This window comes from Pseudomonas sp. YeP6b (genome assembly GCF_025642995.1).
In the GTDB taxonomy this organism is placed as follows: domain Bacteria; phylum Pseudomonadota; class Gammaproteobacteria; order Pseudomonadales; family Pseudomonadaceae; genus Aquipseudomonas.
Genome location: NZ_CP080090.1, coordinates 5,537,295 through 5,594,583 on the forward strand (window position 1 = coordinate 5,537,295; position 57,289 = coordinate 5,594,583).

50 protein-coding genes and 2 pseudogenes (2 of these 52 only partly in view) are annotated in these 57,289 nt (G+C 60.2%); 30 read left to right on the forward strand and 22 right to left on the reverse strand.

Annotated elements, in window-relative coordinates; all coding sequences use genetic code 11:
- Window positions 1-180, reverse strand: partial view of a helicase HerA-like domain-containing protein gene (locus KZH41_RS25015; protein WP_094952420.1) — the 5' portion only. 1,299 nt of this gene lie to the left of the window's left edge; the window shows 180 of its 1,479 coding nt (coding positions 1-180); the start codon lies at window positions 178-180; its stop codon lies off the left edge, out of view.
- Between the two features lie 222 nt (window positions 181-402).
- Between KZH41_RS25015 and KZH41_RS30560 the strand changes: the two are divergent.
- Window positions 403-1,437 (forward strand): annotated as a pseudogene (locus tag KZH41_RS30560) (cache domain-containing protein); the annotation flags it as partial.
- A gap of 93 nt (window positions 1,438-1,530) precedes the next feature.
- Window positions 1,531-2,295: a methyl-accepting chemotaxis protein gene (locus KZH41_RS30565; protein ID WP_371917702.1), complete on the forward strand. Its 765-nt coding sequence runs from the start codon at window positions 1,531-1,533 to the stop codon at window positions 2,293-2,295.
- A 34-nt stretch (window positions 2,296-2,329) separates the two neighbouring features.
- Here KZH41_RS30565 and KZH41_RS25025 read toward each other — a convergent pair whose 3' ends face one another.
- Both KZH41_RS25025 and purU read right to left on the reverse strand, forming a co-directional pair.
- Complete coding sequence (locus tag KZH41_RS25025) at window positions 2,330-2,500, reverse strand: hypothetical protein (RefSeq protein WP_176462980.1); 171 nt, start codon at window positions 2,498-2,500, stop codon at window positions 2,330-2,332.
- 90 nt (window positions 2,501-2,590) lie between these two features.
- Complete coding sequence (purU, locus tag KZH41_RS25030) at window positions 2,591-3,439, reverse strand: formyltetrahydrofolate deformylase (protein ID WP_019821236.1); 849 nt, start codon at window positions 3,437-3,439, stop codon at window positions 2,591-2,593.
- A 348-nt stretch (window positions 3,440-3,787) separates the two neighbouring features.
- On the opposite strand from purU, the gene mvaT reads away from it, so the two are divergent.
- Entirely contained in the window at window positions 3,788-4,162 is a 375-nt protein-coding gene (gene mvaT / locus KZH41_RS25035; protein WP_005790963.1) for a histone-like nucleoid-structuring protein MvaT, read from the forward strand.
- 90 nt (window positions 4,163-4,252) lie between these two features.
- On the opposite strand, the gene sbcB is transcribed toward mvaT, so the two are convergent.
- Window positions 4,253-5,680 (reverse strand): exodeoxyribonuclease I, encoded by a 1,428-nt coding sequence (sbcB, locus tag KZH41_RS25040; RefSeq protein WP_094952418.1) that lies wholly within the window; start codon window positions 5,678-5,680, stop codon window positions 4,253-4,255.
- Between the two features lie 166 nt (window positions 5,681-5,846).
- Between sbcB and KZH41_RS25045 the strand changes: the two genes are divergently transcribed.
- From KZH41_RS25045 to KZH41_RS25070, 6 genes are read left to right on the forward strand one after another with little or no spacing between them, the layout of a single operon-like run.
- The gene (locus KZH41_RS25045) at window positions 5,847-6,539 is read left to right on the forward strand and encodes an RDD family protein (protein WP_094952417.1); all 693 of its coding nucleotides are present in this window, start codon (window positions 5,847-5,849) and stop codon (window positions 6,537-6,539) included.
- Entirely contained in the window at window positions 6,536-7,516 is a 981-nt protein-coding gene (locus tag KZH41_RS25050; protein ID WP_094952416.1) for a stage II sporulation protein M, read from the forward strand. The genes KZH41_RS25045 and KZH41_RS25050 overlap by 4 nt, the downstream gene beginning before the upstream one ends.
- Window positions 7,503-9,032 carry a DUF4129 domain-containing protein gene (locus tag KZH41_RS25055; RefSeq protein ID WP_094952415.1) on the forward strand — a complete coding sequence of 510 codons (1,530 nt, stop codon included), beginning with the start codon at window positions 7,503-7,505 and terminating at the stop codon, window positions 9,030-9,032. The genes KZH41_RS25050 and KZH41_RS25055 overlap by 14 nt, the downstream gene beginning before the upstream one ends.
- Complete coding sequence (locus KZH41_RS25060) at window positions 9,029-10,186, forward strand: DUF4350 domain-containing protein (RefSeq protein ID WP_094952414.1); 1,158 nt, start codon at window positions 9,029-9,031, stop codon at window positions 10,184-10,186. Before KZH41_RS25055 ends, KZH41_RS25060 begins: the two co-directional genes overlap by 4 nt.
- Complete coding sequence (locus KZH41_RS25065; protein ID WP_094952413.1) at window positions 10,183-11,178, forward strand: AAA family ATPase; 996 nt, start codon at window positions 10,183-10,185, stop codon at window positions 11,176-11,178. The genes KZH41_RS25060 and KZH41_RS25065 overlap by 4 nt, the downstream gene beginning before the upstream one ends.
- A gap of 7 nt (window positions 11,179-11,185) precedes the next feature.
- Window positions 11,186-12,517, forward strand: coding sequence for a DUF58 domain-containing protein (locus KZH41_RS25070; protein WP_094952412.1), 1,332 nt, complete (start codon window positions 11,186-11,188; stop codon window positions 12,515-12,517).
- Between the two features lie 102 nt (window positions 12,518-12,619).
- On the opposite strand, the gene KZH41_RS25075 is transcribed toward KZH41_RS25070, so the two are convergent.
- Both KZH41_RS25075 and KZH41_RS25080 read right to left on the reverse strand, forming a co-directional pair.
- Window positions 12,620-12,979, reverse strand: coding sequence for a PilZ domain-containing protein (locus tag KZH41_RS25075; protein WP_094952411.1), 360 nt, complete (start codon window positions 12,977-12,979; stop codon window positions 12,620-12,622).
- 223 nt (window positions 12,980-13,202) lie between these two features.
- On the reverse strand, window positions 13,203-13,577 hold the full coding sequence (locus KZH41_RS25080) for a tetratricopeptide repeat protein (RefSeq protein ID WP_263273911.1): 375 nt from the start codon (window positions 13,575-13,577) through the stop codon (window positions 13,203-13,205).
- A gap of 175 nt (window positions 13,578-13,752) precedes the next feature.
- On the opposite strand from KZH41_RS25080, the gene pyk reads away from it, so the two are divergent.
- Window positions 13,753-15,204: a pyruvate kinase gene (gene pyk / locus KZH41_RS25085; RefSeq protein WP_094952409.1), complete on the forward strand. Its 1,452-nt coding sequence runs from the start codon at window positions 13,753-13,755 to the stop codon at window positions 15,202-15,204.
- Between the two features lie 1,239 nt (window positions 15,205-16,443).
- On the opposite strand, the gene KZH41_RS25090 is transcribed toward pyk, so the two are convergent.
- Together KZH41_RS25090 and KZH41_RS25095 are read right to left on the reverse strand one after the other, a co-directional pair.
- Entirely contained in the window at window positions 16,444-17,193 is a 750-nt protein-coding gene (locus KZH41_RS25090; RefSeq protein WP_094953883.1) for an enoyl-CoA hydratase-related protein, read from the reverse strand.
- A gap of 30 nt (window positions 17,194-17,223) precedes the next feature.
- Window positions 17,224-18,156, reverse strand: coding sequence for an iron-sulfur-binding ferredoxin reductase (locus KZH41_RS25095; RefSeq protein ID WP_263273912.1), 933 nt, complete (start codon window positions 18,154-18,156; stop codon window positions 17,224-17,226).
- A gap of 216 nt (window positions 18,157-18,372) precedes the next feature.
- On the opposite strand from KZH41_RS25095, the gene KZH41_RS25100 reads away from it, so the two are divergent.
- The 4 genes from KZH41_RS25100 to KZH41_RS25115 all read left to right on the forward strand — a co-directional run bounded on the left by KZH41_RS25100 (window position 18,373) and on the right by KZH41_RS25115 (window position 24,820).
- Window positions 18,373-19,896: a fumarate hydratase gene (locus KZH41_RS25100; protein ID WP_094953881.1), complete on the forward strand. Its 1,524-nt coding sequence runs from the start codon at window positions 18,373-18,375 to the stop codon at window positions 19,894-19,896.
- 234 nt (window positions 19,897-20,130) lie between these two features.
- Window positions 20,131-21,897 carry an ATP-binding protein gene (locus KZH41_RS25105; RefSeq protein ID WP_263273913.1) on the forward strand — a complete coding sequence of 589 codons (1,767 nt, stop codon included), beginning with the start codon at window positions 20,131-20,133 and terminating at the stop codon, window positions 21,895-21,897.
- A complete protein-coding gene (locus KZH41_RS25110) occupies window positions 21,891-23,216 on the forward strand; it encodes a sigma-54-dependent transcriptional regulator (protein WP_263273914.1) in 1,326 nt (441 codons plus the stop codon). Before KZH41_RS25105 ends, KZH41_RS25110 begins: the two co-directional genes overlap by 7 nt.
- Before the next feature lie 284 nt (window positions 23,217-23,500).
- Window positions 23,501-24,820, forward strand: coding sequence for an MFS transporter (locus KZH41_RS25115; RefSeq protein ID WP_094952643.1), 1,320 nt, complete (start codon window positions 23,501-23,503; stop codon window positions 24,818-24,820).
- A 146-nt stretch (window positions 24,821-24,966) separates the two neighbouring features.
- Here the strand turns inward: KZH41_RS25115 and KZH41_RS25120 are convergent, their stop codons facing one another.
- Window positions 24,967-25,722, reverse strand: coding sequence for a hypothetical protein (locus KZH41_RS25120; protein WP_094952644.1), 756 nt, complete (start codon window positions 25,720-25,722; stop codon window positions 24,967-24,969).
- A 194-nt stretch (window positions 25,723-25,916) separates the two neighbouring features.
- Between KZH41_RS25120 and KZH41_RS25125 the strand changes: the two genes are divergently transcribed.
- Complete coding sequence (locus KZH41_RS25125; protein WP_094952645.1) at window positions 25,917-26,537, forward strand: flavin reductase family protein; 621 nt, start codon at window positions 25,917-25,919, stop codon at window positions 26,535-26,537.
- A 155-nt stretch (window positions 26,538-26,692) separates the two neighbouring features.
- Here KZH41_RS25125 and KZH41_RS25130 read toward each other — a convergent pair whose 3' ends face one another.
- Both KZH41_RS25130 and KZH41_RS25135 read right to left on the reverse strand, forming a co-directional pair.
- A complete protein-coding gene (locus KZH41_RS25130) occupies window positions 26,693-26,941 on the reverse strand; it encodes a hypothetical protein (protein ID WP_094952646.1) in 249 nt (82 codons plus the stop codon).
- 43 nt (window positions 26,942-26,984) lie between these two features.
- Complete coding sequence (locus KZH41_RS25135; protein WP_094952647.1) at window positions 26,985-27,326, reverse strand: antibiotic biosynthesis monooxygenase family protein; 342 nt, start codon at window positions 27,324-27,326, stop codon at window positions 26,985-26,987.
- 329 nt (window positions 27,327-27,655) lie between these two features.
- On the opposite strand from KZH41_RS25135, the gene KZH41_RS25140 reads away from it, so the two are divergent.
- A complete protein-coding gene (locus tag KZH41_RS25140) occupies window positions 27,656-28,585 on the forward strand; it encodes an AraC family transcriptional regulator (RefSeq protein WP_094952648.1) in 930 nt (309 codons plus the stop codon).
- A gap of 36 nt (window positions 28,586-28,621) precedes the next feature.
- Here the strand turns inward: KZH41_RS25140 and KZH41_RS25145 are convergent, their stop codons facing one another.
- The 4 genes from KZH41_RS25145 to edd all read right to left on the reverse strand — a co-directional run bounded on the left by KZH41_RS25145 (window position 28,622) and on the right by edd (window position 33,745).
- Window positions 28,622-30,049, reverse strand: a complete 1,428-nt coding sequence (locus tag KZH41_RS25145) for an ATP-binding protein (protein ID WP_371917705.1) — start codon at window positions 30,047-30,049, stop codon at window positions 28,622-28,624.
- 28 nt (window positions 30,050-30,077) lie between these two features.
- Window positions 30,078-30,812 carry a response regulator gene (locus KZH41_RS25150; RefSeq protein ID WP_094952650.1) on the reverse strand — a complete coding sequence of 245 codons (735 nt, stop codon included), beginning with the start codon at window positions 30,810-30,812 and terminating at the stop codon, window positions 30,078-30,080.
- A 153-nt stretch (window positions 30,813-30,965) separates the two neighbouring features.
- Window positions 30,966-31,922, reverse strand: a complete 957-nt coding sequence (locus KZH41_RS25155; protein ID WP_263273915.1) for a glucokinase — start codon at window positions 31,920-31,922, stop codon at window positions 30,966-30,968.
- Entirely contained in the window at window positions 31,919-33,745 is a 1,827-nt protein-coding gene (gene edd, locus KZH41_RS25160) for a phosphogluconate dehydratase (RefSeq protein WP_094952652.1), read from the reverse strand. Before edd ends, KZH41_RS25155 begins: the two co-directional genes overlap by 4 nt.
- A 221-nt stretch (window positions 33,746-33,966) precedes the next feature.
- Between edd and gap the strand changes: the two genes are divergently transcribed.
- From gap to KZH41_RS25185, 5 genes are all read left to right on the forward strand, one after another.
- Complete coding sequence (gene gap / locus KZH41_RS25165) at window positions 33,967-34,968, forward strand: type I glyceraldehyde-3-phosphate dehydrogenase (protein ID WP_242152305.1); 1,002 nt, start codon at window positions 33,967-33,969, stop codon at window positions 34,966-34,968.
- 194 nt (window positions 34,969-35,162) lie between these two features.
- Window positions 35,163-35,681 carry an RNA polymerase sigma factor gene (locus KZH41_RS25170; protein ID WP_094952654.1) on the forward strand — a complete coding sequence of 173 codons (519 nt, stop codon included), beginning with the start codon at window positions 35,163-35,165 and terminating at the stop codon, window positions 35,679-35,681.
- Between the two features lie 74 nt (window positions 35,682-35,755).
- Window positions 35,756-36,724 carry a FecR family protein gene (locus KZH41_RS25175; protein WP_263273916.1) on the forward strand — a complete coding sequence of 323 codons (969 nt, stop codon included), beginning with the start codon at window positions 35,756-35,758 and terminating at the stop codon, window positions 36,722-36,724.
- Between the two features lie 116 nt (window positions 36,725-36,840).
- Complete coding sequence (locus KZH41_RS25180) at window positions 36,841-39,411, forward strand: TonB-dependent receptor (protein WP_263273917.1); 2,571 nt, start codon at window positions 36,841-36,843, stop codon at window positions 39,409-39,411.
- A gap of 149 nt (window positions 39,412-39,560) precedes the next feature.
- Entirely contained in the window at window positions 39,561-40,169 is a 609-nt protein-coding gene (locus KZH41_RS25185; protein ID WP_263273918.1) for a biliverdin-producing heme oxygenase, read from the forward strand.
- Window positions 40,170-40,480: 311 nt separating this feature from the next.
- On the opposite strand, the gene KZH41_RS25190 is transcribed toward KZH41_RS25185, so the two are convergent.
- On the reverse strand, window positions 40,481-41,509 hold the full coding sequence (locus KZH41_RS25190; protein WP_242152133.1) for an IS110 family transposase: 1,029 nt from the start codon (window positions 41,507-41,509) through the stop codon (window positions 40,481-40,483).
- 120 nt (window positions 41,510-41,629) lie between these two features.
- Between KZH41_RS25190 and KZH41_RS25195 the strand changes: the two genes are divergently transcribed.
- The 3 genes and pseudogenes from KZH41_RS25195 (at window position 41,630) to KZH41_RS30575 (ending at window position 44,309) form a co-directional block, all read left to right on the forward strand.
- Window positions 41,630-42,031, forward strand: a complete 402-nt coding sequence (locus KZH41_RS25195) for a YbaN family protein (RefSeq protein ID WP_094952658.1) — start codon at window positions 41,630-41,632, stop codon at window positions 42,029-42,031.
- A gap of 280 nt (window positions 42,032-42,311) precedes the next feature.
- Window positions 42,312-43,451, forward strand: a pseudogene (locus KZH41_RS30570) (HAMP domain-containing protein); the annotation flags it as partial.
- A gap of 102 nt (window positions 43,452-43,553) precedes the next feature.
- Window positions 43,554-44,309: a methyl-accepting chemotaxis protein gene (locus KZH41_RS30575; RefSeq protein WP_371917706.1), complete on the forward strand. Its 756-nt coding sequence runs from the start codon at window positions 43,554-43,556 to the stop codon at window positions 44,307-44,309.
- 74 nt (window positions 44,310-44,383) lie between these two features.
- Here KZH41_RS30575 and KZH41_RS25205 read toward each other — a convergent pair whose 3' ends face one another.
- Window positions 44,384-44,947, reverse strand: coding sequence for an NAD(P)H nitroreductase (locus KZH41_RS25205; RefSeq protein ID WP_094952660.1), 564 nt, complete (start codon window positions 44,945-44,947; stop codon window positions 44,384-44,386).
- 139 nt (window positions 44,948-45,086) lie between these two features.
- Here KZH41_RS25205 and KZH41_RS25210 point away from each other — a divergent pair, with 139 nt between their 5' ends.
- From KZH41_RS25210 to KZH41_RS25220, 3 genes are read left to right on the forward strand one after another with little or no spacing between them, the layout of a single operon-like run.
- Window positions 45,087-46,514, forward strand: coding sequence for a di-heme oxidoredictase family protein (locus tag KZH41_RS25210; RefSeq protein ID WP_242152317.1), 1,428 nt, complete (start codon window positions 45,087-45,089; stop codon window positions 46,512-46,514).
- A gap of 31 nt (window positions 46,515-46,545) precedes the next feature.
- A complete protein-coding gene (locus KZH41_RS25215; protein ID WP_263273920.1) occupies window positions 46,546-47,610 on the forward strand; it encodes an imelysin family protein in 1,065 nt (354 codons plus the stop codon).
- A 2-nt stretch (window positions 47,611-47,612) separates the two neighbouring features.
- On the forward strand, window positions 47,613-48,713 hold the full coding sequence (locus tag KZH41_RS25220) for a DUF1513 domain-containing protein (protein WP_094952663.1): 1,101 nt from the start codon (window positions 47,613-47,615) through the stop codon (window positions 48,711-48,713).
- A gap of 770 nt (window positions 48,714-49,483) precedes the next feature.
- Here the strand turns inward: KZH41_RS25220 and KZH41_RS25225 are convergent.
- The 5 genes from KZH41_RS25225 to colR all read right to left on the reverse strand — a co-directional run bounded on the left by KZH41_RS25225 (window position 49,484) and on the right by colR (window position 53,255).
- Complete coding sequence (locus KZH41_RS25225) at window positions 49,484-49,711, reverse strand: hypothetical protein (protein ID WP_053257809.1); 228 nt, start codon at window positions 49,709-49,711, stop codon at window positions 49,484-49,486.
- Window positions 49,708-50,427, reverse strand: coding sequence for a lipopolysaccharide kinase InaA family protein (locus KZH41_RS25230; RefSeq protein ID WP_094952999.1), 720 nt, complete (start codon window positions 50,425-50,427; stop codon window positions 49,708-49,710). The genes KZH41_RS25225 and KZH41_RS25230 overlap by 4 nt, the downstream gene beginning before the upstream one ends.
- A 4-nt stretch (window positions 50,428-50,431) precedes the next feature.
- Window positions 50,432-51,112 (reverse strand): class I SAM-dependent methyltransferase, encoded by a 681-nt coding sequence (locus KZH41_RS25235; RefSeq protein WP_094953000.1) that lies wholly within the window; start codon window positions 51,110-51,112, stop codon window positions 50,432-50,434.
- A gap of 189 nt (window positions 51,113-51,301) precedes the next feature.
- On the reverse strand, window positions 51,302-52,582 hold the full coding sequence (locus tag KZH41_RS25240; RefSeq protein ID WP_094953001.1) for a sensor histidine kinase: 1,281 nt from the start codon (window positions 52,580-52,582) through the stop codon (window positions 51,302-51,304).
- Window positions 52,572-53,255, reverse strand: a complete 684-nt coding sequence (gene colR / locus KZH41_RS25245) for a two-component system response regulator ColR (protein ID WP_016975511.1) — start codon at window positions 53,253-53,255, stop codon at window positions 52,572-52,574. Before colR ends, KZH41_RS25240 begins: the two co-directional genes overlap by 11 nt.
- Before the next feature lie 201 nt (window positions 53,256-53,456).
- Between colR and KZH41_RS25250 the strand changes: the two genes are divergently transcribed.
- The 3 genes from KZH41_RS25250 to KZH41_RS25260 form a co-directional block, all read left to right on the forward strand.
- Entirely contained in the window at window positions 53,457-55,406 is a 1,950-nt protein-coding gene (locus KZH41_RS25250; protein ID WP_263273921.1) for an LTA synthase family protein, read from the forward strand.
- Window positions 55,407-55,483: 77 nt separating this feature from the next.
- Window positions 55,484-56,182, forward strand: coding sequence for a response regulator transcription factor (locus tag KZH41_RS25255; RefSeq protein ID WP_094953003.1), 699 nt, complete (start codon window positions 55,484-55,486; stop codon window positions 56,180-56,182).
- Window positions 56,172-57,289 carry the 5' portion of a sensor histidine kinase gene (locus KZH41_RS25260; protein ID WP_263273922.1) on the forward strand. 181 nt of this gene lie beyond the right edge of the window, so only the first 1,118 of its 1,299 coding nucleotides appear in the window; its start codon is at window positions 56,172-56,174; its stop codon lies beyond the right edge, outside the window. Before KZH41_RS25255 ends, KZH41_RS25260 begins: the two co-directional genes overlap by 11 nt.

Below are 57,289 nucleotides of genomic sequence, written 5' to 3' on the forward strand. Positions count from 1 at the left end.
AGCGGCGAACACGGCCACGCCCGCCTCACTGAAGGCCTCCGCCAGGCGCTGCAACGTGACGGTTTTACCTGTGCCGGTGGCACCGGCAATCAACCCATGACGGTTGGCCAGGCGCATGGCCTGGGCGATGGGCTGGCCGTCTGGGCCGGCGCCGATAAGCAGTTGCGAGGAGTCAGGCATTTCGTCACCTTTGGTTAATCTTTAGTGCAGCCAGGTCGATACAGACAGATGTAAGACCAACAAAGTCTAAAAATAGGTCAGATAGTGCCTGTGCGCATAGTTCCTACAGGAGGGACCCACAGAGCTATCACCCGCAGTATCACACCTTTTTTGACGCAGCCATTTTGCGCATCCCACAAAGACGCGCTTCGGATATTTAGACCCTAGCGGACCCTACAAGCCATGAATAAGAACCTGCGTTTCAGCCACAAAATCCTGCTTGCAGCCTCCCTTATCGTCATCGCCGCTTTCGCACTGTTTACCCTCTATAACGACTACCTGCAACGCAATGCGATTCGCGACGACCTCAATAACTACCTGCACGAAATGGGCGATGTCACCGCCAGCAATATCCAAACCTGGCTCACCGGGCGTATCGCCTTGGTGGAAAACGCTGCACAAAACATTGCTATCAACCCTGAACCCACCGTGATTACCAACCTGCTCGAGCAGAAAACCCTGACCTCCTCGTTCATGGCCACCTACGTGGGCGACAGCAAAGGCGCCTTTACCATCCGTCCCGACACCAAGATGCCGGACGGCTTCGACCCGCGGGTTCGCCCTTGGTACAAGGGCGCCCAGAGCAGCAACGGTTCGACGCTGACCGAACCTTATATTGACGCCGCTACCGGCCAGTTGATCATCTCCGTCGCCACTCCCAGCAGCACCAAATCCGGCCAAAGCATCGGCGTGGTAGGCGGCGACCTGAGCCTGCAAACCCTGGTGGATAACATCGGCGCGCTGAACTTCGGCGGCATGGGTTATGCGTTCCTGGTCAGTGCTGACGGCAAAGTGCTGGTGCACCCGGACAAGAGCCTGGTGATGAAAACCCTGGCTGACGTCTACCCAAAAAACACACCGAAGATCACGGGTAATTTCAGCGAAGTCCAGGCCAACGGCAAGGACAACATCGTGACCTTCACACCGATCAAGGGCTTGCCGTCAGTGAACTGGTACCTGGGCATTTCGGTGGATAAAGACAAATCCTTCGCCATGCTCAGCGAATTTCGCACCTCGGCAGTGATTGCCACGATCATTGCCGTGGTAATCATCATTGCGCTGCTGGGCATGCTGATCCGTGTGCTGCTGCAACCGCTGCACGTGATGACCCGCGCCATGCAGGACATCGCCGATGGCGAGGGTGACTTGACCCGCCGCTTGACCATCCAGAACAACGACGAGTTCGGTACGCTCGGTAATGCCTTCAATCGATTCGTGGAGCGGATTCATACATCGATTCGCGAAGTGTCCTCGGCCACCGAGCAAGTAAACGAAGTCGCTTTACGCGTGGTCAGCGCCTCCAACTCGTCGATGGTGAATTCCGATGAGCAGGCCAACCGCACTAATAGCGTCGCAGCGGCCATCAACGAGCTGGGCGCTGCGGCCCAGGAAATTGCGCGTAACGCCGCACAAGCCTCCAACCAGGCCAGCGACGCGCGGCACTTGGCCGAAGACGGTCAACAGGTGGTCGATCGTAATATCAAGGCGATGACCCAACTGTCCGCGATGATCAGCGCGTCCAGCAGCAATATCGAAGCGCTGAACAGCAAGACCGTGAATATCGGGCAGATTCTGGAAGTGATCACCAGCATCTCCCAGCAAACCAACCTGCTCGCGCTTAACGCCGCCATCGAAGCAGCACGTGCCGGGGAAGCCGGGCGCGGGTTTGCGGTCGTGGCCGATGAAGTGCGCAACTTGGCGCATCGCACGCAAGAGTCGGCGCAACAAGTGCAAAAGATGATCGAGGAGTTGCAAGTCGGCGCCAGAGATTCGGTCAGCACCATGAGTGAAAGCCAGCGCCACAGCCAGGACAGCTTGGAAATCGCCAACCTGGCCGGCGAGCGCCTGAACAGCGTGACCCAGCGCATCGGCGAGATCGACGGCATGAACCAGTCCGTGGCCACCGCCACCGAGGAACAAACCTCGGTGGTGGAGTCGATCAACATGGACATCACCGAGATCAACACCCTCAACCAGGAAGGTGTGGAAAACCTGCATTCAACCCTGCGCGCCTGCACCGACCTGGAACAACAGGCGGCGCGCTTGAAACAGTTGGTAGGCAGTTTCCGGATCTGATCCGCGTGCTCGCCGTCTCACAGGGCGGCGGGCGTTATTCGTCCTTGGTCCGGGATGGGCCCTGCTCACGCTCCCACAGTTCGGCGGCGCCAGGAAACTCGGTGCCGTCCTCGGCGTCGAGGTCATCCGGGTCATATCGACTCAAACAGCCTTCCCCCAGTGTCGCCGGGGCTTTGGAGGTGGCTTTGTCGAGTGGATCGCTCATCAATCAATCCTCAATGGCAGGCAAAGAAAAAGGGCCTGGGACGATTTAACGCCCAGGCCCTTTATTCTTCAATCGTTCAAAACGCGGTTATCAGAACACCACTGTCTTGTTGCCGTGCACCAGCACGCGATCTTCCAAGTGATAACGCAGGCCGCGCGCCAGCACCATCTTCTCGACATCACGGCCGAAACGCACCATGTCTTCAATGCTGTCGCTGTGGCTGACGCGCACCACGTCCTGCTCGATGATCGGGCCGGCGTCCAGTTCCTCGGTAACGTAGTGGCAGGTTGCGCCAATCAGCTTCACGCCACGCAGGGAGGCTTGGTGGTAAGGCTTGGCACCGACGAACGATGGCAGGAAGCTATGGTGAATGTTGATCACCTTACCGGCGTACTCACGGCACAGTTCCGGCGGCAGGATTTGCATGTAGCGCGCCAGCACTACCACGTCAGCGTCGTGCTGCTTCACCAGACGGGAAACCTCGGCAAACGCCGGCTCCTTGTCCTGCGGGTTGACCGGCACATGGTAGTAAGGAATGCCATGCCACTCGACCATGCTGCGCAGGTCGTCATGGTTGGAAATGACACAGGCGATCTCGCAGTCCAGCTCATCACTGTGCCAGCGGTGCAGCAGGTCGGCCAGGCAGTGCGATTCACGGCTGGCCATCAGCACAACGCGTTTTTTCTGCTCGGTGTCGGTGATGTGCCAGGTCATCGAAAACTCTTCGGCGATCGGCGCGAACGCTTCACGAAAGGCTTCAAGACCAAAGGGCAGCGTGTCGGCACGAATTTCGTGACGCATGAAAAACCAACCGCTGAGATCGTCCGAGTGATGGCTCGCCTCGGTGATCCAGCCGTTGTGGGAGGCCAGAAAGTTACTGACTTTGGCAACGATGCCAACCCGGTCCGGGCAAGCGATCACCAGCCGAAAAGTGCGCATTAGGGGGAAACTCCAGAACTTCGCAAAGGCCGCCATTCTATCGATTACGCAGAAAAACTGCAGTATTCCTTGCACCTTATTCTGTCCCCCCGCCCTGGGTACAGCCCTTAACAGCGTAAGGTTTTACAGCCGCTATATGGCCGTAAAATGTCACCTCGGGCAGTTATCGGAAAATAAACGAGATTATCTTTAGGCATACACCTACTAATTAACTCGATTGCGTAGCTTTGCTACAAACATTCAAAGTAATTCACATAAATGCATCCTTAAATGTTTACTTGCGCAAGTGGCCTGACTATTATTGGCCCACTTACCCTGTCAATCAGCGCTCTACATAAGGTAGTCCACATGTCTCTGATCAACGAATACCGTGCCACCGAAGAAGCTATTAAAGAGCTGCAAGCCCGTTTGAAGAACCTGTCCCAAGACGACAAGCTGCAAACCGAGCTGGAATTTGAAGGCAAACTGCGCACCCTGATGGGTGAATACTCCAAATCCCTGCGCGACATCATCGCGCTGCTGGATCCAGAGTCGAAAGTTAAAGCCCCTCGTGGCGCTGTGAAAACTACCGGCACCAAGCGTGCTCGCAAGGTCAAGCAATACAAGAACCCGCACAACGGCGAAGTGATTGAAACCAAAGGTGGCAACCACAAGACTCTGAAAGAGTGGAAAGCCAAGTGGGGCGGCGACGTAGTTGAAGGCTGGGCTACCCTGCTGGGCTAAGCCTGGTCGGGCACTCGCCTGATATGCAGCACAATAAAACGCCAGCTTGCTGGCGTTTTTTTATTGTCCGAATAATCTGCAATTACCGGCCTACAGATTCAGGCGAGCGGCTAAAGAGTCGGCATATTCCTGCCATTGATCCACGACCTGGCACTGAAACGATGTGGCAGTAACAGCCAACTCTTCCCGCGCCCGTTTAAATGCCGAGAGGGTATTGGGCGCCCCCCATTCCGGCGCCGACAACCGTTGCTGGCAAAAAAGTTTCCAGCGCTGTTGCTCCTCGATGTTCAAGGTGTCCGGGAAGTTACGCGCGCGGTAGCGGAATAATAATTCCGGCAAACGATGATCATCAAAAGGCCACTGCTGATGTGCCAGATGAGCAGGCTCAGCCGCCCGGACTTGTTCACATAAACGACGGTCGCGGTCGCCAATAAAACCATCATAGAGCTGTTGCTCCGGGTCTGAACTCGGCGCAAAGTCGTCCTCGGCGTAAATGGCCGCCAACTTATCGCGCCAAACTTCCTGTGCGTCAGTTAGTCGCACCGCCCGCGCCTGACACACCTGCATATCCAACTGAAGTCGCTCACGGTCCTGAGCCCGCAGCACATTCAATGGGGCAACCACCGGGCAGCGGTTGATATGCAACAACTTGAGCGGCACTGGCAGCTCCCCTTCCGCCAGCTCATCACGGCGCGTGTAGAGGCGCCGGCGCAAAGTATCGGCGTCCAGGTCCAGCAAACCCTGCGGGTCGAGCCCAAGGTCACAGACAATCAACGCATTACGATTGCGCGGGTGCCAGGCCAGAGGCAGTACCACGCCCAAGTAATGACGCTCAGCGGAAAAGCGCCCAGAAATATGCACCATGGGTTGCAGCAGCCGCACCTGATCCATCACTCGCTGCTTGCTGCGCAGCTGAAACAGCCATTCATATAACTTGGGCTGTTTCTCACGGACCAGGCGCGCCAAGGCAATCGTGGCACGCACGTCCGACAGGGCATCGTGGGCCTGGCCATGATCAATGCCGTTGGCCTCGGTCAAGCGCTCAAGCTTGAGCGTCACGCGCCCATCCTGCTCAGGCCACTCAATACCTTCCGGGCGCAGCGCGTAGGCCGTGCGCACGACATCGATCAAATCCCAACGACTGTTACCGCCCTGCCACTCGCGGGCGTAGGGGTCAAAAAAGTTGCGGTACAGGCTGTAACGCGTCATTTCATCATCAAATCGCAGGGTGTTGTAACCGGCGCCACAGGTACCTGGCGCAGCCAACTCGGCATGCACTCGGGTCATGAAATCAGCTTCGGCCAAGCCCTTTTCCGCCAGGATACCGGGGGTGATACCGGTGATCGCGCAGGCGACCGGGTGAGGCAGGATATCGTCACTGGGCTGGCAATAAAGATTGACCGGCGGGCCGACCTCGTTGAGTTCGAGGTCGGTACGAATACCGGCGACCTGCAGCGGGCGATCGCTGCGCGGGTTAATGCCGGTGGTTTCATAGTCGTACCAGAAAATAGAGGTCACGGGCTGTTCCTGTACTGGAGGTCGACAAAGTCTAGGCGCTGCAAGGCGTCCGGGGCCAGCGATACCTAACTGTACAAACATCCAGTAAAACCTGGAAAGGTTGCTTCCATCGTCGACACTGCTAGCATCCGAGTCTCCCAGCCGCTCTGCACTGCCAAGGATCGCAATGCCATCAACCCCTTTGGATACCCGCTACCAAATCGAGACCCCGGAGGGCATCGATCTACCCTTGCGCCCGGCCGGCCTGCTGCCACGCGCACTGGCCTTCGCTTTCGACTTGGGTTTGCGCGGGCTGATCATGGGCATCCTGCTCGTACCGTTGGCATTGCTGGGCAATATCGGCATTGGCCTGGGCTCGTTGCTGCTATTCCTGGTCAGTTGGTGGTACATGGTGTTGTTTGAGGTGCTCAATCAGGGCTGCTCCCCCGGCAAGCAGGTCATGGGCCTGCGGGTGGTACAGGACGACGGCACACCGGTCGGTTGGTCCGCATCACTGATCCGTAACCTGCTGCGCTTTGTCGATATGCTGCCCTTCGGTTACTTCCTCGGCGCCATCAGTTGCCTGCAACATCCCTATTTCAAACGCCTCGGCGACTTGGCTGCGGGCACCTTGGTGATCTACCGCGAGCAGCCCCTGGCCCGCCCCCAAATTCCTCAGGCTGTCGCCCTGCGCCTGCCTTTCGCCCTGGACCTGAGCGAACAACGCGCCATCCTCGGCTTTGCCGAACGCCAAGGCGAACTGTCCAGCGAGCGGGTGCATGAACTGGCCTCAATCCTCGCCGCGCCCCTGCAAGTGTCTACGCCGCGGGCCGTGGAACAGCTCAATGGTGTGGCCCGTGGTTTGTTGGGCCCAACATGAAACAGAGCCAGTTCGAAAGCCGTCACCAAGCCCAATGGCAAGCCTTTGACGAGCAACTGAAACAGTTGGAGCAAGGTAAAGCCAAGACCCGTGACGTGGCTGATTTCCCCCACCACTATCGACGTTTGTGCCAGCACCTGGCCCTTGCCCAAGAGCGCGGCTATAGCAGTTACCTGGTTGATCCGCTGCAGCAACTGGCCCTGCGTGGCCACCAACAGTTATATCGCCACCGCAGCCAACTGGGGGCCAACGTATTGGCCTTCATTCTGGCCGACTTCCCGCGACTGGTACGTGAGCAGTGGCGTTTCGTGCTGATCGCCAGCCTGCTGTTCTTTGGCAGCCTGGTGGGCATAGCGCTGCTGGTCTACCTGTTTCCAGACCTGATCTACAGCATCGTCAGCCCCCAGCAGGTGGCAGAAATGCAAAGCATGTACGACCCGGATGCCAGCCGCTTGGGCCGCGCCGCCGAACGCGCCTCCAGCGAAGACTGGATGATGTTTGGCTACTACGTGATGCACAACATCGGCATCGCCTTCCAGACCTTTGCCGCCGGCCTGCTGTTTGGCCTGGGCAGCGTGTTTTTTCTGATTTTCAACGGCTTGATCATCGGGGCCGTCTCCGGGCACCTGACCGAAATTGGTTACGGCCAGACCTTCTGGTCATTTGTCATCGGCCACGGTGCATTCGAGCTGAGTGCCATCGCCCTGGCTGGCGCGGCGGGCTTGCAATTGGGCTGGGCGCTGATCGCTCCGGGGTCGCTGGCTCGCAGCGAATCCCTACGGCTGGCGGCCCGTAAAAGCGTGCAGATGCTCTGCGGCGTTATGGTGTTCCTGCTGATTGCCGCGTTTATTGAAGCCTACTGGTCTTCCACCACCTCCATTGCCCCTTGGGCCAAATACCTCGTTGGCGCTGCGCTTTGGTTGCTGGTGGCCGCTTACCTTATTTTCGCTGGACGGACTCGCCATGCGCCTGAGTGATGCCAGTGTGGTGATTCGCCCACGTACCACCTGGGAAGCCATGGACCTTGGCGTATTAATGGCTCGGGAACATCGCCTGCTGCTGATGAGCAGTTGGGCGCTGGTGAGCTTGCCGGTGTTTGCTTTGCTCAGCGTATTGCTCTGGGAACACCCCTCTGTCGCACTATTCGTGTTCTGGTGGCTTAAGCCTGCGTTCGACCGCTTGCCGCTGTACATTCTGTCCAAAGCCCTGTTTGGTGAGACACCCAGCGTCAAACACGCCGTACGCCATTGGCCACGACTGCTTAAAAGCCAGTTGCTGGTCAGCCTGACCTGGCGTCGGCTCAGCCTCAGCCGCAGTTTTTTACTGCCGGTAAGCCAACTTGAAGGCCTGGGGGGCCAGGCACGCCAGCAACGCCTGGGCGTGCTGCTGCAACGCAACGCGAGTGCCGCGCGCTGGCTGACCATCATCGGTGTACACCTGGAAATCGCCCTGTGGTTTGGCTGCATGGCGGTGTTCTATCTCTTCATCCCGGATCAGGTTGAAGTGGATTGGGACTGGCAACGCCTCGCGCTCTCAACCGGCGCGGAATGGCTATGGCTGGAGCACCTGACCAACACCTTTTACGCCTTGATCCTGGTGTTCTGGGAACCCATCTATGTTGCCTGCGGTTTCAGCCTGTACCTCAACCGTCGAACCGTACTGGAAGCCTGGGACCTGGAGTTGGTATTCCGCCGTTTGCGCCAACGCCTGAGCAGCGCTGCACCGCTGCTACTGCTGGTTGTCGGGCTGTTGCTGATACCTGCCAGCCCGCCGGCCATGGCTGACGAGTCGAACGCCACCCAACAGCTCAGCACTCAAGCCGCCGCCCAATCAATAAAGACAGTGCTTGAACAACCGCCTTTCAAAAACCCGGAAACCGTCACGCGTTATCGTTTTGGCGAAGATAAACCTGCGCCTAAAAACAAAGTTCACGGAGACGGAAAATTACCCGCCTGGCTTCAATCGCTGCTGAACCACCTCAACAGCAACACCTTCAAGCATGTCGGCCAAGGACTGGAAGTACTCCTGTGGAGCGTGGTGATCGCCATCTTGGCCCTGCTGGTCTGGCGCTACCGTGACTGGCTGCGCGCCTTTGTCAGCCTGCGCCCGAGCCGCAGCCCCAAAATCGCCAAACCGGCACCGGCGCAATTGTTCGGACTGGACCTGGGTCTAGAGACGTTACCTGAAGACATCGCCAGCACCGCCGAGCAACTATGGCCCTCTCAGCCACGGGAAGCCCTTGGCCTCCTGTACCGTGGCCTGCTCAGTCGGTTGCTGCATGACTACAACCTGCCACTGAAAAGCGCCGATACCGAAGGCCAGGTCCTGGAGCGGGTTCACCAACTGCAACAACCACATCTACTGGCGTTCAGTGATGAATTGACCCGGCATTGGCAGAGCCTCGCCTATGGTCACCATGTGCCTACGGCCTCTGCCCAGCAGAAACTCTGCAACGATTGGCGTGCGTTATTCAACTCGGGAGCCGCCCAATGAACCGGCCATTAGTGTGGGTCGGGTTACTGCTGGCGTGCCTGCTGGGCGCCGGGGCGTTTTATGCCTGGCACAAGGCAATCCCTTATGACGAGGTGGTAGACCGTGGTCCATCGCCGCACGCCCGTCAGAATCCTTATCTGGCAGCGGAATACTTTCTGCGCAAGCAAGGCCTCGTAGTTGAGCACGCCAATAGCCTAAAACGACTTGCCGACCTTCCTCCCAAAGGCAATAGCCTGTTACTGCTGGGCGAGCGCAGCAACATGACCCCACGCCAGGTGGATCAACTGTTGGACTGGGCGAAGTCCGGTGGCCATCTGCTGGTAGTCGCCGAAGCGTTGTGGGATGAAGAAACGGGCAAAAGCGGCGACTTACTGCTCGATCGTTTAAACATCCACCAGCTCATAAGTGACGACATTGACGAACCTGCGTCCCCGCGCAAAAAGAAAGCGCCGGACCTGACCAAGCTCTATGTCGACAATGAAACCGCACCGGCCTATTTCAGCTTCGATACCGCCTTCAACCTCTCCGACCCCAAGCACCTGGCGCAGTTTTCCGCCAACAGCGCCAAGTCCAGCCACCTGATGCAACGCGACCTCGGGCACGGCACCGTGACGGTGGTGACCGACAGCGACCTGTGGAAAACCCCAGCCATCGGCAAACACGATAACGCCTGGCTGCTGTGGTACCTCAACCAGGGCACTGACGTGACGTTGCTGTTCAACAGCGACGTGGACAACCTGCTGACCTTGTTGGTGCGCAATTTCCCCCAGGCGCTGGTGGCGCTTGTAGCGCTGATTGCCCTGGCGTTGTGGCACGCCGGAATGCGCCAGGGGCCGGTCCAGGCTCCGGCACCCAAGGCACGCCGACAGTTGCAGGAACACTTGAAGGCCAGCGCCGACTTCCTGCTGCGCCGCAGTGGCCAAGGCCCGCTCTTGCAAGCCTTGCAGCGTGACGTCCAACGCGCGGCAAGGCGGCGTCACCCAGGCTTTGAACACCTCGACACCGCTGACCAGTGGCAGGTACTTGAACGCCTGACGCGCCAACCCTCCCACATCATCAGTCAGGCCCTCGGCCCACTCCCGGCAAAACGGCTCACCAGCGCCGATTTCAGCCGTCAGGTGGCGTGCCTGCAAACTCTCAGGAATGCCCTATGAGCGATTTCCCAGCAGCCACGGCCCCCACCACCGAAAGCCTTCAACACGCCAGCCAGCAGGCACAAGCCCTGCGCGTGGAACTGCGTAAGGCGGTGATTGGCCAGGACCAGGTGATTGACGATGTACTCACCGCATTGATCGCAGGCGGCCACGTCCTGCTCGAAGGCGTACCAGGTCTGGGCAAGACTTTGCTGGTACGGGCCTTGGCCCGTTGTTTCGGTGGCGACTTCGCGCGTATCCAGTTCACGCCGGACCTGATGCCCAGCGATGTCACCGGCCACGCGGTGTACGACCTGCATACCGAGCAGTTCAAGTTGCGCAAAGGGCCACTGTTCACTCACCTGTTGCTGGCCGACGAAATCAACCGTGCCCCGGCGAAAACCCAGGCCGCCCTGCTCGAAGCCATGCAGGAGCGCCAGGTCACGCTCGAAGGCGAGGCGCTGCCCATCGGCCAACCCTTCATGGTGCTGGCGACCCAGAACCCCATCGAACAGGAAGGCACCTATCCCCTGCCCGAGGCCGAACTGGACCGGTTCATGCTCAAGGTGCGCATGGACTACCCCGAAGCCCAGCAGGAGCTCGACATGGTGCGTGAAGTGACCCGCTCGTCCAGGGCGGACATGCTTGATGTGCAACCACTGCGCACCGTGCTGCAGGCCGAGGACGTGTTGCAACTGCAGCAGATCGCCAGTGAGCTGGCCCTGGATGAGCAAGTACTCGACTACGCCGTGCGCCTGGCACGAGCGACCCGTACCTGGCCAGGGCTGGCCATCGGCGCCGGCCCTCGGGCCTCCATCGCCCTGGTCCGTGGTGCCCGGGCGCGGGCTTTGTTGCGCGGCGGTGAGTTCGTCACCCCGGACGACATCAAAGGGTGTGCCCTGGCGGTACTGCGTCATCGAGTGCGTATTGCACCGGAGCTGGATATCGACGGCCTTGAGGTAGACCAAGTGCTCAAGCAACTGCTGGACCAGATTCCGGCGCCCCGGCAGTGACGCGCCCATGAAGCCGACTCGACTGTTGTTAAGCTGGCTGGGTGTGCTGCTGGGCCTGAACATCCTGCTCGGCGGTGCTGCGGCGTTGCAGCTCAATGTGCCCGACACGGTGCACTCGATCGCCTGGGGACTGTTGCTGGCGCTGTTGCTGCTGGCGCTGTTGGACGCTGCACGCCTGCGTCGTCGCCCTTCTGTGCAGGTGCAACGGCAAATGCCCGGCAGCCTGGCGCTCGGCCGCTGGGGGGACGCTCGACTGACCCTGACCCACAACTACCCGCAGCCACTCACCGTAGAGGTGTTCGATCACGTCCCAGACGGCCTGAGCATGGAAAACCTGCCGCAGAGCATCGAACTGCGCCCCGGTGAACGCAGCGAGCTGGGCTACCGACTGCGCCCTTTGCGCCGTGGACTCTTCCGGTTTAGCCGCTGTGAAGTTCACCTGCCCAGCCCCTTTGGGCTGTGGTCGGCACGACGTTTTATTGAGATTGAAGATTCGACCCGCGTCTACCCGGACTTCGCCCGCTTGTACGGTGCACAATTGCTGGGTGTGGATAACTGGCTGAGTCAACTCGGTGTGCAACAACGCCAGCGAAGGGGATTGGGTCTGGAGTTCCATCAACTGCGCGAGTTTCGCGAAGGTGACAGCCTGCGTCAGATCGACTGGAAGGCCACCGCACGGCAACGCACACCGATCGCCCGGGAATACCAGGATGAGCGCGACCAGCAAATTGTCTTCATGCTTGATTGCGGTCGGCGCATGCGCAGTCAGGATGATGAGTTATCGCACTTCGACCACGCGCTCAACGCCTGCCTGCTGCTCAGCTATGTGGCGTTGCGCCAGGGCGATGCCGTGGGCCTGTGCACTTTTGCCGGTGACCAGTCGCGCTTTCTGGCCCCAGTTAAGGGCAGTGGCCAGTTGAACCTGCTGCTCAACGCGGTATACGACTTGGATACCACCCGGCGAACAGCCGACTACCAGGCGGCCGCCAGCCAATTGCTGGCCCGGCAAAAGCGCAGGGCGCTGGTGATCGTAGTCACTAATCTGCGCGACGAGGACGATGAGGCATTGATGACCGCGGTCAAGCGCATCAGCCGACAGCACCGCGTATTGGTAGCCAGCCTGCGCGAGGAAGTGCTTGATCAGCTGCGCCAGGCACCCGTGCAAACCCTTCCCGAGGCGTTGATTTATAGCGGCACGGTGGACTACCTCAACACGCGAAACGAACTCCACGACCGTCTGAGCGCGCATGGCTTGTCTGTATTGGATACCCCACCTTCGCAGCTGGGAGCCGCGTTGGTGACACGGTATCTGGGTTGGAAAAAAGCCGGCGCCTTATGAAACGCCGCCTTCTGGAACAAGCACCCTGGTAGAAGTGCTGTGTGGCGCGCGTGCGACCGCGTTTGAGTAATACGCCCGAACCAGGCCGACACTGTGCAGCGTCTAGGCGGATGCCTGTAATGGATCGAAACTGAAGTAATTCAGCAAGGCTTTGATCAGTTGGGCGTACTCATCGCACGCCTGAATCACGCTAAACCCCGAGTCGTAATGCTGAGGATTGATATCTTCATGGCTCCACAAGCAGGTCGCCGTGAGGTCGATTGCCTGGAACTCGCCGTCGGGTCCAGGGACTTTCAAGCGCAGCTCGAAGTCCACGTCGACCATCATGGGTAATTGGCTGATCAACATCAGCCCGTCTTCAGAAACATTGCCCAAGAAACCAATAGGCTTGTCTGTAAGACGATTGAACACCTGCAGGAAGCTATGTAACTGGTGCCGCTCAATCCGTCGGTGCGTAAACATGTGAGTTCGCCATCCAATGGCCATGTTTTGTGGCCGTGCCAGTGATTCGGAACAAGCCAACGGCTCGCTCTCCCTGGATCTCGGTGTGACAACACATCGCTTCAGTCACTAAACAGCTGCCGGATCCGGGCCTTGCCTTCGTTTGAATAGAAACTTGTACAAACGAACACTCAAAGGATAGCCCAAGACTGGCGACGAGCGAGCTACCGCGTGATAAATATCATCACAAAGACGCTGGACGGGGCTTTGCGGCATTGGCGCCGGGGTAATGCCCCAACTGCTGCAGGGTGTCTAGCCTGGCACGGGCACGGTAAGCGTACTCGCTTGAAGGGTACTGGTTGATGATGAACTGGTAGGTTTGTACGGCATCAACAAACAACTTTTGCCGTTCCAGGCATTGCCCGCGCAACATCGAGACCTCCGGTTGCACATAACGACGGGTACGGCTCTCGCGGTCGACCTGGGATAACTCCAGGGTGACACGCTCGCAATCACCCACCCCATAGGCACGGTAAGCGTTGTTCAAATGGTGGTCCATCGACCAGCGGGTACAGCCGACAACACTGACGGCCAAGGCAGCAACGAGCAAAATTCGCATGGGGGTTCTCCTGTCTTGAGCAGTGTATCGACCCTTCGTCGAAAATCTTCAAGGATGTTGGTCAATTCGACCGCTGCAAAAACAAGCCAGTCGTCGATAAGTAGTGCAAACGAACAATGACTACAACGAAAGAGCATAGTAGCCTTGCCCAGCGCTTGAACTCAGGAGTCTGTGCATGTCCGTCCGTCGTACCAAAATCGTCGCCACCCTTGGCCCGGCCAGTAACTCGCCGGAAGTCCTCGAACAGCTGATTCTGGCTGGTTTGGACGTTGCCCGTCTGAACTTCTCCCACGGCACCCCGGACGAGCACAAGGCTCGCGCCAAGCTGGTGCGTGACCTGGCCGCCAAGCACGGCCGCTTCGTGGCACTGCTGGGTGACCTGCAAGGCCCGAAAATCCGTATCGCCAAATTCGCCAACAAGCGGATCGAGCTGAAGATCGGTGACAAGTTCACCTTCTCCACCAGCCATTCGCTAACCGAAGGCAACCAGGACGTCGTGGGTATCGACTACCCGGACCTGGTCAAAGACTGCGGCGTCGGCGACGAACTGCTGCTGGACGACGGCCGTGTGGTCATGCGCGTCGACACTGCCACCTCGACAGAGCTGAACTGCACCGTGATCATCGGTGGCCCGCTGTCCGACCACAAAGGCATCAACCGTCGCGGCGGTGGCCTCACAGCGCCGGCCCTGACTGAAAAAGACAAGGCCGACATCAAGCTCGCCGCAGAAATGGAAGTGGACTACCTCGCCGTGTCCTTCCCGCGCGACGCTGCCGACATGGAATACGCCCGTAAGCTGCGCGACGAAGCCGGCGGTACTGCCTGGCTGGTGGCGAAGATCGAACGTGCCGAAGCCGTGGCCGATGACGAAACCCTCGACGCCCTGATCAAGGCGTCCGACGCTGTGATGGTTGCCCGTGGCGACCTGGGCGTGGAAATCGGTGACGCCGAGCTGATCGGTATCCAGAAGAAGATCATCCTGCACGCACGCCGCCACAACAAAGCGGTGATCGTGGCGACCCAGATGATGGAGTCGATGATTCAGAACCCGATGCCGACCCGTGCCGAAGTGTCCGACGTGGCCAACGCCGTGCTCGACTACACCGACGCCGTGATGCTCTCGGCTGAGAGTGCTGCCGGCCCGTACCCGCTGGAAGCCGTCCAGGCCATGGCGCGTATCTGCGTCGGTGCCGAAAAGCACCCGACCAGCAAGACCTCCAGCCACCGCATGGGCAAAGTGTTTGAAAGCTGCGACCAGAGCATCGCCTTGGCCGCCATGTACACCGCCAACCACTTCCCGGGCGTTAAAGCGATCATCGCCTTGACCGAAAGTGGCTACACGCCGTTGATCATGTCGCGCATCCGCTCCTCGATCCCGATCTACGCGTTCTCCCCGCACCGCGAAACCCAGGCCCGCGCGGCCATGTTCCGTGGTGTGTACACCGTACCGTTCGACCCGGCTTCGTTGCCACCGCACGAAGTCAGCCAGGCGGCCATCGACGAGCTGATCAAGCGCGGCGTGGTGGAGAAAGGCGACTGGGTCATCCTGACCAAGGGCGACAGCTACAACACCATCGGCGGCACCAACGGCATGAAGATCCTGCACGTTGGCGACCCAATGGTCTGAGTGACACGCTGAAAAACAAAAGCCCCGCCATGTGAATGGCGGGGCTTTTTGCATTTAAAGGCCTGAGGATTTGTTGAATGAGAGGGCCTCATCGCGGCATGGGTATCTACACATCTTTTTATGGGTTGAGTTCTTTGGTTGTCGCGGGGGCGCGGGGTACATATCCGTTATTTGGGTAACGGCTGCTATGGGTTCCGCCCTTACGGCGGGTCACTTTTGGAAAAGAGCCCCAAAGTAACCAAAGGGCTCTTGCCCCACCACTCGGCACCTCGCCTAGGCTCGGTGTGCCCTCACTCCGGCTTTGGACCGTGGGCCGCCGCCATGGGCCATCCTTGGCCCATCGCGGCTAAACCGGCGTCCTGCCGGTTTACCCACGCTCCAAAGCCTGCGTTCGGCCAGCGTGGTTTAACGGGGCGCCTAAGATCAAGATCAAAAGCAAGAGCACGGCGGCCTAGTAGCCGACCTGAGTGGTTAAATCAAAAGCAAAACCGAGGCGGCCTGACAGCCGACCTGATCTTGGAAACTGAAACTCAATCAAATGTGGGAGCTGGCTTGCCTGCGATGGCATCAACTGGTTATGCCTGATACACCGAGGTGCCTGCATCGCAGGCAAGCCAGCTCCCACACAAAAAAGCAGAGCACTGCGGTGCTGGCAGCTAAACTCGGTCAAAATTGTGGGAGCGGGCTTGCTCGCGAAGGCGGTGTGGCAGTTACACATGAGCTGACTGACCCACCGCCTTCGCGAGCAAACCCGCTCCCACATTGGGATCTCATTACATCAGCTAGATAAGGTGGTGCTCTGCTTCTGCCCTGCTTTTGCTTCTACCACTCAGGTCGGCTACTAGGCCGCCGTGCTCTTGCTTTTGATCTTGATCTGAGGCGCCCCGTTAACCACGATGGCCGAACGCAGGCTTGAATCCGTGGGTAACCCGGCAGGACGCCGGGTTAGCCGCGATGGGCCAAGGATGGCCCATGGCGGCGGCCCCACGGATTCAAGCCGGAGTGAGGGCACACCGAGCCTAGGCGAGGTGCCGAGTGGTGGGGCAAGAGCCCTTTTGGTTACTTTTGGGGCTCCTTTCCAAAAGTGACCCGCTGTAAGAGCGGAACCCATAGCAGCCGTTACCGCAGCAACGGATATGTACTCAATCTACCTAAACCATCGCAGGCTAAAAGCAACACAAAAAGTTGCATAGATACCCATGGCTTGCCCGCGATGAGGTCCGCACCGTCAACGCACATTCATCGCCGAGCATTAAATGCCGACAACGCCGCTATCGCCTCCGGTGATTTCAGCCGCTGGACAAACAACGCCCCCTCCTCCTCAATCACCCGCCGCAACTGCTCCCGATCAACACCCCTCATCAATTGTTTGGTCACCTGCACCGCTGCGGGCGCCAACGTTTCAAAACGCTCAGCCACTTCCCGCGCCTTGGCTAAGGCCGCCTCACCACTGCCCAGTGCCTCGGTGGCAATGCCCCATGCCGCCGCCTGCTCGCCGGTAAAACCGTCCCCCAACAGCAACAGTTCAGCCGCTTTCGCATGCCCCAACAGCCGCGGCAGGATCAGGCTGGAACCAAACTCCGGGCACAATCCCAAGTTGACGAACGGCATGCGCAAGCGTGCATCGCGACTGATATAAACCAGGTCGCAATGCAGCAGCAGCGTTGTACCAATGCCAACGGCCGCACCGGCCACGGCGGCGATCACCGGTTTACGGCAATTGAGCAGGCTTTTCATAAAGTGGAACGGTGGGCTATCGAGGTCGCTGGGTGGTTGCTCGAGGAAGTCGGCAATGTCGTTGCCGGCAGTGAAGCAGTCGCTGCTGCCCTGGATCAACACAGCTCGGACGCCTTCGTCCGCATCAGCCTGCTCCAGCGCCTGGGCCAATTGCGTGTACATGGTCCGGGTCAGGGCGTTTTTCTTGTCGGGGCGGTTGAGCTGCAAGGTCAGCAGCCCGCGTTCACGTTGCAGCAGGATCGCGTCGGTCATGGTGAATCTCGCGGCTGTAGAATTCAGCGCTCAACCACGGGGCAAAAACACATCGGCCAGCAGTTGATTACGCGGCAAACCCGCCAGGAACAGGCGCTTGGAAAACGCCTCGACGCTGGCAGGGTGCCCGCAGAGTAAAGCCAGAGTTTGCCGCGAAACAAACCGCAGTTGCGCCAATGCCTGGGTTAACTCAGCCGCCGTCCACAGCTCCACGGTCAGGTTCGGGTGCTGCGCAGCCAACTGCGCCAGGGGCTCGGCCAAGTAATGCGCGTCGGCATCATGGGCCAGGTGAATCACGCGAATGGCGCCCTGGTGATCCTGGCGCAACGCCTCACGCAACACGCCCCATAACGGCCCAAGCCCCGTGCCAGAGGCCAGAAGCCAGAGCGGCCGCAATTGCCAATCGGGGTCATAGTGCAGCGCCCCGCCTCTCAACTCGCCCAGTCGCAGGCGGTCGCCCACTTGCAACTGACGGGCAATATCGCTGAATTCACCGGGTTGACGGCAATCGAGATGAAATTCCAGGAAGGTATCTTCCTGGGGCACGCTCGCCAACGAGTAGGGGCGTGCCACCTGCCCCGCCCACACCACCAAGTGCTGCCCGGCCCGGTAACGCAGGCCGCGTTCCGGTTGCAGACGCAGGCGCAGCACCGCCGCGCTCAACCAATCGACACCCACGACCTGAGCCGGCAAACCGTCACGCAACGGGTCAAACGTTTCGACCTGAAGATCCCCGCTGACCTGGCACTGGCAGGCCAAGCGCCAGCCGTCCTGACGTTGCGCCGGGCTCAGGGCGTCAGGTTGCTTGTCCTCGACCTCACCCAGGCAGCGCACCAGGCAGGCATGGCAACTGCCTGCCCGGCAACTGTAAGGCACGGCCACACCCGCCTGATTCAAGGCATCCAACAGGTTACTGCCGGTGGCTACCGACCAGTGGCGTTCGCCGACGTGCAGTTCAGGCATATAAGGTCTCAATCAGAAGGGCCGCGTACAGGAAATCATGCCCGACAGAGTTTGACCATAGTCGGGTGTATCGGCCACCGCGCCGGGTTATACTGCCGCGCCTTTTTAGCGTCGCGCCTGCACCATACGGCGTGCCTTGGAAAGGTGGACTCAGCCGACCGATGTACCCCACTGAGCCACCTTTATTGAATGTTCCCTTATAGAGGAGCGCGACTCATGACCGTGATCAAGCAAGACGACCTGATTCAGAGCGTTGCCGACGCCCTGCAATTCATTTCCTACTACCACCCCGTTGACTTCATCCAAGCGATGCACGAAGCCTACCTGCGCGAAGAGTCGCCGGCAGCCCGTGACTCCATCGCGCAGATCCTGATCAACTCGCGCATGTGCGCCACCGGCCATCGCCCGATCTGCCAGGACACCGGTATCGTTACCGTGTTCGTGCGCGTGGGCATGGATGTACGCTGGGACGGCGCCACCATGAGCCTGGACGACATGATCAACCAGGGCGTGCGCCAGGCTTACAACCTGCCGGAAAACGTCCTGCGTGCATCGATCCTCGCCGACCCGGCAGGCGCGCGCAAAAACACCAAGGACAACACCCCGGCCGTGATCCACTACTCCATCGTCCCGGGTAACACCGTGGAAGTGGACGTGGCGGCCAAGGGCGGCGGCTCCGAGAACAAGTCGAAAATGGCCATGCTCAACCCTTCCGACTCGATCGTCGACTGGGTGCTCAAGACCGTTCCGACCATGGGCGCCGGCTGGTGCCCACCGGGCATGCTCGGCATCGGTATCGGCGGCACCGCCGAGAAAGCCGCCGTGATGGCCAAGGAAGTGTTGATGGAATCCATCGACATTCACGAGCTGAAAAAGCGCGGCCCGTCCAACCGTATCGAAGAGATGCGCCTGGAGCTGTTCGAGAAGGTCAACCAACTGGGCATCGGCGCCCAGGGCCTGGGTGGCCTGACCACCGTGCTCGACGTGAAAATCATGGACTACCCGACCCACGCAGCCTCGCTGCCGGTGTGCATGATCCCCAACTGCGCCGCCACCCGTCACGCGCACTTCGTGCTCGACGGTTCGGGCCCTGCGTCGCTGGAAGCGCCATCGCTGGACGCCTACCCGGAAATCGTCTGGGAAGCCGGCCCGTCGGCCCGTCGCGTCAACCTCGACACCCTGACCCCGGAAGACGTGCAGAGCTGGAAGCCGGGCGAAACCGTGCTGCTCAACGGCAAGATGCTCACCGGTCGCGACGCGGCGCACAAGCGCATGGTCGAGATGCTGAACAAGGGCGAAACCCTGCCGGTGGACCTCAAGGGTCGCTTCATCTACTACGTCGGCCCGGTTGATCCAGTGCGCGAAGAAGTGGTTGGCCCGGCTGGCCCAACCACCGCCACGCGGATGGACAAGTTCACCCGCCAGATCCTCGAGCAAACCGGCCTGTTGGGCATGATCGGCAAATCCGAGCGCGGCCCGACTGCGATCGAAGCGATCAAAGACCACAAAGCCGTGTACCTGATGGCTGTGGGCGGCGCCGCTTACCTGGTGGCGCAAGCCATTAAGAAGTCGCGCGTGGTGGCTTTCGCCGAACTGGGCATGGAAGCGATCTACGAGTTCGACGTGAAAGACATGCCGGTCACCGTTGCGGTGGACAGCAAGGGCGAATCCGTCCATATCACCGGTCCTGCCATCTGGCAGAAAAAGATCAGTGAAAGCCTGGCGGTAGAAGTGCAGTAAACACTTCCCCCGCAAGGATAAAGGCGACTGTGGCCCCATGGCCCAGTCGCCTTTTTATGCAGGGTAATTTTGTAATGACGAACGCGGTCATGTGGGAGCTGGCTTGCCTGCGATGCAGGCACCTCGGTTTTTCAGTGAACCTGAGGTGATGCCATCGCAGGCAAGCCCGCTCCCACAACATCAACGTTGTGCATGCTATGGTGCTCACCCCTTACTGTGCCTGTTCATCACCGTATGATCGCGATCCCACGCCCCCTGCGCCTGACCTTCTACTCCCTGTTGATCATCGCCGGTGCGGTGCTGGCCGCTGCCTTGGCCACACGCCATGCCGAACGCCAAGCCTTGGTAGACGACGCCGCCCGCGCCAATCAACAGCTGGCGCTGTACGCCAACTCCCTGCACACCCTGATCGAACGCTACCGCGCCCTGCCCGCCGTACTGGCGCTGGACTCGGAAATGATCAACGCGTTGAAAGGCCCGTTGAGCGACACCACCCAAGACCTGCTCAACCGCAAACTGGAGCGCATCAACAGTGCTGCGCAGTCCTCCACCCTGGAGCTGATGGACCGCACCGGCCTGGCCGTGGCCGCCAGCAACTGGAACCTGCCGAGCAGTTATGTCGGGCACAACTACGCATTTCGCCCCTATTTCAGCCAGACCTTGAGCCAGGGCACCGGGCGTTTTTATGCGGTGGGCGTGACCACCGGGATCCCGGGTTACTTCCTCTCCAGTGCAATGGTCGATGAACATGAACAGTTCCTCGGCGCCATGGTCGTGAAGCTCGAATTCCCCGAACTTGAGCGCGAGTGGGCCCAGGGCAACGACCTGCTGCTGGTCAGCGATGCGCGCGGCATCGTGTTTATCGCCAACCAGCCAGGCTGGCGTTACCGCAACCTGCGCCCGCTGTCGGCCAGTGACCTCGCCGACCTCAAGGCCACACGCCAATACGACAAAAAACAATTGCAGCCGCTGGACACGCAAACGTTGCAGCGCTTTGACGAAAACAGCCACCTGATGCGCGTCAACGGCCCCGACGGCAGCGCCAATTACATCTGGGAATCGCTGCCGCTGAAGGCCGAAGGCTGGACCTTGCACCTGCTGCGCAAACCGCAGTTCGCCTTTGAAGACCAGCGCAATGCCGGCCTCGCCGCTGCCGGTTCCTGGCTGGCGCTGGTGTTCCTGGTGCTGTTCCTGACCCAACGCTGGCGCCTGGCCCGTTTGCGCCAACGCAGCCGCGAAGAACTTGAACGGCTTGTGGAGGAGCGCACCCAGGCGCTGCGTACGGCCCAGGATGGGTTGGTGCAATCGGCCAAACTGGCGGCATTGGGGCAGATGTCCGCCGCCCTCGCCCATGAGATCAACCAGCCACTGACCGCCCAACGCATGCAGTTGGCGACCCTGCGCCTGCTGCTGGACCACGGCCGTGTGGACGATGCCTACAAGGCCCTCACGCCGCTGGACGACATGCTCACGCGCATGGCCGCACTCACCGGCCACCTCAAGACCTTCGCGCGCAAAAGCCCCAGCGGCCTGCGCGAAAAGCTGGACCTGGCCACCGTGGTCGATCAATCCCTGCACTTGCTCGACGCGCGCCTGCGCGACGAAACCATCGGCGTGGTGCTGGACCTGACCCGCCCGGCCTGGGTGCGCGGCGATGCCATCCGCCTGGAACAGGTGCTGATCAACCTGCTGCGCAACGCCCTCGACGCGATGGCCGACAAGCCGCGCAAACGCCTGGAAATCCGCCTGCAGGCCGATCAGCAACTGTGGCAGTTGACCGTCAGCGATAGCGGCGGCGGGATTGCCGAGGAACACTTGAACAGCGTGTTCGACCCGTTTTTTACCACCAAACCCGTGGGCGACGGCCTCGGCCTTGGGCTGGCGGTGTCCTACGCTATCGTCCACGAACTGGGCGGGCGCTTGCTCGCCGGCAACCGTGGCGACGGCGCAGTATTTACCTTGACCTTGCCGATTGCGCTGGAGACGCCCGACCTATGTTGAACGCAGTGATTGTGGTCGATGACGAAGCCAGCATTCGCACGGCCGTCGAACAATGGTTGAGCCTGTCGGGGTTTGAGGTGCAGTTGTTCAGCCGCGCCGAAGAGTGCCTGGCGCAACTGCCCAAGGACTTTCCCGGAGTGATCTTGAGCGACGTGCGCATGCCCGGGCTCAGCGGCCTGGAGCTGCTGGCCGAAGTGCAACGCCGCGATGCCGACTTGCCAGTGATCTTGCTGACCGGCCACGGCGATGTGCCGATGGCGGTGGAAGCCATGCGCGACGGCGCCTACGACTTTCTGGAAAAACCCTTCAGCCCCGACGCCTTGCTCAACAGCCTGCGCCGCGCCTTGGACAAACGCGGGCTGATCCTGGAAAACCGTCGCTTGCATCAACAGGCCGACCATCGCGCGCAACTGGAATCCAGCCTGCTGGGCGTGTCCCGCGGTTTGCAGAATTTGCGCCGCCAGGTGCTCGACTTGGCCAGTTTGCCGGTCAATGTGTTGATCCGTGGCGAGACCGGCAGTGGTAAAGAGCTAGTCGCGCGCTGCCTGCATGATTTCGGCCCGCGCGCGAAAAAGCCATTTGTAGCGCTCAACTGCGCCGCCATCCCCGAGCAACTGTTTGAGGCCGAATTGTTCGGCCACGAAAGTGGCGCGTTCACCGGCGCCCAGGGCAAGCGCATCGGCAAATTGGAATACGCCCACGGCGGCACGCTGTTCCTGGATGAAATCGAAAGCATGCCCTTGGCGCAGCAAGTGAAACTGCTGCGTGTGTTGCAGGAGCAAAAGCTGGAGCGGTTGGGCTCGAACCAAAGCATTCACGTGGACCTGCGCATCATCGCTGCCACCAAGCCGGACCTGCTGGAAGAGGCCCGCGCCGGAAGGTTTCGCGAGGATTTGGCGTATCGCTTGAACGTCGCGCAACTGCGCCTGCCGCCGTTGCGCGAACGCCGCGAAGATATTCCGCTGCTGTTCGACCACTTTGCCCACAGCGCCGCCGAGCGGCTGGGGCGTAGCGCCGAACCCTTGAGCGGCGCGCAACTGGGGCGGCTGCTCAGCCATGATTGGCCGGGCAACGTGCGTGAGCTGGCTAACGTTGCCGAACGCCAAGTGCTGGGCCTGGGTGAGCCGGAGCCGGAAGGTATCGAGGCGGGGCAATCGTTGGCGGCGCAGCAGGAGGCCTTTGAAGCGCACTGCCTGAAAGCGGCGCTGGTTCGGCATAAGGGTGATATCAAGGCGGTGTTGGCCGAGTTGCAACTGCCGCGGCGAACCTTCAATGAAAAGATGCAGCGCCATGGGTTGGTGCGGGATACGTTTCTGTAGGCCGGTTTTTGTGTTGTTTTCACAGACGCCATCGCAGGCAAGCCAGCTCCCACATTTTGATTTGTGAACACATTCAACTGTGGGAGCTGGCTTGCCTGCGATGAGGCCAGTAGCCATAAGCGGATTTCCGCTCATCACCCTCAAACCATCAGCGACTTTCCGCTCAAAAATATTCTGAAACCCTTCTAAACCGGGCCTTCATCTACTTGGCACAGCTCCTGCTATAGCCGAACCAGGCAGCGCTCGCGCCGCTCCACAAAAACAATTAGATGAAGGATCCTTCAATGGATAACTCCAACACCTTGCCTCTGGGGTCGGTGGCTGCGCCGGCAAAAGAACGCACGACGTCCAGCCGGATCAAATCGATCTTCAGCGGCTCCGTCGGCAACATGGTCGAGTGGTATGACTGGTACGTCTACGCCGCCTTCTCGCTGTACTTCGCCAAAGCCTTCTTCCCCGCCGGCTCCTCAACCGCCCAGTTGATGAACACCGCCGCCATCTTCGCCGTGGGTTTCATCATGCGCCCGATCGGTGGCTGGCTGATGGGCCTCTACGCTGACTACAAGGGCCGCAAGGCCGCGCTGATGGCCTCGGTATTGCTGATGTGCTTCGGCTCGCTGCTGATCGCGTTGACCCCGGGTTACGACACCATCGGCATCGGCGCACCGATCCTGCTGGTGTTCGCACGCCTGCTGCAAGGCCTGTCGGTCGGCGGCGAGTACGGCACCTCGGCCACCTACTTGAGTGAAATGGCGACCAAGGAACGTCGCGGTTTCTTCTCCAGCTTCCAGTACGTGACCCTGATCTCCGGCCAACTCATCGCCCTGGCCGTATTGATCGTGCTGCAACAAACCCTGACCACCGAGCAGCTGTATGCCTGGGGCTGGCGCATCCCGTTCGCCATCGGCGCGCTGTGCGCAGTGGTCGCGCTGTTCCTGCGTCGTGGCATGGAAGAAACCGAGTCGTTCACCAAAAAGGAAAAAGCCAAGGAAAGCGCGATGCGCACCTTGATGCGCCACCCCAAGGAAGTGTTGACGGTGGTCGGCCTGACCATGGGCGGCACCCTGGCGTTCTACACCTACACCACTTACATGCAGAAATACCTGGTGAACACCGTCGGCATGAGCATCTCCGACTCCACCACCATTTCAGCCGCCACGCTGTTTCTGTTCATGTGCCTGCAACCCCTGGTCGGCGGGCTCTCCGACAAAGTCGGCCGTCGCCCGATCCTGATCGCCTTCGGCATACTCGGTACGCTGTTCACCGTGCCAATTCTCACCACCCTGCACACCATCCAAAGCTGGTGGGGCGCGTTCTTCCTGATCATGGCGGCGCTGATCATCGTCAGCGGCTACACCTCGATCAACGCGGTGGTGAAAGCCGAGCTGTTCCCTACGGAAATTCGCGCCCTGGGCGTGGGCCTGCCGTATGCGCTGACCGTGTCGATCTTCGGCGGTACCGCTGAATACATCGCACTGTGGTTCAAGAGCATTGGCATGGAAACCGGTTACTACTGGTATGTAACGGCATGTATTGCGGTGTCGCTGGTGGTTTACGTGACCATGAAGGACACGCGCAAGCACTCGCGGATTACTACGGACTAAAGGTTTATCGCGCTAAAACATGTGGGAGCTGGCTTGCCTGCGATAGCATCACCTCGGTCTACCTGATAAACCAAGGTACCTGCATCGCGGGCAAGTCGAAGCGTCGAACCGCCGGCTCCCACATAAGCCCGCTCCCACATTTTGAATCAGGACACGTCCGCTAATGCGGCGCGCCCATACCGACGCTGCGCATACGACGCGCCGGCAATCATCACTACCAATACGCCCGCCAACACCGCCGATGAACCAATGGTGCCGAAATCCAGCCCGCCCTTTTCATGGGGCTTGGTGAGGAAATCGCCCAGGGTCGCGCCAAACGGTCGCGTCAGCACAAACGCCACCCAGAACAACAGCACCGACGACAGTTGAGTGAAGTATTTGAGTGCCACCACCACCGCAATGGCCGAGCCGATCAGCAAGGCGCCGCCAGCAAAGCCCAGCCCGGAATCGTCCGCCAGGAAGTCGCCCAACGCGGTGCCCAAGGTGTTGGAGAACAGAATCGCCATCCAGTAAAACAACTCACCCCGCAAGGTCTGCACCTTGTTCACATTCAGCGAATCGCCGCTGAGGTGCCACACGGCAAAGATGATCATCAGGATCACGATCAGGATCATCGACCCCGTGGCATACCCCAGGCCCAGCGTACGGTCCATAAAGTCCGACATCGTGGTGCCGGCCGTGCTGGTGGACAAAATCACGATCCAGTACAGCACCGGGTTGTAGGTTTTCGACCAGAGTTGCGTCACCAGGGTGACGAGAAACACGCTGATCAGGATCATCGAGCTGATGGCGTAGCCAACGTTCAGGGTCATCGACAACAAATCCCCGGCGGTTTCGCCCAGGGTAGTTGCGCAGATTTTCATGACCCAGAACGCCAGGGTGATCTGAGGAAGTTTGTTCATGATGCGCAAGGCTCCGAAGCTCAGTCTTTCATTGGGCCGACTTATAGGGGGTATCGACCTGGCGCGCAGACTGAACCGGACGCTGTGAAAAATAGGTGGGCAATCAATGAAAATTCCATCCAGCCAATGGAATTTCGCCGCTATGGATTGCACTATGGCTACCTCCCAGAACCCCGCAGCAGGAACCCCGGCCCATGTCTGACGATATCCATTTCTACGAGCCCGCCAACGGCCACGGCCTGCCCCACGACCCGTTCAACGCCATCGTCGGCCCTCGGCCGATCGGCTGGATTTCCTCCCACGACCGCGAAGGCCGCCTGAACCTGGCGCCCTACAGTTTCTTCAATGCGTTCAACTACATTCCACCGATCATTGGGTTTTCCAGCGTCGGGCGCAAAGACAGCCTGAACAATATCGAGCAGACCGGCGAGTTTGTGTGGAACCTGGCCACCCGCCCACTGGCCGAGCAGATGAACCAGAGTTGCGCGGCGGTATCGCCGGATGTGAATGAGTTCGAGCTGTCCGGCCTGACGCCGGTGGCGTCGAAAATCGTCGGCGTGCCGCGCGTGGGCGAAAGCCCGGTGTCGTTCGAGTGCAAGGTGACGCAGATCATTCAGCTGCAGCGCGCCGACAAAGAGTTGGTACCGAGCTGGCTGGTACTGGGCGAAGTGGTCGCGGTGCACATTGCCAAGTGGCTGCTTAAGGATGGGGTCTACGACACCGCCGCCGCGGAGCCGATCTTGCGCGGTGGTGGGCCGGCGGATTACTTCCAGTTGGGGCCGGAGGCGTTGTTCAAGATGTATCGTCCTCGCTGATTGGAATACTTCCCAACAGACACAACAGACCAGTGTGGGAGCCGGGCTTGCCCGCGATAGCGGCGTGTCGGCCACCCAATGAGTCGACCATTACGCCCTCATCGCGGGCAAGCCCGGCTCCCACATTTAATCTATGTTGATCAGCAGAAAGGGCGTTAGCTGGCGGCAGTTGCCCAGGTCAGTTGACCCTCTTCGTCCACATCGATCAACCGCTCTAATTGCACGGTAGCCGCATCATCAGCGTCGGAGGCGGTCTTGAACGTCTGCCCATCAAGGATCTTGTGAAAACGCGGTGCGCCCATGCCATCCAGTGCCTTTACGGCGATGGCAGCGCTGTAGCCACCCGCCTCTTCACGTACCAAGGCGGAAACAGCTTCGTGGTGGGCAAATTGTTTACGTGCCATGTTGCAGGTCCTGGCCAATGGGTAAGTCGGCCATTCTAAAGCACTAGCCGGCCAGTTGCAGGTACTCGCCATAGGCATGCGCAGCGGATGCATCGGTAAAGGTCTGGAAGTCCATGCTGCGCAACACCCTGTCGTTCAACAGCTCGGTAAAGATCATCAGGGCGGGAGAATTGAAGTAGGCGCTCATCGCCTGCTCGCTGCTCCAGAAGCCCGAAACCAGCCATACATCGGGGTCGACCTGTGAGTGCTGCAACGAGAATTGCAGGCAACCCTGAGCCTGACGGCCCGGTTCGATCAAACTGCTCAAGCGTGCACCGAGTTCGGTGCTGCACCCGGTACGGGCGCGGATAAAGGCCATATGGCTCGCGGGAATGGGGGTGGACATGTTCAACTCTCCCGTTGAGAAGTGATGCTCGGCAAGCACTGTGAGGGCGTGTTGCCACAGGATCAAAGATAACGGCGCGGGTGTGGGTGCGGTTAGTCAATTCCTGCCGGCTTATTGCACAATCCTGCGAGAAGCGCAGGCAAGACGTAGGGCCCCTGAGGTTTATTCCAGGCTCATGCTCAGTGTTTCAGGGAGATGATAGGCCCGGCACTTGCCTGATTCGCAACTTATCGCAGGATCAGGCAAGGATTGTGCAGAATCGACGTAACACCTTTTCAAACACCGCCGCTAAGCTTGGCCCATCAAAGAAGTGTGTAGAGGACGCCCCAATGCCGTCGCCGGAACATAAGTCCATTCCCCTCGATGCCGAGACGGAAAAACAGCGCGCCGAACTGGCCAGCATCGTGCATCGGCATACCTGGGAAGACGGCTCCTACGGCACCGCAATCACCTCACTGTTCCTCAACCGCCATAACACGCCACGCGACTTCATGCCGGTGCTGGTGGAGCCCGCGCTGTGCATCCTCGCCAGCGGCAGCAAGGAAGTGCGCCTGGCCGACGAAATCTTTGCCTACGACCCGCTTAACTATTTGGTGTTCTCGGTCGCCATGCCGGTGGCCGGGCGGATCATCGACGCCACCCCCGAAGACCCGAACCTGTCGGTGCGCATCAACATCGACCCCGCGCAGCTGACGGCGCTGATCGCCGAGGCCGGCCCGATGGGCGTGCCCTCGCGCCCGACATCGCGCGGCATGTACGTCGATTGCATCGACTCCCAACTGCTCGACGCGGTGCTGCGCCTGGCGCGCCTGCTGGACAGCCCCAAAGACATCACGATGCTCGCGCCGTTGATCAACCGCGAGATTCTTTATCGTTTGCTGCGTGGGCCGCAGGGCTATCGGCTGTATGAAATCGCCGTGGCCAACAGTCAGAGCCATCGCGTGAGCCAGGCGATCAAGTGGTTGAACAGCAACTATGAACAACCGCTGCGCATTGATGACCTGGCCAAGGAAGTGAACCTCAGCGTCTCGACCTTGCACCACCGCTTCAAGGCGATCACCGCCATGAGCCCGCTGCAATACCAGAAGCAGTTGCGCTTGCAGGAGGCGCGGCGGCTGATGATTGCCGAAGGCCTGGAGGCTTCGGCGGCGGGGTATCGGGTGGGGTATGAAAGCCCGTCGCAGTTCAGCCGGGAGTACAGCCGGTTGTTTGGGGCGCCGCCGCTGCGGGATCTGGCCAGACTGCGCCAAAGTATCTGACTCAGCGCAGCTCCCACATTTGATCCTCGGTGTTCTTTAGTCCAGGGTCCGGGGCAACCGCAGCGTCACTCGCAAACCACCCTCACGCAGGTTCTGCAAACTCACTTCACCACCATGGCTGTGGGCAATGTTGCGCGCAATGCCCAACCCCAACCCATAACCCTGCTGCTGCCCAGCCAACCGAAAGTGCGGCTCAAAGACTTGCTCCAGCCGCTGCTCCGGTACGCCAGGCCCTTCGTCATCCACGTGCAGGATAAATTCCGCGCCATCGTCTTCGATGTGCAAATGCGCGTTCTGCCCATACTTCAACGCGTTGTCGATCAGGTTACCGATGCAACGCTTGAGCGCCAGCGGCTTGCCCGCATACGGCGCCAATGCTCGACCGTCCTGAGTGATGCGGCCATTACCATTGGGCGCCAGGTACGGTTCCACCAGGCAGTCAAGCACGTGATTGAGGTCGACCGGCTCGATGTTTTCGTGGATGTCGGTGTCTTTCACGCATTGCAGCGCGCCCTTCACCAGCAACTCCAGTTCATCCAGATCGCGGCCGAATTTGGTTTGCAGGTTCTCGTCTTCGAGCAGTTCCACGCGCAGGCGCAGGCGGGTAATCGGTGTGCGCAAGTCGTGGGAAATCGCGCTGAACAATTGGCTGCGCTCGGTCAAGTAACGGCTGATGCGCTCGCGCATGGCATTGAACGCACGGCCCACTTCCACCACTTCACTGCCGCCGCCTTCGGCCACCGGCTCCACGTCCGCGCCGAGTGACATATCCCGCGCCGCCAGCGCCAGGCGCTTGAGTGGCCGGCTCTGCCAGTGCACCAACAGGCCAATAAACAGTAACAGGAAGCCGCTGGTCAGCACGATGAACCACACCTGTTGCGACGGCAGGCCTTGTTCTTCAAGGCTGGTGTAGGGCTCGGGCAACAGTGAGGCGATGTACAGCCATTCGCCCGGCGCCAGCTGGATCTGGGTGACCAGCACCGGCGGGTTCACCGGCTCCAGGGTCAGCGCGTAATGCGCCCAGGAGCGCGGCAGTTCATCGAGTTTCAAGCCGGCGTTGAAAATACGCAGGTCCTCGGCACTGACGAACTCCACCGAGATATGCACATCGCCGCCCAGGGTCTGGCGCAACACTTCGTCTACCGCTTGCAGCACCGCCTGTTTGCGCGGGGTCTGCGGCAATATCTGCATATCCAAAGGTCGGTCGTTGAGGGTCACCACAAAACGCGTGCCGCCCATGCTGCGCAACTGATCCAGCACCAGCGGGCGATAGGCCACGGGCAGCGAACGGAAATAACTCACGCTGGCCGTCATCGAGTGCGCCAAGCTGCGGGCGCTGGTGACCAGGCCTTCGAGCTGGGTGGCACGCAATTGCGAGACCCAGATCACGCTGGACAGCGCCTGGGCGAACAGCACCGCGAGCAAGGTCAGCAGGAGCATGCGCCCCAGCAGCGAGCGCGGCACTGGAAAACGGCGGCGTTCGGTCACATGCTCAGTGGGCATTGCCGGCAACCACGCTGGCTGCCAACTGATAACCGCTGCCACGCACGGTGCGGATCAGCCGTGGCGGTTTTTCGGTATCGCGCAGGCGTTGGCGCAGGCGGCTGACGGCCATGTCGACGATGCGGTCCAGCGGCATCAGGTCGCGGCCACGGGTGGCGTTGCCGATGGTGTCGCGGTCGAGAATTTGTTGAGGGTGGTCGAGAAACAATTTGAGCAGGGCAAAGTCGGCGCCGGAGAGAATCACCTCTTCGCCGTCGACGTGAAACAAACGATGGCTGACCATGTCCAGGCGCCATTCATCAAACACCCACACATCGCCACCGCTGCCGCGCTCCTGGCCGAACTGGGCACGGCGCAACAGGGCTTTGATTCGCGCTTGCAGCTCGCGAGGGCTGAACGGCTTGCCGATGTAGTCGTCGGCACCCAGCTCCAGGCCGATCACGCGGTCGGTTTCGTCGGAGCTTGCGGTGAGCATGATGATCGGCACCTGCGCCTGGCGCGGGTGCTGGCGAATCCAGCGGCAGAGGCTGAAACCGTCTTCGTCGGGCAACATCACATCGAGGATGACCAGGTCGCACGGCGCCTCGTTCATCGCCTGGCGGAACCCCGCGCCATCCGGCACGCCACGCACCTGGAAGCCGGCGCGACTGAGGTAGGTTTGCAGCAATTCGCGGATTTCCTGGTCGTCGTCGACGAGGAGAATCGATTTACTGATTACGCTCACGGGGTCCTCCTTGTTGTTATGGCCAAGCTTAAGTCATTTGTTGCCCTGGAGGCCCTATCGTGGGCAAGCCCGCTCCCACATTTGAAATACATTTTTCAGCACGAATGCATTCCCCTGTGGGAGCTGGCTTGCCTGCGATAGCGCCCTCATGGCCTACGCAAAAGCCTGCTCCAGTGCAACTCCAGCCCCGGTCAACCCGGAATACGGCGCGGTCACCAACCACACCGGAATGCCTTTGAAGTAGTCGCTCATGCAGCCCTTGTCGCCGAAACTCTTGGCAAAACCGCTGTTGATAAAGAAGTCGGCGAACCGTGGAATCACCCCGCCCACGATGTACACGCCACCGCGCCCACCGGTGGTCAGCACGTTGTTCCCCGCTACGCGGCCCAGCCAAACGCTGAACTGGTTTAACACTTCCATCGCCACCGGGTCGCCGGCCAGGCCGGCTGCCGTAATGGCTTCGGGCGTGTCCAGCACCGGTGTATGCCCGTCAACCGCACAAATGGCGCGGTACACGCGCGGCAAGCCGCCACCGCTCAAGGCCGTTTCGGCGCTGACGTGGCCGATCTCAGCGTAGATGTGCTGCCACAGCTGGGTTTCACGCGGGCTGCTCAGCGGCAGGTCGACATGCCCGCCCTCCCCCGGCAACGCAGCGAAGCGCCCGCCCCCCAAATCCAACAAGGTGCCGACACCCAGGCCGGTGCCCGGGCCGATCACCACGGCAGGGCGCAACGGTTCCGGCGTGCCTTCGCACACCACGCGAAATTCGTCGGGCTTGAGGCGGGTCATGCCCAGGGCCATGGCCGAGAAGTCATTGATCAGCAGCAGCTCATCGACCTGCAAGGTTTTGCAGAATGCAGTTTTGCTCAGGCGCCAGTGATTGTTGGTGAATTTAAATTCATCGCCACTCACAGGCCCCGCGACTGACAGGCACACCGCGCCGATGGCGCCGATTTCCAGGCCTTCTTCCTTGAGGTAGACCTTGATGGCCTCCTCAGGGCTGTGGTGATCCGCCGTGGCGTGCACGCGGATCGAATGCAGCGCCTGATCCTGCCACAACGCAAAACGGGCGTTGGTACCCCCGATGTCACCGACCAGCGCTAGCTTCACTTAAGCGTCTCCAAGGCAGAGGTAAAGGCGCTGGCGCCCTGCTCTGCGGAGCTTGCGGCCAAGCGCATAAATGCAAACAGCTCACGCCCCGCCCCCACGTTATTGCCCAACAGGCCCGTGGCAGGCGTGCGCGCTGCAAATTCTTCGGCGTCCACCTTAAGCTCCAAGGTGCCCTTCACGCCATCCACGCGAATGATATCGCCATCTTTGACCCGCGCCAGCGGCCCGCCGCTCTGAGCTTCGGGGTTGACGTGAATCGCGGCGGGGATCTTACCCGACGCGCCGGACATACGCCCGTCTGTCACCAACGCCACTTTGAAGCCACGGTCCTGCAACACACCGAGGAACGGCGTCATTTTGTGCAGTTCCGGCATGCCATTGGAGCGCGGGCCCTGGAAGCGCATCACCGCGACAAAGTCTTTTTCCAGCTGGCCAGCCTTGAACGCATCGGCCAGATCCTGTTGATCCTGGAACACCACAGCCGGTGCTTCGACGATCTGGTGCTCTGGCGCCACGGCCGAGACTTTCATCACGCCCCGGCCGAGGTTGCCCTCCATCACGCGCAGGCCGCCTTCCGCCGAGAACGCACGGGCCACGGGACGCAGGATGGTTTCGTCGAGGCTTTCGATCGGGCCTTCGCGCCAGATCAGCTCGCCGTCGACCAGGAACGGCTCCTGGGTGTAACGGCTTAGGCCCTTGCCCGCCACGGTGTTGACGTCTTCGTGGAGCAAACCGGCTTCAAGCAGTTCACGGATCAGGAACGACATGCCGCCCGCTGCCTGGAAGTGGTTGATGTCGGCCTTGCCGTTCGGATACACGTGGGACAGGGTCGGCACCACCTCGGAGAGGTCGGCCATGTCCTGCCAGGTGAGGATGATGCCCGCCGACATGGCGATGGCCGGCATGTGCAGGGTGTGGTTGGTGGAACCGCCGGTGGCGTTGAGCGCGACGATGGAGTTGACGATGGATTTTTCGTCGACGATCTCGCCGATCGGCGTGAAGTTGCCGTTGGCCTTGGTCAGGCGCGTGACCTGATGCGCAGCTTCGCGGGTCAGCGCATCACGCAGCGGCGTGTACGGGTTGACGAACGAGGCGCCCGGCAAGTGCAGGCCCATCACTTCCATCAGCAACTGGTTGGTGTTGGCGGTGCCGTAGAAGGTGCAGGTGCCAGGGCTGTGGTAGGACTTCATCTCCGACTCCAGCAGCTCCTCGCGGGTGGCCTTGCCTTCGGCGTAGCGCTGGCGCACGTCGGCCTTCTGCTTGTTGGAGATGCCCGACGGCATTGGGCCGCCCGGTACAAAGACCATCGGCAGGTGGCCGTAACGCAATGCGCCCATCATCAGGCCCGGGACGATCTTGTCGCAGATGCCCAGCATCAGCGCGGCATCGAACATGTTGTGGGACAGCGCTACCGCCGTGGACATGGCGATGACTTCACGGCTGAGCAGGCTCAGCTCCATGCCGGGCTCGCCCTGGGTCACGCCGTCGCACATGGCAGGCGTGCCGCCGGCGAACTGGCCGACCGAGCCGACTTCGCGCAGGGCGGTCTTGATCTGTTCAGGGAAATGTTCGTACGGCTGGTGCGCCGAGAGCATGTCGTTATATGACGAAACAATTGCCACGTTGGCGGCATTCATCATTCGCAGGCTATTTTTATCTTCAGTGCCGCAACCGGCCACGCCGTGGGCGAAGTTGGCGCATTGCAGCTTGCCGCGCATCGGGCCGTCGCTGGCTGCGCCGCGAATGAGCGCAAGGTAAGCCTCGCGGGTTGCACGACTGCGGGCGATAAGCCGTTCGGTGACCTCAATAACGCGGGGATGCATGTATAGAACTCCAGGCTAACGGATGTGGCGACCTGAGAGTCTATGCTGGTCAAACGCCCGCCGCGAAGAGGTTGGCAGGGTGTTACTTGACCAATCGGACCAGTTGATTCAGGTCACTCGTTGTAGATTGAACAAAATATTGCCACTAAAAAGGCTTGTTTTCTATTTTTATGCGAATAATCTTGTAATTCTTACAACAAATCGACGACAGGCACTTTCCAATGACTCTTCGTATCGCAATCAATGGTTTTGGCCGTATAGGCCGCAATGTCCTGCGCGCACTGTATACCCAAGGCTACCGCCAGGATTTGCAGATCGTCGCCATCAATGACCTGGGCGACAGTTCGATCAACGCCCACCTGCTCAAATACGACACCGTACATGGCACATTCGAAGCAGAGGTTGCCCACGATCAGGAAAGCCTGACCGTCAATGGTGACCGGATTGCCGTCAGTGCCATTCGTAACCCAGCCGACCTGCCGTGGGCTGCGCACAAAATCGACGTGGTGTTCGAATGCACCGGTCTGTTCACCGACCGTGACAAAGCTGCCGCCCATATTAGCGCCGGCGCGCGCAAGGTGATCATCTCGGCCCCGGCCAAAGGCGCCGATGCCACCGTGGTTTACGGTGTGAACCATGACATTTTGCGTCAATCCCACCAGATCATCTCCAACGCATCCTGCACCACCAACTGCCTGGCGCCTGTGGCTCAGGTGCTGCACCGCGAGCTGGGCATTGAAAGCGGCCTGATGACCACCATTCACGCCTACACCAACGACCAGAACCTGACTGACGTCTACCACACCGACCCGTACCGCGCGCGCTCGGCCACCCAGAACATGATCCCGAGCAAGACCGGCGCCGCTGAAGCAGTGGGCCTGGTGCTGCCGGAACTGGCGGGCAAGCTGACCGGCATGGCGGTGCGTGTACCGGTGATCAACGTGTCGCTGGTTGACCTGACCGTGCAGCTGAAAAAAGAAGCCACGGCCGAGCAGGTCAACGCACTGCTCAAGGAAGCCAGTCAGCACTCGACAATCCTCGGCTACAACACCCTGCCGCTGGTTTCCAGTGACTTCAACCATAACCCGCTGTCGTCGATTTTCGATGCCAATCACACCAAGGTCAGCGGTAAATTGCTGAAAGTGCTGGCTTGGTACGACAACGAGTGGGGCTTCTCCAACCGGATGCTGGATAACTGCTTGGCGCTGTGTAACGCCGAGTAATTGGCCAATGCAGATCCCCTGTGGGAGCTGGCTTGCCTGCGATAGCATCGCCTCGGTGTGATTGAAATACCGAGGTGTCTGCATCGCGGGCAAGCCCGGCTCCCACAGGGTTCTTCGCCCCCTCTCAACGTGCCACTTGCCATTTGGGTTGATGATAAGCATTATCATTAACTGCAAATCGATCTGGTAGCACTGTGAGCCAATCTCGCTTCAACCATGTCTTTCTCACCCAACGGGTGATTCTGCTACGTACCTTGCAGCGGATGGTGAATAACCCCAGCACTGCCGAGGACCTGTTGCAGGAAACCTACCTGCGCGTCACCCGGGCCCTCAGCGAGCGGCCGATCGACCACCTCGAACCCTTCGTCTACCAGACGGCGCGCAACCTGGCGCTGGACCACCTGCGCTCGCGCAAAATCCAGGCGCGCACGTTGCAGGAAGATGTACCTCTGAACGTGCTGCAAAGCGTCGCCGCCCCTATCAGCACGCCCGAAGACGCGACCCAGGCCGAGCAATTGCTCGAACACCTGAGTGTCAGCCTCGGCCAGTTGAGCGCCCGTCAACAGCAGATTTTCATCCTCAGCCGCCTGCACGGTTGCAGCTACCAGGAGATTGCCGACCAGTTGCAAGTGTCCTTGAGCACCGTGCAAAAGGAACTGAAATTGATCATGGCCATCTGTGTAGGTGTGGCCGAACGGCTGGATCAGCCTTAAGCTGCACCTGACAGAGGTATCGATCCAGGCTGTAGGAAAGATGAATAGAACGTGGCGAAGACCCGAGGAACACCGTGACGGACCCGAATAAACTGCGCCCCCATGAGCTGGCTCATGAGGTGTTGCAAGACACGGTTATGGACCAGGCCCTCGACTGGCTGATCGCCTTGCAGTGCCCGCAACCCGGGCAACAGGCCGAGTTCGACGCCTGGCTGGCCAGCGACCCGGCGCATCTGTACGCCTTCAACAAAGCCCAGGCTGCTTGGGGCGGCGCGCCGGTACACAGCGCCGCCGTGGCCTTGGCGGCGCCGCGTAAACCGAGCACCTGGCGCCGGATCAAACCGCATTGGAAACCCTTGGCCACCGCCGCCGTGCTGCTGATCGGCCTGTTCAGCTTCAGCAACCTGCCCGTGCGCCTGCAAGCCGACCATCTCACGGTGGTCGGCGAACGTCAGCGCGTGCAGTTGGACGATGGCGCTAAAGTGTTGCTGAATACCAACTCGGCATTTTCCAGCAGCATCAAGGACCACCAGCGCATCGCTCGCCTGTACCAGGGCGAGGCGTTTTTCGAAATTGCGCCCAACCGCGGTCTGCCGCTTGAGATCGATGCCGGCCCGGTGCGCGCCAGCGTGCGCGACACTGACTTCGCCGTGCGCTACCTCAACGGCGAGGCGCAAGTGCAGGTGCAGCGCGGTGACGTCGACCTGAGCAACACCTTCGACGATGCACGCGTGCGCCTGCGCGCCGGTGAGAGCATCCGTATCGGCCCCAAAGGCTTTGGCCAGCCCGCCAAGCTGGACGTGAGCAAGGACCTGGCCTGGGTCCAGGGCCGGCTGGTGTTCGAAAATTGCCCGATGAGCGAAGTGCTTGCCGAATTGCGCCGCTACTACCCGGGCTGGATCGTCAACACCAATGACAAGCTCGCCAGCACCGCCGTCACCGGCAACTACCGCCTCGACCAGCCCCTGGACGTGGTGCGCTCGCTGGCGCACATCACCTCGGCCAATCTCTCGGAATACCCGGCGCTGGTCATCTTGAACTAAATGAGAATTATTTTTACTCGAAGGTAACCGGCGGTACGTCTCGTTATAGCCAATGCAACTGATTCCTATTTGATTCGGTTCGCAACTATAAGATTCGTACCTCCGGAGCGCTCTCGATGTCCTCTCGTTTCAACCGCCGGTCTTCTTCGCCCGTCCTGTCCTTGCTGACCGCCGCGATCCTGTTGGCCAGCGCGCCCGTGATGGCCGCCACCGCCACCGCTGCCGAGCCGGTCGCCCGCAGCCACGGCAACTACACCTTCAGCATCGAGCAGCAGCCGCTGGTATCAGCACTTAATGCATTTACTGCGGTGACCGGCTGGCAAGTCGGCTTGCCGGCGGAGCTGGGCCAGGGTGTGTCGTCCCCTGGCGTACGCGGCCCACTGTCAGCGGAAAAAGCCCTGGACCGGCTGTTGGTGGGGACCAACCTGAACTACCGCAAACTGGGCAATAACAACATCGTGCTGGAAAAACGCGCAGCCGGCAGCGTGCTCAACCTGCAACAGGTGACCATCAGCGCCACGCGTAACGAGCAGGACGTCAACAGTGTGCCGAGCACCGTCAGCGTGCACGACCGCGAAGAGCTGGACCGTCAGAACGTAAATACCATTCGCGAACTGGTGCGCTACGAACCCGGCGTGTCCGTCGGTGGCGCCGGCACCCGCGCCGGCAACGCGGGCTACAACATTCGCGGCATCGACGGCGACCGCATCCTCACCCAGGTGGATGGCGTGGAAGTGCCGGACAACTTCTTCAACGGCCCTTACGCCAAGACCCGCCGCAACTACGTCGACCCGGAAATCGTCAAGCGCGTGGAAATCCTGCGCGGCCCGGCCTCGGCCCTGTATGGCAGCAGCGCCATCGGCGGCGCAGTGAGTTACTTCACCCTCGACCCGGATGACATCATCAAGCCCGGCCAGGACGTCGGCGCCCGCCTGAAAACCGGCTACAGCTCCGCCGATGAAAGCTGGCTGACCTCCGGCACCGTCGCCGGCCGTGTGCAGGACGTCGACGGTTTGCTGCACCTGAGCCAGCGCAACGGCCACGAAATGGAGTCCTACGATGGCAACAACGCCACCGGCCTGGCCCGCACCGGCGCCAACCCGGAAGATGCGCGCACCACCAATATCCTCGCCAAGTTGGGCTGGAATTACGGCGATGACAACCGACTGGGCCTGACGTACGAGAAGTTCAAGGATGATCGCGACGCAAACCTGAAAAACGCCGTGGGCGGCCCGTTTATCGGTGGTCGGGGGATGAATCTGTACCGCGCCCGCTCGGGCAACGACACCATCACCCGTGAACGCTTCGGCCTGGAAAACACCTTCGCCCTCGAATCACCGATGGCCGATCGCATCAAAACCAGCCTCAATTACCAGATCGCCAAGACCGACCAGACCACCGCTGAGATCTACCAGGCCGGTCGTCGCGTGTTGCGCACCCGTGACACGCTTTACGAAGAAAAACAGTGGGTCTTCGACGCCCAACTGGACAAGGCTTTCAGCCTCGGTGAAACCGATCACCACGTCACCTACGGCACCACACTCAAGCAGCAGAAAGTCACCGGCTCCCGCGAAGGTTCAGCCTCCTGCCTCGCCGTCGGTTCGGGTTGCACGGCCATCGGCGCGCCCAGCCCCTCCGCCGGCGACAGTGTAAAAAAGGCCAGTGACTTCCCGGACCCGACCATCAACACCTACTCGCTGTTCGCACAGGACCAGATCAGCTGGGACAAATGGACTTTCCTGCCTGCTGTGCGCTACGATTACACCCAGCTCAAGCCGAAGCTGACCCAGGAATTCCTCAACACCGTCAACCCGACCGGCAAGGACCCGGTCAGCGACAAGGAAAAAATCTGGCACCGTGTGACGCCCAAGTTCGGCCTGACCTACGCGCTGACCGATCAATACACCTGGTTCGGTCAATACGCCGAGGGTTTCCGCACCCCGTCAGCCAAGGCGCTGTACGGACGCTTTGAAAACCTCAACCTGGGCTACACCGTCGAGCCTAATCCTGACCTGAAGCCGGAAACCAGCAAAGGCATCGAAACCGGGATTCGCGGCAAGTTCGACGAGGGTTCCTTCGACATCGCGGTGTTCTACAACAAGTACCGCGACTTTATCGACGAAGACAACGCCGTGGTCGGCGGCACTGTCGAACAGTTCCAGGCCGTGAATATCAAGCGTGCCACCATTAAAGGCGCAGAGGCCAAGGGCCGTTTAAACCTGGATGCATTCGGCGCACCGCTGGGCTTGTACACCCAAGGTTCGATCTCCTACGCCTACGGCCGTAACGACGACAACGGCGAGTCGCTGAACAGCGTCAACCCGCTCAAGGGCGTGTTCGGCCTGGGTTACGATCAGGACACCTATGGTGGGCTGCTGAGCTGGACCCTGGTGAAAAAGCAGAACCGCGTCGACAGCACGACCTTCCACGCCCCCGACGGCGACACCAACGGCCCGTTCAAGACGCCAGGCTTCGGCGTCTTCGACCTGACCGCCTATTACAAAGTCACCAACGACGTGACCCTCAACGGCGGCCTCTACAACCTCACCGACAAAAAATACTGGAACTGGGATGACGTGCGCAGCTACGACAGCGTCGGCGAAGCCGCTGTGACCGGCCCGGCCAACCTCGACCGCCTGACCCAGCCCGGGCGCAACTTCGCGATCAACCTGATCTGGGACATCTGACAGCACTTCACCCAAATGCTGTCCCTTACCTCGCCAGCATTGCAGCGGCGAGGTGAGGATTTTTTACTGTGCCGCGTCTTCTTGTTCGTCTAGTTGATAACAGCTCTCTTTAGGGCACCCAGGCGCTACTCTTCTCAAGGACTTTTTCGATGACCGCTTCCCCTACCGCAGAACGCCCAAGCCTACGCTCCCAGCGCCTGAACCAGATCACCAACGAGCCACACACCAAGCTCGACGCGCTGGTCAAAGCTCACGCCCCATTCGAAACCCAAGCTAACTTCGCCCGCTTCGTGGTCGCGCAGTACCTGTTCCAATCGGAACTGGTGGCCCTGTACAACGACCCTGAGCTGATCAAGATCGTCCCGGACTTGGCTGAGCGCTGCCGCGCCGACGCCGCCAAGCTGGACCTGAGCGACCTGGACACCGACGTGCCTGCACCGGTCGCCGGCGCTGTGAAGAACCCGAGCAAGGCGCAAGCCTTGGGTTGGCTGTTCGTGTCCGAAGGCTCCAAGCTCGGCGCTGCGTTCCTGATCAAACGCGCCGTGGGCCTGGGCCTGAGCGAAACCTTCGGTGCTCGCCACCTTGGCGAGCCGGCCGGTGGTCGCGCAGAAGGCTGGAAAAGCTTCACCCGCACCCTCGATGGCCTGGTATTCAGCGCCGAAGAAGAAGCCGCAGTAGAAAAAGGTGCGATCGACGCGTTTGTGCGCTTCACCGTGCTGCTGGAACAGGCGTACGCTAACGCCCCTGAACTGGCCTGACTGCTGGAATGCGATTAAAAATGTGGGAGCGGCAAGTCGAATCGTCGCCCCGCCGCTCCCACATCTATGGTTACCCCCTTTTCTGCAATACTGTCTTTGATGGCGTGTATGGCTTGCTTTCATCTATTCGGCGTCTGAGTGGGGTATTGGCCCCGCGCCTCGATGAGAATTGATGCCCAACGACCCTAATTATTTGGACGGCCTTTCAGCCGTGTGGGAGCTCAGGGTTGTCGTCAGGCCGGTTGGCCGTTCACGTCATCTGTTATCCAGCATCGCAAAACCAGGTGGGTGGTGCTTGGGTGACAGCAGGGTCAAGCGTTCATCGCGCTTGGCCCTGCATCAAATTCAGTGTGGTTTGCCGCGATCGACCAAGCGATTCTTGCCAGCTTGTTGGCTAGCGCGCAGACCACTAAATTGGAGTGCCGATGGCCTGCCAGCAGCTTGCGAACCCAATCGGCCAAACTCCCTTTTTGCTTATCCAAGTGCATCAAGTAGATACGGGCACATTGAACAAACAAGCGTCGCTGGTTTCGATCTCCGCGCTTGCTGATGCCCAAAAGTACGGTTTTACCGCCAGTAGAATGCTGCTTTGGCACAAGTCCTATCGAGGCTGAATAGCCTCGACCACATTTGAACTGCTTGCCATCGCCCAACTCCGCAGCCAAGACGCTGGAGGTGATCGGGCCAACGCAGGGAATTGTCATCAAACGAGAAGCCAGATCATCTTCAGCGACTTGGCTCTCAACTTCTTTGTCGAGAACCTTAACCTGACGATCCAGGTAGACGTAGTGGTCATACAGCCCTTGCAGCAGCTTTTTGATCAGCCCATGAAATGAGGCTGTTTCGAGTAACGCGGGCACCTCTTTGACTGATTTAAAGCCCGGTGCCAAGCTGACACCCACCTCCAAAAGCCCTGCATGAATTCGATTAACGGCGGCTGTGCGTTCCTTGATAAGCGAGTCGCGGACCGAGTTGAGCATGGCCAACGCTTGCTGAGCTTGGGTTTTTACTGGTACGAAACGCATCGTTGGGCGACTAGCTGCCTCACAAATCGCTTCGGCATCAGCGAAGTCGTTTTTATTGCTTTTTACGTAAGGGCGCACGAGATGAGGAGCAATAAGTTTGGGGGTGTGTCCCAGCATGGCGACTTGTTGCGCCATGAAGTGGGCGCCGCCGCAGGCTTCCATCACAACAGTACAAGGCTCGATGGAAGCTAAATGCTGGAGCAATCCTGCTCGATTAAACTTTTTGCGCAGCAGTACATGGCCACGCTCATCTTGTTCGTGAGCGTGATAGCTGTGCTTACCAAGGTCAACGGCGGTGATGTCTACTTTGCTCATGGCTGCGGTCTCCGATAGATCCCCCTGTGAAAGCTTAGTGGGCGTTCACAGGGGGCGGCGGGGGTAGCCATCTCATTATTTGAATCCCATTTCAAACTGATTTTTGTGATCACCCTACCCATGACCGGCAAAACCCAATCCACCTCAAAAATCGCGCAGATCCTCTTCGGCCTGCTGGCCTACGTCAGCCTGGGCATTGGGTTGGTGGCGATTGTCATACCGGGTTTGCCCACCACCGAATTCATTCTGCTCGCCGCCTGGGCTGCGACCAAAAGCTCGCCGCGCCTGAGCGCTTGGCTGGAAAACCACCGGCTGTTCGGGCCGATCCTGTTCAATTGGCGCAACGGCAAAATCATCGCGCGCCGCGCCAAAGTCAGCGCCACCGTGAGCATGCTGCTGTGTGCCGTCTTGATGCTGGTGATGCTCGATCACGGCTGGCCGATTTACCTGGCGATTGCCGGCATGAGCCTGGGCAACCTGTGGATCTGGTCACGCCCGGAACGGCTTGCAACGCCCGTGTAGCGAGGCGTGTAGTCTTTTACCTACCGCTCATCGCCTTTCCCTCATGAAACATCTCGATGCGCCGATGTTTCGGACATAGCGCCGAATGGAATTGGCTCGCCCAGCTTGCACACCAACAAGACTATTCGCGAGTGAACCTATGTTCGACACCCTCTCCATCCGCTTGAAAATCGTGCTGCTGTCTGGCCTTTGCCTGGTAGGGGTGATTGCGCTGATCATCAGCATCAACCTGTACGAAACCAGCCAAAATGATCAACTGATCAGCGATTCAAGCTCGCGAATGCTCACCCAAAGCGTGCAACAGCTGTTGCAAGCCAAAGCCGCCGAGCAAGCAGTGCAATTGCAGAAAACTTTTGGCGAAAATCTGGCAGTGGTCACAGCACTGGCCGATCAGGTCAAGGACCTGCGCGCCCTCGCCAGCAAACGCTCGCTGGAACCGAGCGCCCTGCGTGAGGAACTCAACCAAAGTCTTAAAACCGCGTTCGAACGCAACAGCAAGGTGCTGGGGATCTGGCTGTCGTTCGAACCTAACGGTCTGGATGGCAAGGACAGCGAGTTTGTCGACGATAAAGCCCGCGTCTCCAACGAAAAAGGCCGCTTCTCCAGCTACTGGAGCCGCGCCGCTGGAGATGGCCTGAACACGGTAATGGTCGAGGACGACCTGACCAAGACCACCCCCAACCTCAGCGGTACGCCCTACAACATCTGGTACACCTGCCCACGGGACACGCGCAACGTTTGTCTGCTTGACCCGTATTCCGATGAAGTGGCCGGCAAACAGGTGCTGATGACCACCATCTCCCTGCCGTTGATCGTCGACGGTAAAGTCATCGGTGTGATCGGTATCGATATCGCCCTCAATACCCTGCAAGCCTCGTCGGATGCCGCCCAGAAAGAACTGTTCGACGGCGCGGCGCACCTGGAGATTATCTCCAGCACCGGCTTGATTGCGGCCTACAGCGGTGACCCGGCCCGAGTCGGCAAAAACCTGATGGACACCCTCGGTGCCGAGGGCAAGGAGATTGTGCAGTTGTTGGCCAACGACACGCGCACGATCCGCGAGCAAGACGACACGATTCGCACCGTGTACCCGGTCAAGCCGATTGCCGACGCCAAGTCCTGGGGCATCGTGATCAAACTGCCCAAGAGCGTGATGCTTGCCGACACCTTGAAACTGCAAGGCGTACTCGACAAAGCCCAGGCTGCCGGCACGCTCAAAGCCTTGCTGGTCGGTGCCGCCGCCGCACTGCTGGGCTTGCTGCTGATCTGGCTGACCGCCACCGGCGTGACCCGCCCGATCAATACCGTGGCCGCGATGCTCAAGAACATCGCCAGCGGCGAAGGCGACCTCACCCAGCGCCTGACCTACGCCAAAAAAGACGAATTGGGCGAGCTGGCGAACTGGTTCAACCGCTTCCTCGACAAGCTGCAACCGACCATCGCGCAGATCAAGCAAAGCATCACCGAGGCACGTGGCACGGCGGATCAGTCGTCCGCCATCGCGCGCCAGACCAGCGAAGGCATGCAGGTGCAGTTCCGCGAGATCGACCAGGTCGCCACCGCCTCCAACGAAATGAGCGCCACCGCCCACGAAGTAGCCAGCAGCGCCTCCAACGCCGCCAGCGCAGCACGCGGGGCGGACCAGTCGGCGCGTGACGGCATGGCGATCATTGAACAAAGCACCCGCGACATCACCACCCTCGCCGAAGAAGTCAGCAAGGCCGTAGGCGAAGTGGAAGCCCTGGCGGTGAACAGCGAACAGATCGGCTCGGTGCTGGAAGTGATCCGCAGCATTGCCGAACAGACCAACCTGCTGGCACTCAACGCCGCCATCGAAGCGGCGCGCGCCGGAGAAAGCGGACGGGGTTTTGCGGTCGTGGCCGACGAGGTACGCAACCTGGCCAAACGCACTCAGGATTCGGTGGAAGAGATTCGCCTGGTGATCGAGCGCATCCAGAGCGGCACCCGTGGCGTGGTGGCGACCATGCATTCCAGCCAGCACCAAGCCCAGAGCAATGCCGGGCAGATCCATCAAGCGGTGCAAGCGCTAGGCAAGATCAGCGATGCGGTGACGGTGATCAGCGACATGAACCTGCAAATCGCCAGCGCCGCCGAACAACAGAGCGCCGTGGCCGAAGAGGTCAACCGCAACGTCTCGGCGATCCGCACCGTGACCGAAACCCTTACCAGCCAGGCCACCGAGTCGGCGGCGATCAGCAGCCAACTGAACGCCTTGGCCAGCCAGCAGATGAAGCTGATGGATCAGTTCAAGGTGTAACGCCACTCCTGAAACCAATGAGGGGCAAATGTGGGAGCGGGCTTGCTCGCTCCCACATTTAGATCACTGTTGCTCTAAAGGCCAGTCCAAGCCTGAACAAACGCCGCCACATCTTCCTTCGGCGCAGTACGCGGCGGGTTCTGCGGCGTGCCCAAGTAAAGGAAGCCAATCACTTCCTCGCCCTCCGTCAGCCCCAGGCCTTTAGCCACGTGGGCCGAATAGGACAACTCCCCCGTGCGCCACACTGCGCCAATCCCTTGGGCGTAAGCCGCCAGCAGAATACCGTGGGCCGCACACGCGGCCGCCAGCAGTTGCTCGGATTTCGGCACTTTGAAATGCGCTTGCAAGCGAGCAATCACCACCACCACCAGCGGCGCGCGCAACGGGCCGTTCTGCGCCTTGTCGATGGCTGCTTGCGGGGCGTCGGCATCCTGCAGGCGCGCGGCTTCGGCTAACAGCGTGCCCATCTGCTCGCGGGCGGCGCCTTCTACGGTAAGGAAACGCCATGGGCGCAACTGGCCGTGGTCCGGCGCACGCATGGCGGCGGCGAATAGCAGATCGCGCTGCTCCTGGGTCGGTGCCGGCTCCAGCAAACGCGGCACGGAAACACGGTTGAGCAAAGCGTCGAGAGCCTGCATTGGCCACCTCCAGAGAAAAATGTGCAGCCATTCTAGCGGGAATGAATCGGATTCGACCAAACGATAATTGCTCTTATTCAATCCGCCCCGCCCTGTTAGACTTTGCGGCCTAATTTTGGCCATCGCTTCAGGAATCTTGATGTTCCGTTCGCTATTTCGCCTGTCCGCAGCATTGATGGCTTTGAGCCTGGCTGCCTGCGATGACGCTCCCCGCTTCACTAAGGCAGAGCCTGGTGAAGCGCGGGCCGGCGGCGCGACGACGGTGAACAAGCGCGACCAGAACGCCTTTTCCCTGCCCTCGGCGAACCTGGCGCCCACCCGCCGCCTGGACTTCAGCGTCGGCAACAGCTTTTTTCGCAGCCCGTGGGTGATCGCGCCGTCCACCACCACCGCGCGTGATGGCCTCGGCCCGCTATTCAATACCAACGCCTGCCAGAACTGCCATATCAAGGACGGCCGTGGCCATCCGCCGCTGCCCGATGCGCCTAATGCGGTGTCGATGCTGGTGCGCCTCTCCATCCCGGATACACCCGCCCTCGCCAAGCTTATCGAGCAGGTCGGCGTAGTGCCCGAGCCGGTCTACGGCGGGCAATTGCAAGACATGGCCGTGCCGGGCGTAGTGCCGGAAGGCAAAGTGCGGGTCGACTACACACCGGTTAACGTGGCGTTCAAGGACGGCACCGTGGTCGAACTGCGCAAGCCGGCCCTGCAAATCACCCAGCTCGGCTACGGCCCGATGCACCCGGAGACACTCTTCTCAGCGCGCATCGCCCCGCCGATGATCGGCTTGGGCCTGCTCGAAGCCATCAGCGACGCCGATGTGCTGCGCAACACTGACCCAAAAACGGCCGACAAAGAAGCCCTCGTGGGCCGCGCCAATTGGGTCTGGGATGACGCCCAGCAGAAAACCGTGCTCGGGCGCTTCGGCTGGAAGGCCGGGCAACCCAACCTCAATCAACAAAATGTTCACGCGTTTTCTGGTGATATGGGCCTCACCACGTCCCTGAGACCCTTTGATGACTGCACCGACACCCAAGTCGCCTGCAAACAGGCCCCCAACGGCAACGGCCCCGATGGCGAGCCGGAAGTCAGCGATAACATCCTGCGCCTGGTGCTGTTCTACACCCGCAACCTGGCCGTGCCGGTGCGCCGTGGCGTCAACACGCCGCAGGTGCTGGCCGGGAAAAACCTGTTCTACCAAGCCGGTTGCCAGGGCTGCCATAAGCCGACGTTTACCACGGCCGCCAACGCCGCCGAACCCGAACTGGCCAACCAAGTGATTCGCCCCTACAGCGACCTGCTGTTGCACGACATGGGCCCAGGCCTTGCCGACAACCGCAGCGAATTCAAGGCCGGTGGCCGCGACTGGCGTACCCCGCCGTTGTGGGGCATTGGCCTGACGCAAACCGTCAGTGGCCACACTCAATTTTTGCATGATGGCCGCGCCCGCAACCTGCTCGAAGCCGTGCTGTGGCATGGCGGTGAAGCACAAACGGCGCAGCAGCATGTGTTGTCCTTTAATGCCGAGCAACGTGCCGCGTTGCTGGCGTTCCTGAATTCTTTATAAGCTTTGCCCCACTTACAGAAGGGAGCTCGACATGTTTCGTCCCAAGTTGTTGTTCACCAGCCTTGCCGCCCTCGCCCTCGGCGCCTGCTCGCCCCAGGACCCGCAAGCGGTGACCTCGGCGGCCATCGCCAAGCAGGTGATCCTGCCGACCTACAGCCGCTGGGTTGAAGCCGACCGCCAACTGGCCGTCAGCGCCCTCGCCTACTGCCAGGGCAAGGAAAGCCTGGAGACCGCCCGCGCCGACTTCCTCCACGCGCAAAAAGCCTGGGCCGAGTTGCAGCCGCTGCTGATCGGCCCGCTGGCCGAGGGCAACCGCTCGTGGCAAGTGCAGTTCTGGCCGGACAAGAAAAACCTGGTGGGCCGACAGGTTGAACAGCTGGTCATCGCCCAGCCGCAGATCGACAGCGCCGCCTTGGCCAAATCCAGCGTCGTAGTACAAGGCCTGTCGGCCTACGAATACATCCTCTACGACGCCAAGACCGACATCGCCGACGAAGCCCAGAAAGCCCGTTACTGCCCGCTGCTGGTGGCCATTGGCGAGCGCCAGAAAGCCCTGGCCGAAGAGATCCTGGCCAGCTGGAACAGCACCGACGGCATGCTCGCGCAGATGACCAAGTTTCCGAACCAACGCTACGCCGACTCCCACGAAGCCATCGCCGATCTGCTGCGTGTGCAAGTGACCGCGCTGGACACCCTGAAGAAAAAACTCGGCACGCCGATGGGTCGCCAGACCAAGGGCATTGCGCAGCCGTTCCAGGCCGATGCATGGCGCAGCCAGTCGTCCCTGCAAAGCCTGCAAGCGAGCCTAGCCGCCGCCCAGACCGTGTGGGCCGGGGTCGACAACAAAGGCCTGCGTGGCCTGCTGCCTTCGGACCAGAAGCCATTGGCCGACAAGATCGACGCCGCCTATGCCGCGTCGCTGAAGCTGTTCGCCGCCAACCCGCGCACGCTGAATGAATTGTTGGCCGACGATGCCGGGCGCCAGCAGCTCAACGACCTCTACGACAGCCTCAACGTGGTCCACCGCCTGCACGAAGGTGAGCTGGTCAAGGCGCTGGGCATCCAACTGGGCTTTAACGCCAACGACGGTGACTGATGATGCTCAGGCGACAGGCTTTGGCGATTGGCAGCGTGCTGCTCAGCGCACTCACGTTGGGCGGCTGGACGTTGTTCAAGCAGAAGGGGTTGAAAGGCCCGCTGCTGCTGTCGGCGCGCGATGATGCGGACGGAAAACACTACGCCGTCGGCTACCAGTTGGACGGCAAGCAGGTGTTTGCCACCCAAGTCGGCCAGCGCTGCCACGACATCATCAACCACCCGACGCTGCCGATTGCGCTGTTCGTCGCCCGTCGCCCGGGCACCGAGAGTTACCTGATCAACCTGCGTGATGGCGCGCTGCTGCAGACCATCACCTCGAATGCCAACCGCCATTTTTATGGGCATGCGGTGATCCACAAGAGCGGCGACTGGCTGTATGCGACCGAGAACGACACGTCCGACCCGGGCCGTGGGTTGTTGGGTGTGTATAAGTTCGAAGGTGAGCGGCTGGTGCACACGGGGGAGATTTCCACTCACGGTATCGGCCCGCATCAAGTGTCGTGGATGCCTGACGGTGAGACCTTGGTGGTGGCCAACGGCGGGATTCGCACCGAGGCTGAAAGCCGGGTGGAGATGAACCTCAATGCCATGGCGCCGAGCCTTGTCTTGATGCATCGCGATGGCAGCCTGATCAGCAAGGAAACCCTGGGCCAGCAGATGAACAGCGTGCGTCATATGGGGATTGCCAGCGACGGCACTATTCTCACGGGGCAGCAGTTTATGGGGGCGTCGCAGGAGCGCTCCGAGTTGCTGGCGATCAAGCGGCCGGGGCAGCCGTTTGTGGCGTTCCCGGTGGCGGATGAGCAGTTGCAGGCGATGGGGCATTACACCGCCAGTGTCGCGGTGCACAGTGAGTTGCGGTTGGTGGCGTTGACGGCGCCGCGGGGGAATCGGTTTTTTATCTGGGACATGGACAGTGGTGAGCTGCGCCTGGATGGGCCGTTGCCCGACTGCGCCGGGGTGGGTGCGGTGGCGGATGGGTTTGTGGTGACTTCAGGCCAGGGGCGTTGCCGGTTTTATGACTGCCGGCAGACGCCGTTGGTCGCTAAGCCGTTGGAATTGCCTTCGGGGTTTTGGGATAACCATTTGCATCTGGTTTGACGTTGTTGGGGGCATATCCGTTGCTGCGGTAACGGCTTCGTAGGGTTCCGCTCTTACAGCGGGTCACTTTTGGAAAAAGAGCCCCAAAAGTAACCAAAGGGCTCTTGCCCCACCACTCGGCACCTCGCTTAGGCTCGGTGTGCCCTCACTCCGGCTTTGGAGCGGGGCCGCCGCCATGGGCCATCCTTGGCCCATCGCGGCTAACCCGGCGTCCTGCCGGGTTACCCCCGCTCAAAGCCTGCGTTCGGCCAGCGTGGTTTAACGGGGCGCCTAAGATCAAGATCAAAAGCACGGCGGCCTAGTAGCCGACCTGAGTGGTTAGATCAAAAGCGAAGCCAGGGCGGCCTGACAGCCGACCTGATATTTGAAACTGAACTCAATCTAATGTGGGAGCTGGCTTGCCTGCGATGCAGACACCTCGGTCTATCAAGTACACCGAGTTGATGCCATCGCAGGCAAAGCCAGCTCCCACAGAAAAGCAGAGCACTGCGGTGCTGGCAGTTAAACTCGGTCAAAACTGTGGGGAGCGGGCTTGCTCGCTCCCACATTGGGATCTCATTACATCAGCTAGATAGGGTGGTGCTCTGCTTCTGCCCTGCTTTTGCTTCTACCACTCAGGTCGGCTACTAGGCCGCCGTGCTCTGCTTTTGATCTCGATCTGACAGGCCCCGTTAACCACGATTACCGCAGCAACGGATATGTATCTCCCCCCCACACACAAAAAAAAGGGCCTCGCATCGCAAGGCCCTTTCCCGGGGGTTTGAATCGTTTCAACTCTGCGGCCTCATGCCCTGAGACATCCCAAACATGAACAACAACAAATCATGATCAGGCTTGACCGCCACACTCGCCTTGGCGACACGCGGCAACAGGCATTGCCCGCTACCTTGCACCGCGCTGAGCACTTGTGTGCGAGGCTGTTCCCACGCAGCCAGCGCGAGGGCTGCTATGCCCAACGCCCCGACCAGGAACAAACCTCGTGCTATTTCTAGCTTCATCTGGTTAAACCCTTGATAGCGCTGCCAAACGCCGTTTCATAAAAGTAGCTGAGTTTTTTCCAGTCAGTGTCACTCCACGACGAATGGCGCCGCAGTTGCTGCATGTCGTGGGACGCCGCCCGATAAGCGGTCAAACGCTGACGGCATTTCTCAAAATCCAGCAACGCCACTTCCACATTGGCCGAGTCGCCCTCGCCCGTCACCCGTAAGAAGATGTGCTTGATATACAGGCAACCGTGCTGCCAGCGGCCCTTGTGCATACGTGCCAGGGTGCCCGCCACTTCCTTGAGCACACGCTCGTGGACGCACTCGCCATACTGCTCACGGCCACCGGCGGCGTACCAGTTTTCGATCTCGTCAAAACCATCGAGAGACGCCGTCACCAACAGCGCTTTCCATTGATGTTGCGGATCGCGACGCGCCTCGCAGAACACCAGTTCCGGCACCCGCACATCCAATGCACGCAAGCCCTTGAGGGCATCGCGTTCGCGCAACACGGTCGGGCGCCCGAACGGGTGCAGCACACTGCGGTAGATGTGGCCCGTCTGGCGTTTGCTGTAGAGCAAGCGGCCATTAGGGCTCATCACACGTTGCACACCGCTTTCACCACCGCGTCGGCGGTTGGGTTCTTCAACCCACTCGCCCTGTTGGCGCCAAAAATAATCAAAGCGTTCTTCGGGAGCTACATGACTGCCTGCTATGCACTCAACTGCCATCCTGTTACCTCTTACGCAATACATACACTCGCCACATGGCGTACAGCGGTATGAAGTCCAGGGATTCCTGAACACGGAAACCGGCCTGCTCGAACTCTGCCTCAACAGTAGCAGCCGGTAACACGAACCGGTTTTGGTAACCTCCCTGCTCACCTTTACTGCGACGTTTCACTTCGGCACGCTTGCGTTTCCAGGCCTTGAAATTGCCGTCCACCCACAGCGAAATAATCACGCTGTCACGGGTAACCCGCTGAAATTCCCGCAGTATCGCCAGCCGGTGCTCCGGTTCACCAATGTGGTGCATCAAGCGCATGCAGAAGATGCTGTCGACCGAGTTATCCGGCAAATCGATATCAAAAGCAGATGTCTGCAAGGGGCGTACCCGTTTCACCACGTCCGCCGGCTGAGCGGCGGTCGCGACCTTCAACATCGACTCGGAATTGTCAGCCCCGATAATCACACGGTTGGGTTTTTCAGCCAGCAGCGGCCAGAAACGCCCGGCCCCGCAAGGCAAGTCCAACACCAGGCCTGGCTCGCCGGCCATAGCCAGTGCGCCGCGCGCCAATTGCTCGTCTCGTTTGTGGGACAACCGGCGAGCCAGATTGTCCTGATGCTTGAGCAAATAATTCTTCGCGTGCTGATCGTCGTACTTTTCAGAAAAATCGAGCTTGATAGGGGTAGACATCAACGGATCTCCAGTAGCTGTTGCCTACAACCTTAAGCAGCTAACTGTGATCAACAGGTCAACCCGTTGTGAAAAACTTGTCCTGTCCAGCCTCATACATTTCAAGACTTTACAGACACAATCAGTGGCATGGGGCCATCTTCGCCGAAAAGCACGGTATCTGCCGCAGGACAGCGGCAGGGTGGGAAGTCAGGGTTTAGCCTGGCTCAACTCGACATGAAAGCGGCATCCGTGAGGTTCCATCGTGCTCAGGCTGACGCTCCAGCCTTGGCTCTCGCAGATGCGTTGCACCAACGACAAGCCCAAGCCCAGGCCTTCACCGCGCTTTTCGCTGCCGCGCACGAACGGCTCGAACATCGCCTCACGTTTGTCTTCGGGAATACCGACGCCGGAGTCCTCCACGACAAACCCGCTGGGCTCGAGAGTCAGGCGGATAAAGCCCTGTTCGGTGTAATGCAGGGCATTGCGCAACAGGTTGCCCATCACCGCGTGCAGGAACGTGGTGTTGTAGCGAGTATCCAGCGGATTACCCGGCAGGTAGACCAATTCCAGACCTTTTTGCTCGATAGGCTCCCGCCAGATCCCGAGCAAGTCTTCGGCCACCTGGGTCAAGTTGACCTGCGGCGACATGGCCGCATCATCATGCTTGGCACGGGCCAGCATCAGGAAGGTTTGCACCAGCTCGCGCATCTCTTCACAGGCACGGGCGATTCGCAGCACTTGGTTGCGACCGCGCTGATCAATCGCCGGGTTCTCCAGCAGCAGTTCGCAGGAGCTGGCCAGTACCATTAACGGCGTGCGCAATTCATGGCTTACATCACTGGTAAACAGCTGCTCGCGGGACAACGCCTGGCGCAAGCGGCCCAGGGTGGCGTCGAAAGCCACGGCCAGCTCGCCGACTTCATCGGCCGCATAATCCGGCGCCAGCGGCGGCGCCAAGCCCAGCAACTGGTCGCGATGACGCACTTGGCGGGCCAGCCGCACCACCGGCGCCATTACTTTGCGCGCCAGCACCCAACCGAGGAACACCGCCAGCGCCAGGCTGAGCACAAAGCCCACCAGCACCACGGCAAACAGCACGCGCTCGCGCTCTTCAAAATCGCTTTGGTCTTGCAGCAGGACATAGCGTCGACCATCCACCACTTCGACCATAGCGTGGTACGACAGCGACTCGCGGAACACCTCATGAAAACCCGGCTCCAGGTGGCGCAAATCCTTGGGCAGCTCGAAATCCCCACGCCCACCGCTGAAATAAAACAGCTGGTCGGGCTCCGGGCGGTGGCTCCAGTCCTCAACGCTGTCCATCAGCAGCAGGCGTTGCAAGTCGCCACCCAAGCCTGCCGAGATCAGCTTTTCTTCCACCAGGTGTACCGTTGCAACGATGCCCATGGCGAACGCCCCCGCCACCAACGCGCTCATCAAGGCGAAGGCGATGATGATCCGCTGGGCAAGGCTTTGCTTAAACTCCATCACGACCCTCGGCCAGGCGATAACCCACACCGTGCACCGTTTGCAGCAGCGGCTTGGCGAAGGGTTTATCGATCACTTGGCGCAATTGGTGGACGTGGCTGCGCAGGCTGTCGCTGTCTGGGCAGTCGTCGCCCCACAAGGCTTCTTCGAGAATTTCCCGACGCAGCACGTGGGGGCTCTTCTGCATCAACACCGCGAGCAACTTCAAGCCAACAGGGTTGAGTTTCAGCAGCCGCCCTTCGCGAGTGACTTCCAGGGTATCGAGGTCGTAATGCAGGTCAGCCACCTGCAGGGCACGGCGTCCACCTCCTTGGGCACGGCGCAGCACGGCTTCGATGCGGGCGGCCAATTCCGACAAGGCAAAGGGTTTGAGCAGGTAATCATCGGCGCCGGACTTGAAGCCCTGCAGCCGGTCATCCAATTGGTCGCGGGCGGTGAGCATGATCACCGGCGTATCGCGACGGGCGTCTTCACGCAGGCGTTTGCACAAGGTGTAGCCATCGATGCCGGGCAGCATGATGTCGAGCACGATCAAGTCGTAATGCTCAGTGGCGGCCAGGTGCAGGCCCGATAACCCGTCCTGCGCACAGTCCACGGTGTAGCCCTTCAGCCCCAGGTAATCGGCCAGGTTGGCCAGAATATCGCGGTTGTCTTCAACCAATAGAATTCGCATGGGCAGTGTCTCCGTTCTTTCGTGCCAGCCGTGTTGGCTCGCGCAGCTTAAGGCCAACGGTGGCTCAGGGATAGACCTCAAAGGTCTGTCGATAAAGGTTTTCAACCAATTACACAAGCCAACAAGTTTTTCACTATAGCTTCACAAACTGACTACAGCGTCAGGCCGAAGATCACCGCCATTGATATAAGGAACATAGACATGGGGTTTCTCAAAACGGCGCCTATGCGCTTTTTGCTGCTCGTAACCGGCGCCTGGCTGGTTGTTTTCCTGCTGACCCGCAGCGTGCTGCTCCTCACCCACCTGGATGAAGTCGGTGGCAACCTGCTGCCGGTGTTTGGCGTGGGCTTGCTGTATGACCTGGGTTTCTTGGCCTATGCCGCCTTGCCGCTGGGGTTGTATGTGCTGCTGTGCCCGCCCGCGTTGTGGCGCCGCCGTGGCCACCGCTGGTTCCTGCAGGCGGTGCTGACCGTCAGCCTGTTCGCCATGCTGTTCACCTCGGTGGCCGAATGGCTGTTCTGGGATGAGTTCGGCGTGCGCTTCAACTTTATCGCCGTCGATTACCTGGTGTACTCCGACGAAGTGTTGAACAACCTGCTGGAGTCTTACCCGATCGGCAAGCTGCTCAGCCTGTTGGCGATGCTGGCGATTGTGTTGAGCGTGGTCCTGCGCAAGCCGTTCAATGCCGCGATGAACGCGCCGCTGCCGCCGCTGCGTGGCCGCCTGCTGAATGCCTTGGGCCTGTTGGTGGTCGCCGGCCTCAGCCTGCAACTGATCAGCCAGGACAGCCCGCGCGCCCAAGGCGGTAACGCCTACAAGAACGAGCTGGCGAGCAATGGCCCGTACCAGTTTTTCGCCGCGTTCCGTAACAATGAATTGGACTACCCACAGTTCTACCAAAGCCTGCCCACCGAGGTGGTCGCCAAGCAGTTGCGCGCCGAACTCAGCGAGCCCAACGCGCGCTTTATCGGCACCGACCCGCTGGACATTCGCCGTGCAATCACCAACCCAGGCACCTTGCGCAAACCCAACATCGTGCTGGTGACCATCGAGAGCTTCAGCGCCAAATACATGGGCAGCAATGGCGATGGGCGCAACCTCACGCCCAACCTCGATGCCCTGCGCAAACAAAGCCTGTACTTCAATAACTTCTATGCCACCGGCACCCGCACCGACCGTGGCCTGGAAGCCATCACCCTGGCGATTCCACCCACGCCCGGGCGTTCGATCGTCAAGCGCATCGGCCGTGAAAGCGGCTTTGCCAGCCTTGGCCAACAACTCAGTGCCGTCGGTTACGACAGCGTGTTTGTCTACGGCGGTCGCGGCTACTTCGACAATATGAACGCGTTTTTCAGCGGCAACGGCTATCGGGTTGTAGACCAGAGCAGCGTGCCGGAAACCGAAATCTCGTTCAAAAACGCCTGGGGCATGGCCGATGAAGACCTCTACCGGCAGACCCTGAAACTGGCCGACGCCGATTACGCCAAGCAGCAGCCCTTCTTGCTGCAACTGATGACCACCTCCAACCATCGCCCCTACACCTACCCGGACGGGCGTATCGATATCAAATCCGGCAACGGCCGTGACGGCGCGGTGAAATACACCGACCACGCTATCGGTGAGTTCCTTGAGGCGGCACGCCAGAAGCCTTGGTTCGATAACACGATCTTCGTGTTCGTCGCCGACCATACCGCCGGCAGTGCAGGCAAAGAGGACCTGCCCATCACCAACTACCAGATCCCACTGTTCATCTATGCGCCCAAGCTGATCGACGCCCGGGAAACCGCGCAACTGGCCAGCCAGATCGACCTTGCGCCCACTTTGCTGGGCCTGATCAACCTGAGCTACGAATCGACCTTCTTTGGCCGCAACCTGTTGCAAGACAACCCGCTGCCACCGCGTGTGGTGGTCGGTAACTACCAACACCTGGGCTTGTTTGACGGCAAGGACCTGGCGATCCTAAGCCCACGCCTGGGCTTGCGCCGCCACGATCAAGCCCTGGCTGAGAGCCAGGAGTTGCGCGTGGGCAGTGATGACCCGCTGATCCAGCGCGCAATCACCTACTACCAGGCCGCCAGCTATGATTTCAAACAGCAATTGCTGAGCTGGAAAGCGCCCAAAGATGAGGCTCCCGCCATCAGCGTCCGCTGACAGCCTACGTGAGCCCTTGCCTGCCATAGGGCAAGGGCGTAACACTTGCGCCCATTCTCCGGCGACGACGCCCTTTCATGTCCGACACCCTGCTGCTGATAGAAGATGACCGCCCACTGGCCGCGCTGACTGCCGAGTTTCTGCGCGCCGAAGGTTTTACCGTCGCCATTGAGCACCGCGGCGACCGTGCCGCCCAGCGCATTCGCGACGAGCAGCCGGCGCTGTTGATCCTGGATGTGATGTTGCCGGGTATCGACGGCTTCACCCTGTGCCGGCAGATCCGCGACCAGTACCCCGGGCTGATCCTGATGATGACGGCCTTGGATGAAAACGCCGAGCAATTGACCGGTTTCAACGTCGGCGCCGACGACTACGTGGTCAAACCTGTCGACCCGCTGCTGTTGCTGGCCAGGGTCCGCTCGTTACTGCGCCGCCACCCGCAAGCCCCTCGCGCGTATTACCAGTGGGGCGCGTTTCGCTTGGACCTGAACAGCCATTTCGCTTGGCTTAATGACACGCCCTTGCAGTTCTCGGTCGCCGAGTTCGAATTGCTGGCGATTTTTGCCCGCCATTGCGGCGTATTGCTGACGCGGGAAAAACTCCTGCAAAGCCTGCGCGGCCTGGAATACGACGGGCTCAACCGCTCCATCGATATGCGCGTATCGCGCTTGCGCAAAAAGCTGATGAGCCTGGAATGCCCGGTGACCATCCAGACCATCACGGCCCAAGGTTATCTGTTCGTCGAAATCCCGCAGGAAGCTGAGCATGCTGGCTAAGGTGCGGCCGTGGATGGTGGCCGTAGTGGGCACGGGCTGGGCGGCCTTGACCCTGTATCTGCTATGGCTGTGCACCAATGCCTCAGTATTTGTTGGTGAAGACAGCTTTTTGCGCCTGATGGCCGGGCCGGGTTATCTGGTGGCTGAACAGCTCAAAGGCGTGCCCGTCGACCAGCGGGAAGCACGGATGGACATCCTGCGTGCGCACTTTCAGTACCCGGTGAATCTGATCACGCTGGACGATGTCGAGCTGCCGCCGGAAGCCATGGTCATGTTGGAACATCAGCAACCGGCGCTAAACAGCGACGAAGACATCAGCTACTTCCCGCTTGACGACGATACCGTGATCCGATTCGGCCCCATGTGGGGGAGCGCCGAGGTCAAGGACCTGCTGAAATTTCCGGTTTTCTGGATAACCGCCTGCGTCGCGGGCTTGCCGGTCCTGCTACTCCTCGGGATTGGTTTACGTCTACACCGGCGGCGCAACGCCGAGATGAACACGCTCAATACCTGCCTGGGCACCCTTGCGCGCAGCCCGAACGTGATGCTGCCCGCCATGAGCAAGGAATGGACGCCGCTGCTGCTGACGTTGCAACAACATGCGCGGGACATCAGCGCCATGAGTGAACGCCATCGCGAAGTCTCCCAGGCGGTTTCCCATGAACTGCGCACACCCCTGGCGCGCATGCGCTTCGCCTTGTCGCTGCTGAGCAAAAGCGAAGACCCGCTCACCCGCACCCGCCTTCAGGAACGCTTGCTTACCGATGTCGAAGAGCTCGAAGCCTTGGTTCGCGCCAGCCTGGCCTTTGCGCGACTGGCCGGCGCGCCCACCGACCTGCAGCATGAACCGATCAACCTGCGTGACTGGCTGCATCAAGAGTTTGCCCTGCTCGACGGGCACCATCGCCGGCTGAGCCTGGAAACCGAGCCTGCACACCTTGAACTGATCGGCGACCGTGCCCTGCTGCACCTGATCGTACGCAACTTGTTGAGCAACGCCATCACCTACGCCCGCGATCAGGTGTGCGTGAGTGCCACCTACCATGGCCAACATCACCTGGTGTTGCATGTGGACGACGACGGGCCCGGCATCCTCGCGGAAAACCG

What these genes read in the sequence shown, in the direction of transcription:
- KZH41_RS25065 (WP_094952413.1), top strand. Translation starts at nt 10,183, where the DNA reads ATGAGCGATTTCCCAGCAGCCACGGCCCCCACCACCGAAAGCCTTCAA.
- KZH41_RS25230 (WP_094952999.1), bottom strand. Translation starts at nt 50,427, where the DNA reads ATGGCAGTTGAGTGCATAGCAGGCAGTCATGTAGCTCCCGAAGAACGC.
- KZH41_RS25070 (WP_094952412.1), top strand. Translation starts at nt 11,186, where the DNA reads ATGAAGCCGACTCGACTGTTGTTAAGCTGGCTGGGTGTGCTGCTGGGC.
- KZH41_RS25095 (WP_263273912.1), bottom strand. Translation starts at nt 18,156, where the DNA reads ATGCCTGAACTGCACGTCGGCGAACGCCACTGGTCGGTAGCCACCGGC.
- KZH41_RS25140 (WP_094952648.1), top strand. Translation starts at nt 27,656, where the DNA reads ATGCCGTCGCCGGAACATAAGTCCATTCCCCTCGATGCCGAGACGGAA.
- KZH41_RS25215 (WP_263273920.1), top strand. Translation starts at nt 46,546, where the DNA reads ATGTTTCGTCCCAAGTTGTTGTTCACCAGCCTTGCCGCCCTCGCCCTC.
- pyk (WP_094952409.1), top strand. Translation starts at nt 13,753, where the DNA reads ATGTCCGTCCGTCGTACCAAAATCGTCGCCACCCTTGGCCCGGCCAGT.
- KZH41_RS25025 (WP_176462980.1), bottom strand. Translation starts at nt 2,500, where the DNA reads ATGAGCGATCCACTCGACAAAGCCACCTCCAAAGCCCCGGCGACACTG.
- edd (WP_094952652.1), bottom strand. Translation starts at nt 33,745, where the DNA reads ATGCATCCCCGCGTTATTGAGGTCACCGAACGGCTTATCGCCCGCAGT.
- KZH41_RS25195 (WP_094952658.1), top strand. Translation starts at nt 41,630, where the DNA reads ATGACCGGCAAAACCCAATCCACCTCAAAAATCGCGCAGATCCTCTTC.
- KZH41_RS25055 (WP_094952415.1), top strand. Translation starts at nt 7,503, where the DNA reads ATGCGCCTGAGTGATGCCAGTGTGGTGATTCGCCCACGTACCACCTGG.
- KZH41_RS25100 (WP_094953881.1), top strand. Translation starts at nt 18,373, where the DNA reads ATGACCGTGATCAAGCAAGACGACCTGATTCAGAGCGTTGCCGACGCC.
- KZH41_RS25180 (WP_263273917.1), top strand. Translation starts at nt 36,841, where the DNA reads ATGTCCTCTCGTTTCAACCGCCGGTCTTCTTCGCCCGTCCTGTCCTTG.
- KZH41_RS25110 (WP_263273914.1), top strand. Translation starts at nt 21,891, where the DNA reads ATGTTGAACGCAGTGATTGTGGTCGATGACGAAGCCAGCATTCGCACG.
- KZH41_RS25125 (WP_094952645.1), top strand. Translation starts at nt 25,917, where the DNA reads ATGTCTGACGATATCCATTTCTACGAGCCCGCCAACGGCCACGGCCTG.
- KZH41_RS25130 (WP_094952646.1), bottom strand. Translation starts at nt 26,941, where the DNA reads ATGGCACGTAAACAATTTGCCCACCACGAAGCTGTTTCCGCCTTGGTA.
- KZH41_RS25255 (WP_094953003.1), top strand. Translation starts at nt 55,484, where the DNA reads ATGTCCGACACCCTGCTGCTGATAGAAGATGACCGCCCACTGGCCGCG.
- gap (WP_242152305.1), top strand. Translation starts at nt 33,967, where the DNA reads ATGACTCTTCGTATCGCAATCAATGGTTTTGGCCGTATAGGCCGCAAT.
- KZH41_RS25045 (WP_094952417.1), top strand. Translation starts at nt 5,847, where the DNA reads ATGCCATCAACCCCTTTGGATACCCGCTACCAAATCGAGACCCCGGAG.
- KZH41_RS25050 (WP_094952416.1), top strand. Translation starts at nt 6,536, where the DNA reads ATGAAACAGAGCCAGTTCGAAAGCCGTCACCAAGCCCAATGGCAAGCC.
- mvaT (WP_005790963.1), top strand. Translation starts at nt 3,788, where the DNA reads ATGTCTCTGATCAACGAATACCGTGCCACCGAAGAAGCTATTAAAGAG.
- KZH41_RS25115 (WP_094952643.1), top strand. Translation starts at nt 23,501, where the DNA reads ATGGATAACTCCAACACCTTGCCTCTGGGGTCGGTGGCTGCGCCGGCA.
- purU (WP_019821236.1), bottom strand. Translation starts at nt 3,439, where the DNA reads ATGCGCACTTTTCGGCTGGTGATCGCTTGCCCGGACCGGGTTGGCATC.
- KZH41_RS25220 (WP_094952663.1), top strand. Translation starts at nt 47,613, where the DNA reads ATGCTCAGGCGACAGGCTTTGGCGATTGGCAGCGTGCTGCTCAGCGCA.
- KZH41_RS25235 (WP_094953000.1), bottom strand. Translation starts at nt 51,112, where the DNA reads ATGTCTACCCCTATCAAGCTCGATTTTTCTGAAAAGTACGACGATCAG.
- KZH41_RS25090 (WP_094953883.1), bottom strand. Translation starts at nt 17,193, where the DNA reads ATGACCGACGCGATCCTGCTGCAACGTGAACGCGGGCTGCTGACCTTG.
- KZH41_RS30575 (WP_371917706.1), top strand. Translation starts at nt 43,554, where the DNA reads ATGCAGGTGCAGTTCCGCGAGATCGACCAGGTCGCCACCGCCTCCAAC.
- KZH41_RS25120 (WP_094952644.1), bottom strand. Translation starts at nt 25,722, where the DNA reads ATGAACAAACTTCCTCAGATCACCCTGGCGTTCTGGGTCATGAAAATC.
- KZH41_RS25250 (WP_263273921.1), top strand. Translation starts at nt 53,457, where the DNA reads ATGGGGTTTCTCAAAACGGCGCCTATGCGCTTTTTGCTGCTCGTAACC.
- KZH41_RS25105 (WP_263273913.1), top strand. Translation starts at nt 20,131, where the DNA reads ATGATCGCGATCCCACGCCCCCTGCGCCTGACCTTCTACTCCCTGTTG.
- KZH41_RS25080 (WP_263273911.1), bottom strand. Translation starts at nt 13,577, where the DNA reads ATGCGAATTTTGCTCGTTGCTGCCTTGGCCGTCAGTGTTGTCGGCTGT.
- KZH41_RS25075 (WP_094952411.1), bottom strand. Translation starts at nt 12,979, where the DNA reads ATGTTTACGCACCGACGGATTGAGCGGCACCAGTTACATAGCTTCCTG.
- KZH41_RS25225 (WP_053257809.1), bottom strand. Translation starts at nt 49,711, where the DNA reads ATGAAGCTAGAAATAGCACGAGGTTTGTTCCTGGTCGGGGCGTTGGGC.
- KZH41_RS25060 (WP_094952414.1), top strand. Translation starts at nt 9,029, where the DNA reads ATGAACCGGCCATTAGTGTGGGTCGGGTTACTGCTGGCGTGCCTGCTG.
- KZH41_RS25205 (WP_094952660.1), bottom strand. Translation starts at nt 44,947, where the DNA reads ATGCAGGCTCTCGACGCTTTGCTCAACCGTGTTTCCGTGCCGCGTTTG.
- KZH41_RS25240 (WP_094953001.1), bottom strand. Translation starts at nt 52,582, where the DNA reads ATGGAGTTTAAGCAAAGCCTTGCCCAGCGGATCATCATCGCCTTCGCC.
- KZH41_RS25190 (WP_242152133.1), bottom strand. Translation starts at nt 41,509, where the DNA reads ATGAGCAAAGTAGACATCACCGCCGTTGACCTTGGTAAGCACAGCTAT.
- KZH41_RS30565 (WP_371917702.1), top strand. Translation starts at nt 1,531, where the DNA reads ATGGTGAATTCCGATGAGCAGGCCAACCGCACTAATAGCGTCGCAGCG.
- KZH41_RS25210 (WP_242152317.1), top strand. Translation starts at nt 45,087, where the DNA reads ATGTTCCGTTCGCTATTTCGCCTGTCCGCAGCATTGATGGCTTTGAGC.
- KZH41_RS25185 (WP_263273918.1), top strand. Translation starts at nt 39,561, where the DNA reads ATGACCGCTTCCCCTACCGCAGAACGCCCAAGCCTACGCTCCCAGCGC.
- KZH41_RS25135 (WP_094952647.1), bottom strand. Translation starts at nt 27,326, where the DNA reads ATGTCCACCCCCATTCCCGCGAGCCATATGGCCTTTATCCGCGCCCGT.
- colR (WP_016975511.1), bottom strand. Translation starts at nt 53,255, where the DNA reads ATGCGAATTCTATTGGTTGAAGACAACCGCGATATTCTGGCCAACCTG.